The organism is Streptococcus catagoni, from assembly GCF_011421425.1.
GTDB lineage: Bacteria > Bacillota > Bacilli > Lactobacillales > Streptococcaceae > Streptococcus > Streptococcus catagoni.
The window spans coordinates 288,357-346,027 of record NZ_WPCW01000001.1; the positions used below are offsets into that span (position 1 = coordinate 288,357).

The window sequence follows — 57,671 nt, forward strand, 5'->3', positions numbered from 1 at the left end:
AGACTAAAAGTTGGTTCTGATAACCTCTCTTGGGCATCTGGACAAGCCATTATAAAGCAAAAAACCTTATTGAAAGGTTTTTTGCTTTATATAAAATTAGCTTTTATTCCCACTCTACGACGCGTTCAGAAATGCTGATTGTTCAATTGCTATTTCGTATTATTTCATTGTGTAAAACATAAAAAACGGAGTTTTACTCCCATTCAACTGTTGCGGGTGGTTTGCTTGTGATGTCGTAGACGATGCGGTTGACGTGGTCAACTTCGTTTACGATGCGGACTGAAATCTTTTTAAGAACGTCCCATGGTAGTTGTGCAAAGTCTGCTGTCATACCGTCAATAGAAGTGATAGCACGGATGGCGATGGTGTAGTCATAGGTACGTCCATCTCCCATAACACCAACAGATCGAACGCCAGTGTTAACAGTGAAGTATTGCCATACGTCTCGATCAAGACCAGCCTTAGCAATTTCTTCACGTAAGATAGCATCAGATTCACGGACCGTTTCTAATTTCTCTTCTGTAATAGCTCCCATAACACGGATTGCTAGGCCTGGGCCTGGGAATGGTTGACGCCAGACAATTTCCTCAGGCATTCCAAGAGCTATTCCTAGTTCACGAACTTCATCTTTAAAGAGAGTATTTAATGGTTCAATTAATTGGAACTGCATGTCTTCTGGAAGACCGCCAACATTGTGGTGTGACTTAATAGTTTGCGCTGTTTCTGTACCAGATTCAATAATATCAGTATAGAGTGTTCCTTGTGCAAGGAAGTCTACACCCTTTAATTTGCTTGCTTCATCATCAAAAACATAGACAAATTCATTTCCGATAATTTTACGTTTCTTCTCAGGATCATCAACATCTGCCAATAAGTCTAAGAAACGTTTAGAAGCATCAACACGGATAATATTAAGTCCAAACTTACCACCAAGCATGCCCATAACTTGGTCACCTTCATCTTTACGAAGAAGACCGTGGTCAACAAAGATACAGGTTAATTGGTCACGGATAGCTTTTTGTAAAAGGACACCAACAACTGAAGAGTCAACACCACCTGATAAACCAAGAAGAACTTTTTTGTCGCCCACTTGCTTACGGATGTTATCAATTTGCATGTCAATGAAGTTATTCATTGACCAGTCACCACGTGCTCCACAGATGGAAACAGCGAAGTTTTTAAGAATATCATTACCATATACTGAATGTCTTACTTCTGGGTGGAATTGAATACCATAGAAGTTGCGCTCAGTGTTTTCCATTGCAGCATAAGGGCAATCATTTGAATCCCCAACTAGATGGAAGCCTTCTGGAATTTCTGTAACGGCATCACCATGACTCATTAATACCAATTGCTCTTCTGGTGTACCAGCAAAGAGTTTTGACTCAGAACGTAAACGAAGTGTTGACTGGCCATACTCACGGTTACCAGCTTGACCAGCTGGTAAAACTTTACCACCTAGCTGATGCGTAATTAATTGCATCCCATAACAAATACCAAGAATTGGAATACCAAGTTCGAAGATTTCAGGGTCAATACCAAAAGCATTTTCAGCATACACTGAGTTTGGCCCCCCAGATAAGACAATACCGATAGGGTTGATCTCAGAAAGTTCCTGAGCGGTAATCTTGTGACTTTTTAGTTCAGAAAACACTCCAAATTCACGGATACGACGCGCAATGAGCTGGTTATACTGACTACCATAATCAAGAACAATAATCTTTTGAATATCTTTCAAAATTGAAATTTCAGTCATTGTAATCCTTTCATTTATCTTAACTTATGAGCTAAGAGATTTACAATTCATTGTAGCATAATTTTATCAAATAAGCATTAGAATTTCAGAGCATTTCTAAAAAGTGGGCTTATCTTTTAGCTCTTTTTATGTTAAAATGGTAGCAACGAAATTGCAAACTGAGGAGTTTAAGGGATGTTACCAGCCTATATAAAAATTCACGACATCATTAAAAAAGATATTGAACAAGGAATCTGGCCAATTGGTAACCGTTTACCTAGTGAACGAGACCTTGCTGATCAGTTTCATGTAAGCAGAATGACTCTGCGTCAGGCAGTGACCATGCTAGTAGAAGAAGGTATCTTAGAAAGACGGATTGGTAGCGGTACTTATGTAGCCAGCCATCGTGTCCGTGATAAAATGCGAGGGACCACCAGTTTTACAGAAATCGTGCATTCCCAAGGAAAGACGCCCTCATCCAAACTATTAAGCTATCAGAAGCAGTTGGCCTCAGATACTGAAATAAAAGAACTTAATCTGAACCCGACAGACTATGTTATTCGAATGGAACGTATAAGGTACGCCGATAAACTTCCCCTCGTCTATGAAGTTGCCTCCATCCCTGAAAAGTATATAAAAGAGATGAAACGCAAGGAAATTACGGAACACTTTTTCAAAACCTTGGTTTCTCATGGCTTTGAAATTGGCAAAAGCCGACAAACAATTTACGCCAAAACAGCCAGTGAACGAGTAGCTTCATATTTAGGCGTTAGCAGAGGCCACGCCATATTGGCTTTAACCCAGATATCCTATTTTACCAACGGGAATCCATTTGAATATGTTAGAAGTCAGTATGTTGGGGATCGCTTTGAATTTTACTTAGAAAATAACTAAAAATTGTTTAAGGATTCTGTTCAGATTGAAGAAAAGGACTTTTTTCTTCAATCTTTTTTGATACTCTTTTCTTAGCTGGTGCAAGTAAGGCCGCTTCCTTTTAAGAATTCCATGCCTAGATAAGAGTCATAGGTCTCTTGCAGGCTAACTAGGTTGGCCAAGGTCAATATTTTTTTCTGTCATAAGATCTCTCTAGAAAATAACAGCTGCCGTTCTGTCTAGGTTCTGTAAAGGATTATATAGCGATTATTTTTTGCGTAACTATATTTATGTAAACAAATATCTTCTTCCTATAATAAAGTATCCCTAGCTATTGTTAATAGCAATCATCTTATGGTAAAATAAGGTTTATGGAAATTGAAAAAACTAATCGAATGAATGCCCTTTTTGAATTCTACGCAGCCTTACTGACAGACAAGCAAATGAATTATATCGAACTCTATTATGCAGATGATTATAGCTTGGCTGAAATTGCTGAGGAATTTGGAGTGAGCAGACAAGCAGTATATGATAACATCAAAAGAACTGAGAAAATTTTAGAAACATATGAAATGAAACTACATATGTATTCTGATTATATTGTTCGTAGTCAAATTTTCGATACCATTAATGAGAAGTATCCAGATGATGCTTATTTGTTAGAAAAAATTTCCATTTTAACTAGTATAGATAACAGAGACTAAGAGGAGCGACATATGGCTTTTGAAAGCTTAACTGAACGCTTACAAGGCGTTTTTAAAAATATCCGCGGTAAGAAAAAATTATCAGAAAAAGAAGTACAGGAAGTAACAAAAGAAATTCGACTGGCTTTACTAGAAGCAGACGTTGCTTTACCTGTAGTTAAAACCTTTATCAAGCATGTCCGCCAACGTGCAGTCGGTCATGAGATTATTGATACCCTTGATCCTACACAACAAATACTTAAAATTGTTAACGAAGAATTGACAACTCTTCTTGGTTCTGAAACAGCTGAGATTGAAAAATCACCTAAAATTCCAACAATCATTATGATGGTTGGTTTACAAGGGGCTGGTAAAACAACCTTTGCTGGTAAGCTTGCCAATAAGCTTATCAAGGAAGAAAATGCACGTCCTTTAATGATTGCTGCTGACATCTATCGACCTGCAGCTATTGATCAGTTAAAGACTTTGGGCCAACAAATTAATGTCCCTGTTTTTGACATGGGTACTGAGCATTCAGCTCTTGAAATTGTTAAAAATGGTTTGGAACAAGCTCGTGAAAACCGCAATGACTATGTCTTGATTGATACAGCTGGACGTTTACAAATTGACGAAAAACTCATGGCTGAGTTGCGTGATATTAAGGCGCTTGCTAAGCCTAATGAAATTCTTCTTGTTGTCGACAGTATGATCGGGCAAGAAGCAGCTAACGTGGCTCAAGAATTTAATAACCAACTAAGCATTACTGGTGTCATTCTTACTAAAATTGATGGTGACACACGTGGTGGTGCGGCACTTTCTGTTCGTGAAATCACTGGGAAACCTATCAAATTTACTGGTACCGGCGAAAAAATAACAGACATTGAAACCTTCCACCCAGATCGTATGTCTAGTCGAATCTTGGGTATGGGTGACTTGCTCACCCTGATTGAAAAAGCTAGTCAGGATTACGATCAGCAAAAATCTCTGGAACTTGCTGAGAAGATGCGTGAAAACACCTTCGATTTCAATGATTTTATTGATCAATTAGACCAAGTTCAGAACATGGGGCCAATGGAAGATCTCTTGAAGATGATTCCTGGAATGGCTGGCAATCCCGCTCTTGCCAACATGAAAATTGATGAGAAACAAATTGCTCGTAAGCGCGCCATTGTTTCTTCTATGACACCTAAAGAACGTGAAAATCCTGAACTTCTCAATCCAAGTCGCCGCCGCCGTATAGCAGCTGGTTCTGGAAATAGCTTTGTAGAAGTTAATAAATTCATTAAAGATTTCAACCAAGCTAAGTCTATGATGCAAGGTATGATGTCTGGTGATATGACTAAAGCTATGAAGCAATTGGGAATTGATCCTAATAACTTACCTAAAAACATGCCTAATATGGGCGGAGCAGATATGTCTGCTCTTGAAGGGATAATGGGACAAGGAGCTATGCCTGACCTGTCAGCACTAGGAGGAGATATGAGCCAAATGTTTGGCGGTGGAATCAAAGGAAAAGTAGGGCAATTTGCTATGAAACAAGCAATGAAACGCCAAGTAAACAAAATTAAAAAAGCTAAGAAAAAACGTAAATAAGCTTGATGGACCTAAGGATTTCTTAGGTTTTTTGCTTTTTATTTAGAATTGTTCTATTTAAGTTATTTTTAAGCCCCCTCTTTTATAGTAAGATTATAAATTTAGAATATTCGAGAGATATCTAATATGAAAAAACTATTTGCCCTACTTTTAACCCTAATTGCTGGTTTAGCAGCAATTGCCGATGCCTGCCTTTTATTCTTTAAGGAACCAACAAACAATAACACTGTCCAAAGCAAGGAGACAAGTCTTAAAGATAATACTTCTGATACAAGAGTCCAGAATTCTTCCAACCAGTACAGTCAGTCTCAGGATGCCACATCCTCCACTAGTATGAAAGATGGCACCTACACTGGACAATCTACCAGCACTGAATGGGGTGATGTTCAGTTGCAGATTAAAGTAGAGTCAGGGAAGATGACTGCCATTACAGTACTTGCTCATCCAGGTACTGAACACCATTCGCTCATGGTCAATGAGCAGGCTTTGCCCATTTACAAAAAAGAAGCCCTTCAAGCACAAAGTTCCTCTATCGATCAAGTTTCTGGTGCAACGGAAACTTACAAAGGTTTCATCGGCTCTCTACAAGACGCTATTAACCAAGCACAAGAAACGGGGACAAGTAATGGCTGAAAAGATATACTATAGTAAACGACTTATTCAAGTCATGACCATTCCCTTCACACTGACTTTGGTTTCAAATGATTTGATGTTGGCAGAGCAGCTGATAGAGCCAGTAAATGCCAAAGTCAGAGCAGAACTGGAGAGGATAGAAAGGGACTATTCCCCATTTAAAAGCGACAGTCTAGTGAGCAGGTTCAATGCTGGTCAGGATTCTATCCTCTTAGACCATCCAGAATTTCAGGCAACCTATGCTATTTTAGCAAGAGTAAAAATAGAAACTAAGGGCTACTTTGATCCCTACTATAAGGGAACATATGACCCAACTGGCTATATCAAAGGTTGGGCAATTGAAAGCATTGCTAAGCAGTTTTTAAAACCCTTACTTGCCCATCCAGAGATAGTTGCTGTCTCTTTAAATGGTGGTGGAGATGTGCAATGTTATAGTGACCCTGCATCAGACTTCAGTTGGTCAATTGCTATTGAAGATCCTGACAATCTTCAAAATATTTTAGCAATTTATCCTGTAACAAATGGAGGCCTAGCAACTTCTGGCTTCAGTAAACGAGGCAGACATACAAAGCAAGAAGAAGGACTAGTAGCTAAACAAGTTACCATTGTATCTCATTCTCTTGCCCTGGCTGATATTTGGGCCATGGTAGGATTGGCAGCTAATAGCGACCATTTCAAGGCATTGATTCACCAACAAAAGCTTTCTGGACTCTGTCTTGATGATCAGGGACTGAAACTATTTCATCTAGGAGATTTCCATAATGACTAAAAAACTAATAACTCCTTTCGGATTATCCTGGTTAATGGTACTTTTTCTTTTACCATTACCTTTTCTCTACACTTTAAAGACAGGTTTACCGGCCATTTATACCAATCGAAGCTTGGGCATCCTTTTAGGAGCTCTTGCTTATGTATGGATGTTAACAGCTATTTATATTGCAACAAAACCTAAATGGCTTGATCGTTTAATCGGACTACCGAGTGCTTATATGATACATGGTATGCTCAGTCTCATTGCTCTTTTAGTTGCTTTCATCCATAAGGAACTAGACTCTTCTCAGGCATTTATTAAGTGGACAGGAGATGTAGCCTTTGTGATTTTCTTGGGTTTGGCTGCTTACTCTTTACTTTTTCTAGCTGGTTGGTTGACAAGTAGAATACCCTTGCTACTAAGCATTAAGCAATTTTTAGAAAAAATCTTTAAACATGAAATATCTGTCTGGTTACATCGATTGAATTTACTAGCTACCTTATTAATTTTCATTCATATTCATTTGATTGATTATATCGTCTCTATCAAAGCATTTATGTTTTTGATTTGGGCTTATACTTTCTTTGTTCTTTTTTCTTACCTTTTCTTTCATTTCAATCCCAGAGCCCACGGCATTCGAGCAAATGTATTAGATAATAGAGAAGTAGCAGCCAATATTAGGCAACTTAGTATTCAACTACCAAGGAAGCCTAGATTGCGTTTACAACCTGGTGATTTTGCCTTCCTTTCATTCCCAGAAATTTCTGGGATGGCAGAGCCACATCCTTTTTCAATCTTAAATAATCCAAAAGATACAAATATTTTAGAATTTGCAATCAGAGGAGATGGTGATTTTACTAGACAGTTGACCAAGATTAATTCAGGAACAAGTGTTCGAGTGGATGGGGGCTATGGTCATTACCAAAAGCTTATTTCTAAGTTTAAGCCAGATCAACTCTTTATCATCGGTGGTGGGATTGGTGTTGTGCCCCTCTTCTCAATTATTGAAGGCAATCCTCAAATTGACACTGTTTTCTACTATACCGTTAAAAATCAGGAGGGATTACTTTATCAGGATCGTCTAGCCTCTTGGCAAAAGAGATCCAATTTCAGAGCTTATTATCAAGTAGGCCGTTACAATGATGACTACATTTTATCTCAATTGCCTGAAAAAGAAAGTAACTTTCTTATCTTACTGGGTGGTCCAATTAGCATGGGACGCCATTGGAGAAGTTTCTTTATAGCCCAAGGCATTGATCCAGAGCGCATCTACTTCGAAGAATTTCTTTGGTAAGAAAAAGAAAAACGACCTAAAATTCCATAAAATTGACAGTTTCTTCAGATTAAAAAACGTTTAGACTCCCTTTATAGTGAAAAATAAAGAGAGTCTATCATTTTGTTAAACTACCACAGGCTTCTAAAAAGTAGTCTATTTTGAAAGAATATCTTCTCTAGAAGTTATACTGGCATAAAAGGGCTTTATATTCACTTAGGTGACTTAAACTTCTAATGGCATAAAGTTGGCAATTATTTTACCAATAATACGTGGGTTTTCATCAAAGGGTGCAAATTTATCTGAGTATTTTTTATTCAAGGATACAAGGCGTAAGCCATCATCTTCTTTATAAACTTTCTTGATATAGGTTTGTCCATCCCACTCAACCGCATAGATAGCACCATCATAATCAAAACCTTCTTGTTTAATGAGAACCACTTCACCATTCAGATAGGTTGGCTCCATTGAATCTCCAAAGACCCATGAGGCAAAATCATAATCTAATTGTTCATCGTAGAAAACGACATCAAAATTACCATCACCAAAGTATGAATAACCACTACCAGCTGATAAACTTTCATAAACACGGTAAGAAAATAGCTCTTTTTCTTTGTTTGGAAGAGAAACAACCTTACTTTGCTGAGCTAATAACTTCTCTGAATAGTTCAGTAGCTTAGATTGATTACTGCTGTTTAACTGTTTATAAGGAATGATAATTTCTTGATAGTGGTTGAAGTAGTCTGGATCTGTTTCAAAAATAGTCAGTAAAGCGCTCAAGTGCTTTTGATTGGGACAATTTTTCCCTTTTTCCCAGTTAGAAATAGTCATTTTATTAACTCCCAATTCTTGTCCCAACTTTTCTTGGCTCATCTTATGTTCTTGTCTTATTTTCTTTAATTGTTTACCTGAAAACATTTTGCTCCCCTTTTTAGTAAAGTTATAACTTTACTAAAGTATAACAAATTTATTTCCACCTTTCAAGAATTTTTTTATGAGAGAAAATAAGTAAATTTTGACAATTAAAATAAACTGGCGTATGATAAAAATAGTTCTATTTGAGAAAGTTTTTCCTCTTGGAAAGCTTTTTTAAAATGAGAAAAAATGAAAAAGTAGGAGAGCTTCAAATGCTAACTATTGCTTATATTGGAAACGGAAAAAGTGCTAACCGCTATCATATTCCCTTTGCTACGCAACTTAAAGATATTAAAATCAAAACGATTTACTCTCCAGTACCTGGTCCTTGGGAACCAATAGAAGGAGTTCATTACACTGATAGATTAGATAATGTTTTAAAAGATCCAGAGATTCAATTGGTCATTTTATCTATTCCGGCATCTGCCCATTACGAAGTTGCTAAACAGTGTTTGGAGGCTGGTAAAAACACTTTAGTTGAAAAACCTTTTACTGAAACAGCAGCAGAAGCAAAGGAATTATTCGCCCTTGCTAAAGAAAAGGGCATCTTCGTTCAAGCTTACCAAAACCGCCGTTTCGACTCTGATTTTCTAACTGTTCAAAAGGTTATTGAAAGTGGTGTTCTAGGTGATATCTTAGAAGTAGAAATGCATTTTGATTATTTTCGTCCAGAAATCCCTGAAGGCATAGAGAACTTTTCAATTAATACTAGCTACCTCTATGGTCATGCTTGCCATACTATTGATCAAGTCATTTCCTATTTTGGAACGCCAGAAAGAATACATTATGATGTTCGTCAGTTATTAGGCAAAGGAAGAATGAATGATTACTTTGACTTGGATTTTTATTATGGATCTACCAAGGTTTCAATTAAATCAAGTTATTTCCGCATAAAAGAACGTCCTAGTTTTGTAGTTTATGGTAAAAAGGGGATGTTTGTCAAAGAGACCAAAGATCGTCAAGAAGAAGACTTGAAACGTTTCTATATGCCAAATAACTCCGATTTCGGAATTGATCGGCCAGAACATTATGGCACCTTAACCTATATGGATGATCAAGGCCAATACCATGAAGAAAAGGTTATTTCTGAACCAGGAAGTTACGCTCGCATGTACCAAGCTATCCATGATAGTATCATCTTTGGAAAAGAAAAAATCGTCAAAGATGAGGAAACCATTCGACAAATTGAAATTATAGAAGAAGGCATCCGTAAAATGAAAGAATTGCAAGCTTAATTAAAAAAGGTCTGAGAAAACATAAAAGCCACTAGACTTTGATATGATACCTCTTAAGTAGACATGGTAAATAACCAAAATCTACTTAAGAGGTATTTTTATGTCTAGTGGCTTTTATGTTGAATTTAGCAGCAAGTTGAAAAGGCTTAAGCTGTCAAAGCCGTTTAGCTTTTAATTCACTTGACAGCTTAAGCCTTTTGAACGTAATTTTTGAAATAATCTTTCTTAAAATAAAGGGCATAAAGAGTATTGAGAATAAATCTGTCCAACCTTTATAGCCAAGCAGCTGGGCAAAACGGACAATGCTTGATTTAGAACTAAAACTGGCTTTTGCCAAATCCTCCAGTGATAGCTGCTCAATACTAGAGAGATTATCTAAAATCCTCTGAGCGATAACAGACTTCGAAGACCTTTTTCCTGTAGCTAATTGACTAATTTTTTCTAACATTGGGGTATCCTCTTTTCATCCTATTCAAGCTTTTCAGTTTGCCATCAAGACTTTATGAAATTTTATACCAAGTGTATCTAAATAAAACTCCCCTTTGTCCACAGAGCTTCTCATGAGAATCAGAAAAACTCAAATATCTAAAAACAAGCTAAACAATTGATTTGAAAGAGGCTTCATGTTACCATTTTCTTATAGCTTATTTAGAACGAATCTAATTAGAGGAGGACTGACAAATGGCATTTGATGATAAAGATAACGGAAAAGGAAAGTATATCGTCAACATTGAGGACTATACTAAAGAAAATGAAAATTATCGAACCACAATTTGGACTGGAGAAAAACTTCAAGTAACCTTAATGTCCATTCAACCAGGTGACGATATCGGCCTAGAAGTGCATATGGGTATCGATCAGTTCTTACGAATAAGGAACTGGTTTATGTCAAATGGGTGATGCTGAGGATAATCTAAGCTTTGAACAAGCTGTATCAGATGATGATTTTATCTTAGTTCCTGCTAATACTTGGCACAATGTGACAAATACTGGCAACAAGTCACTTAAAATCTATTCAATCTGTACAGGTCCAGACCATCTACCAGGAACTATTCATCCAAGTCACGAGGATTCCTAGAAATGATCCTAATGAAAGCTAGCACCATTTCTAGGAAAACACCTTCTTCAGAGAGAGTGTGTTTTCTGTCTTCTCAAATGAGCTCTTGTGATTAGGCTGCCTCATGCCATTAAATTCTCAATTTGAAAAAACATGACTATGTTATCCATTCAATGCTTTTATATGGTATGATAAAATAAATAGGACAAAGTTCAATGACTCTTCTCTTTAATATCTTGATGAAAGACCCTTACAGCAAGAGAAAAGTGTTAATAAATGTTATACTAGAGTTATTAGTAATAAAGCTAAGGAGAAGTGTTTATGGCCATTATGGATGTATTAAATTCTTTGGAAGAGATCAAAGATTGGCAAGAAGAAACCTACAAATATTTGCACAGTCATCCTGAATTATCAATGCAGGAAGAGGAAACAAGACAGTTTATTTTTGAAAAACTCCAAGAATTTGGCTATCAGACACAATTAATTGGAGGAGGAGTGGTTGGTGTCTTGAGTAAGGGGCAAGGACCTAAAGTGCTATTTCGTGCTGATATTGATGCTCTCCCAGTCAAGGAAGAAAGTGGCTTGTCATATACTTCGACAGTTGAAAAAATTGATAATGAGGGAAATACAGTCCCTGTGATGCATGCCTGTGGCCATGATATGCATATCGCGGCTGGCCTAGGAGCAGCTTGGGCGCTAGCAAAACATAAGGAGCAATGGTCAGGAACCTATATTGCTCTTTTTCAACCAGGTGAAGAGATTGCAGCTGGTGCTAAGGCAATGCTTGAAGATGCTCTTTACGAGAAAATTCCTCATCCTGAAATAGCTTTAACTCAACACGTTTTGACTGAGCCAGCAGCCGGAAAAGTTGGACTCATGTCTGGAGCTTTTTTATCAACAGCTGCCTCATTAAAAATCATTATCAAAGGAAAAGGTGCTCATGGATCAATGCCCCATATGAGTATTGACCCTATTGTCATTGGCTCTGCTATTGTAAATCGATTACAAACTATAGTAGCTAGAGAAGTAGATCCCTTTAAGTTTGCAGTTGTTAGCGTTGGTTCCTTCCAAGCAGGTATTAAAGCCAACATTATTCCTGACACCGCAACCTTGTTGGTAAATGTTCGAGCATACAGTGATGAGGTTAAAGGCCAATTAATCCATGCAATTGAACGTATTGTTATTGCCGAGTGCCAAGCAGGAAACTGCCAATTTGAACCTGATATTGAAATTTCAGATAATTTTCCGCTAACAAATAACGATAAAAAGCTTGCTAAAGCTCTTACCAATTCATTTGAAAAATATTTGGGTAAAGATAATGTAGTAGAGTACCTACCAATGACAGCTTCAGAAGATTTTTCATACCTTCCAAGAGCCTTAGATATTCCCTATCTTTATTGGGGTTTTGGTGCTTTTACAGAAGAACAGACTGTTTATGCCAACCATAATCCAAAATTTGCTCCTGCTATACATCCTACATTAGAAACAGGTACCAAAGCTGCTATTGTAGCCATTTTAACTTATTTAGGTAAAGATAATTAATGACAGAAAACTATAATAAATATGTGGTAGAAGTTGCTATGCGAGCTGGTATTACCATGCTAGAAGCAAATGCGGAGTGCTACCGTGTTGAAAATACAGTATCGCGGATGCTCCAGATCAGTCAGCAACCCGTAACAGAAGTCTTTGCAAATACAACAGGGCTCTTTATTACCTTAGATGGTCCTGATTTAGACGAACCTATTACTTTAATCAAAAGAATTACCAAACGAGAAACAAATTTAAGAAAAATTCATATTGTAAATCAAATTTCTCGAGATCTGACATCACACCGTATTGATATCACAAGAGCTCATCAGCTATTAAAATGTATGGATAAGAAAAATTACTCTAAAAATGTCATTTCGATATCCACCATATTTTTAGTAATTTCCTTTACTATTTTATTAGGAGGAGATATTGGTGAGATGTTTCTCTCTGTTATAGCAGCCTTTTTACTTTTATTTTCTTATCGTTTAAAGGATAGCTTACAGTTAAACGACTTTATCTTTGGAGTTGTTGCAACACTCTTAGTGGCAACTATTATACCAGTCCTTATCCATCTCCTAGGCATGAAAAACCCATCATTTGATATTGTAGTTATTTCTGTATTAATGCCGCTATTTCCAGGTACTGCCTTTACAAATGGATTTCGTGATTCTTTTAAAGGAGACTATGGCTCAGGTCTTTCAAAAATTGTTGAAGCTCTCATTATTGCAGTCAGTTTAGGATTTGGTGTTGCGCTAGGTCTGTTTATTGCAAAGGGGATTATTCAATGGGTATAATTTTACAAATAATTGGGGCATATATTGCAACAGTAACTTCAGGTATTATTTTAGAAATTCCCCGTCATCTTAAATTTCAGACAGGTTTTATTGGAGCAGCTGGATATACAGTCTATTTATTAATCTTGCCTTATGCAGATATTGCTCTAGCAACTCTTTGCGGAGGCATTGTCATCGCATTTTTATCACAAATTGCAGCTAGAATTCTTAAATCCCCAGTAACCATTTTTTATATTCCAAGTTATTTCCCTCTAGTTCCCGGAGCAGGAGTCTATAGGATTGCCTATTATTATATTCAAGGGAATGTTAGCTTAGCTGGAAAAAACTTTATTGAATCCATGTTGATATCAGGCGCTATTGCCTTATCAGTCTTTCTTGTAGATTCTTTCTTAGAAATTTACAACCATCTAAAAGTTAATAGTGCACAAAGAAAAAGGAAGCTTTGAGATAACTATAGGTATAGAGAATCAGAACAAAAATATCACAGGTAGGAAAACTAGTATATTAAGTTATTTACTAGTTTTTATTATGACTTTCTTTAATCATAGCAAGTTTGCCTATAAGATTAAGAGCCTTTTTATAAGTTCCCAAATAGTGAACGAGTTCCCCACCAAATTGCTTTTTATAATTGAAATTTCCTTGACCTAACTGACTTTGGTCAGTTTCAATAGTACCACCGAAATTGAAATAAGTTATCTTAGAATCTTTTGCATATTGCATCATTTCACAATTGATTAAAGTTGCACCGCCAAAAACAAAGTACTCTTCAAGATTGCCCCCAAAATAACTAATTAATTCATCAGCATATTCAATGAAAAGATAAGAGGATAGGGGTAAAAAGGGTTCATTAATATGATAATGCTTAAACTCTTCCAAGCGTTTCAGGTAACTGGTAAGTTGCTGCTCAGCATTCTTAATAGCCATATTTCTCTTTTTAGAATCTGCTTTTGTCTGCTGTAAGGCAATTTCCTCAGAAAAATAGGCAATATTTTCTTCTAAATAGCTTTGATAGGCAGCACAATCAAGATAGGCAAGCATAAATTTAGCCCTATCCTGAAATTTTATTTTTAGTCTCTTGAAAAAATCAATATCTTGTACCGTAAACGTTTTTCTACCTGAGGTTTGGACTAAAATATCGTAAAAGATTGGAATTTCATCATAGGTTAATTCCCTAACCTTAACATGTGATTGCCGGTATTTCTTAATATTTCTTTTTAAGGGAGCCGAAAAGTTCTTTTCAATGTCTTGATAATTTCCATAGGAGCTCAGATCCTTGATAAAAGCTTGATTAATGCCATCCAATAAGTAATCAGCGTCAAAGCTGTGCTTAAAACCTAGTTGCTTTAACAGTTTATCAGTTTCAATGTTTTCATCAGTAGTTTTGGTTTTCAAAAGTTCATCTCTACGATGATTGATAAGGTAAGGATGACACATTAAGTTGATAGCCTTATTTAGTGCAACATGTTTTTCTAAGGCCAAAAATACTTCTTTTGCTATGTCTGACTTAGAATAATTCAAAACTGGACCTTGAACAAGAAGTGCTTCAGTAAAAATTTTCCATTTTCTTCGGTAGTTAATAACTGCTAAACCAACAATTTTTTCGTCCTTAATAAAGAGTAGTCTTTCAACTAATTGAAATTTTCCTCTTTCTCTTTGGATTTCAAAGATCTGGTTGGACTGTAAAAAATTCGAACTTCTAAAATTCTCTTGAACCTTGATAAATTCAGTTTCCTTAACGTTTATTATTTCCATAAAATCAATACCTTATTTCTCTTTAAAATTTAGTGTGCAAGGAAAAAAGCGGCAGAAGCAGCAACTCTTAGAGAAAATACTTCAACAACTTCTTACTTATTCATTTCGAAATTATAAACAAGATGTTTTATTACGAAACTGTATATTTTTATTGCATTTATGTTACAATTGTGTTTCTTTTTTTGTTAATGTCCTTATTTAATTTTTTTAAAGCAGCTTTATTGGGCTTTAAGGAGGGCGTCTTCTTACTTTAAAAAGCCATATCCAAGTTCAATTACAGAGATGGGAATGAAAATAAAAAAGAGAGCTAGCTGACAAGCCTGCTTTCTTTTTTATATATTCCTTATTATACTTTTCGATATCTTTTCAGTCCATTTATATTTATAGTTAGGACAACAGCAAATGAATCTTGCCAAGGTAGACATAAGGATTTCGAAGGTGTCTGTAGCAAAGCCATTTCTGAAATGACAAACACAAAGAAAAGTACAATTGAAAAATTGATATAATGATAAGTTTTCTTAAGGGGATTACTGACTGATATGATTTAGATGTTTTTAGCATAGCATATAGCATAAAGAAAAGCATAGACATCAACATTCCACAGGAAAAATCTCAAAATCAGCTTCAGTTAAAACAAAGTATATTTGATATAAGATAAAATGGCCCATAACATCTTTCCGAAAAACTGTAATTTTCTTGAAAAATATGTAAGGGTGTGTTATACTCCTATTAAGGTAAAAATCTATCAACCCATGCTGAAATGGGTTTTAAAAGGAAATGTGTGTATGAGACGTGACTTACTTTTAGAAAAAATTGAAGAATATAAGACTATCATGCCCTGGTATGTTTTGGAATATTACCAATCCAAATTATCTGTGCCTTATAGCTTTACGACACTTTATGAATATCTCAAGGAATATAAACGCTTTTTTGAGTGGCTTATTGATGCTGATATCTCACAGGCTAGGAAAATTGCTGATATAGACCTATCTACCCTGGAGCACCTGACAAAAAAAGATATGGAGGCATTTGTCCTCTATTTGCGTGAGAGACCTTCTCTCAACACCTATTCCACTAAATCGGGTGTATCACAAACGACCATCAACAGAACCTTGTCTGCCTTATCTAGTCTTTATAAGTATCTGACTGAGGAAGTTGAAAATGATCAAGGAGAACCCTATTTCTATAGGAATGTCATGAAAAAAGTTTCCACTAAAAAGAAAAAAGAAACCCTAGCTTCGCGTGCAGAAAACATCAAGCAAAAGCTCTTCTTAGGTGATGAAACCATGGCATTTTTGGAGTACGTGGATAATGAGTATGAGAATCTCTTGTCAAACCGCGCCAAATCATCTTTCCGAAAAAATAAGGAGCGTGATCTAGCCATAATTGCACTTCTTTTGGCCTCCGGTGTCCGACTTTCAGAAGCTGTAAACCTTGATTTGAAAGACTTAAATCTGAAAATGATGGTCATCGAAGTCACCCGTAAGGGTGGTAAACGTGATTCTGTTAACGTAGCTGGCTTTGCTAAGCCCTATTTAGAGAACTATTTAGCCATCCGTAAAGACCGTTACAAGGCGGAAAAACACGATACAGCCTTCTTTTTAACAGAATACCGTGGTGTGCCTAACCGTATTGACGCCTCTTCTATCGAAAAAATGGTTGCTAAGTACTCACAAGACTTCAAAATCCGTGTTACTCCCCATAAACTCCGCCATACACTGGCCACCAGATTATATGATGCTACCAAGTCACAAGTCTTAGTCAGTCATCAATTGGGCCATGCCTCTACACAGGTTACAGACCTTTATACCCATATCATCAATGACGAACAAAAAAATGCCTTGGATAAATTATAATTATAAAATACATAATTTTATTTATGTAAACTATTTTAGTATTAAAAAAGTGAATTATTGACAGTTCACTTTTTGACTTTTTGATAGACCATATAAGATAATAGCTTTAAATCACTCGTCTTTTAGATAGTTCTGATAAAATTAGTCAATCTGTATTTCTCCTAACTTGATTTCAATTTCGCTAGCACCGATGGTTTCTCCCGCTTCTCTAAATAGATTTAGGGCCATCTGATAGTGACATAGTGCTTTTTCTCTCATAGCTGATGCTAGGTAAATATCTCCCAATCCTCTATGGGCGCAACCTTGGGCTATAAGATCATCTGTTTTAAGTACTTGTTTGAGTGATAAGTGCATATAGGGCAAGGATTGATCAAGCAATTCCAACTTTAGTCTCAAAAAACCTTGCTCATAATTATTGACAGCACTTTTTAGAAGATCATCTTTAAAGTGTTTCTCAATGATTTCATTTTCTGCTTCAATAAACTCCAAGGCCTTATTGTAATTTCCCCATGTTCTTGAATAATTTTCAAGGTATAGGCATCATGACTGACATATTCCTTAGCCAGTAGACACATGGCAACATTATGGGGCCAAATCACATCACAATGCTGGTCTAAAGTTCCAAAAAGTATGATGGTGTCATCGCAAATAAGGTTGATCCAGTGTCCTCCCATATCTTGAATTTTATCATCTTCAAAACCATGTGGATAGAAACGATTGAAGGGTAAAGTATAATGACCACTCTCGCTGAATAAGATGCAGACAAAAGGCTTCAAGGCGAGTCTCAGCTTTTTCCAATGCTTTAGTAATAGCCGGCGTCAAACTGTCCTCCCAAATTTAGATGTAAAGACTTTCTTGCGCGTGTTCAATCATATAAAGCATCTTATGCTGGACAGCATCCCTGTTATCTAATTGCCATAATAAGGCATCTTCTTCTTTTTCCTTTCCCTCCCAAAAAGAAAAAGACTAGGATAGATCCTAATCTTAGAAGGTAAATATTTTAATAGTGATCACTGGTGAGACCCGTACTTGTCAAGCATATCAAAACAGAGCTCAATCTTACTTTTATAATAGGGAATAAAAATTCCTTGATCTATCATTTCCAGAATTTTTTCTTTTGAAGCCCAGGCTACGGCTTGCACTTCTTCTTTTTGTAGGCTCAATGTCTTCAAATCCAAATCTTTAACTCGAAGCAAGAATATATCTTCAAATCCATGATCAAAGTTAATGGTAAAATGAGGTCTGCTTTGACTGAGATCCAAAGAAATCCCTAGTTCTTCTTGCAATTCACGCATAATAGCTTCTTGAGAACTTTCACCTACAAGGGCACTACCTGCCACAGAAACATCCCAACAATTTGGAAAACCTTCTTTATCTTTTTGCCGTTGTTGAATCAGCATTTGACCTTCTTGATTAAAAATGCAAAGATTAACTACCAGGTGGTAGCTTCCCTCTTCAAAGTCAGTAGCTCTTACCATTGTTTTACCCGTCTTTATTCTATTGACATCATAGATATCCCAAATTTCTTGCATGCTAAGCTCCTCCTCATTGCATGTCTCGATTATTTCCTCAAAATAGTGACACTGGTTCCTTTATCAAGCTCACTCTCAACTGACAAATCAAGGTTCAATTTTTCTAAAATAGTTTTTGCCATATAGAGACCTAGTCCAGAAGCCTTTTGATGCTCATGTCCATTGTAACCTGTAAAACCTTCTTCAAATAATCGTGGTAAATCAGATTCAAGTATTCCAATACCTTTATCTGATATTCTAATACTGCAATCCTTGATCAGGATTTTAATCTGACCATTTTTCCTAGAATATTTAATGGCATTATCAAGGATCTGTTCTAAAACAAACTTTAACCATTTTTTATCAGAGCTCAGCTGCCAGTCTCCCTCTAACTCTACACTTATTCCTTTTGTAATACAGCTATAACGCATTTGCTTTAAAATTGTTTGACTAATCTCTCTGAGACTAACTCTTTCAAACCTAAAATCATCATTGTTTTGACTAAATTTCATGTAATTTAGTAACTGATTCAGATAATTTTCCATTCTAAAGATTTGATTTTTTAATTCCAGAGAATCAATCTGCCCTGACTGCTCCATTAAGGATAGGACTGAAAGCGGCAACTTCATTTGATGGGCCCAAAGTTTTATTAATTCATCTAAATGATCAGTTTGTCTGGCTAATTCTTGATGTTTTTCAGCTTCTCTGTCCAAAACTGTCATTAAGGTTTCTTTAAAAGCGAGCTCAGTTGGGGAATTTAAGACAGAGAGTTCTTTTACATAAATAAATTCTTGTAAAGCTAATATCTTCCTTTTAAATTTTAGATAAGCTGCAAAGGAAAAAAGCAATAATATGGTTACAGAGATCAGACTTGTAATAAAAAAGTGATGAATGGGAAAACGGTATAAATAAAAAACTAATAAATTGAGAACAAGAAATAGTAGATAATTGATATACCAAATCTTGTATTCTTTTAAAAATAAGATAATCATTTAAGAATGTAGCCTACTCCTCTCACAGTATGAATATGGTCAAAACCTATCTCTGCTAACTTCTTGCGCAAGCGTGTCATATTAACATTTAAAGTATTTTGGTCAATATAATTGTCATCCTCCCAAAGCCTTAAAAGAATCTCTTCCTTACTAAGGACTTTTTCTTGGTGGGAAAATAGCAGAGCTAGAATTTTGTGTTCAGTTGGTGACAGATTAATAACATGAGAGCCATCAGATAGACTACCATCAAACTCTAAAGTAAAATGATTAAAGGAAAAGCTGTTAGTGGAAAATTGTTTAGAACGACGTAAAAAGGCTGTAATCTTAGCATCTAAGATGGATAAGGAAAAAGGCTTGGTAATAAAGTCATCCCCACCCATATTAAGAGCCATAACAGCGTCCATCTCATCACTAGAACTGGAGATAAAGATGATTGGCACAGTCATGCTTTTCCGAATTTCAGTCGTCCAATAAAAACCATTAAAAAAGGGTAAGCTGATATCCATCAAAACAAGATCTGGCTTAAATTGGAGAACTTCTTTTGTGACATCCCTAAAATTTTCAACACTCTTTACTAAATAGTTTTCCATTAAATGGTTTTTTAAGAGTGACACTATGGTTGAGTCATCCTCAACAATATATATTTTTTCGTTTTTTACCATAGCTTTATAATAACAAAAAAGTAGCAAAAAATCGCTACTTACTTTACCTTTCAATGATTTTATAATAGGCTTTACTAGTTGTTTTGTAGATCATAAAATAAATAACAATAATGATAGCAATAGTAATACCACTGACCTTATAAATAAGAGGAGAGCTTGTCACTCCAAACATAAGTAACATCTGTTTGAGCATAATGATAGCTACAGAAAAATGGATAACGGCCATAGTAATTGGCATAAAGAAGACCAAAAGAATCTGTGAATTGATGGTTTGTTTAATTTGCTTTTGACTCATCCCAACTTCTTGTAAAATCTGATAGGACTTCTTATCTTCGTGACCTTCAGAATATTGCTTGTAATAGATAATTAACGCAGCACCAAGAATAAAGGCTGAACCCATTAGGAATCCTGCAAACATAAAACCTCCAAACATATTATATAAGTCCCTTTTGAATGCTTTCTTTTGTGTGACTTGTGCTATAAATTGTTTATCATGACTTAAGTTACCAGTATTATCCAGTATGCGATTAAGTTCTTTCTGACTAAAATTACCAAATACAGTGTATTCTAGACCAAGCTTTACCTGAGAAACACTATTTATCTTCTTTATTATAGTGTTCAAGGTTTCTTCATCCTTAACAACAAGAACTGCTGGATTATAGGTGTTGACTACAGCAGGGAAATTGATGCTTTTAATATTCTCTTTAACCTGGTAATGCTGATCCAAGATATCCATTGTTTTTAGCTGACTATCTCCTTTTTGTTTAAAGTAGGCTACTTGCCCATCAGCCAAATGAAGTTTTTTATTACCTAAATGGAGATAATCTTCTTCAGAAACAATATGAGTAAAGGTTATTTTGGTAAAATTCGGCTTGGTAAAATCGGTTTTACTAATTTTAAGTTTTTTCCCTTCTGCTCCTGGTATGCCAACTCGAAGATTCTTGTATTGGATCAGTTCATTTTCTTTCTTATTAAGGGGCGTCAATATAAAACGAGACACATAATCTTTGACCTCTTTTTCATTAGCAGTCTCAAAATTGAAAGTTGTATTTTTAGGAAAGAGTTCTTTGATAGAATTATTGGTATTAGTATATAGGGCTGTGGTTGTTGCGATCGCCACAAAGGCCATTACAGCTAAAATAGTGATATTAGCTAAGCCTAGGGCGTTTTGTCTCATCCTAAAAATCATCTGAGAGGTTGAAATGAAATGTTTTGATTGATAATAATAATTTTTATTGGCTTTTTTTCGTTTTAAATACCAGGCCATAAAGGAAATATAAAAGAGATAGGTTCCAATAATGACCAGAATAACAGCTATAAAGAAACGATATAAGACTACTAAAGCACTTACTTTAGTTGAAGAAAAAGATAAATAATACCCCATACCCAAACTTAAAAGAGATAAAACGGCTAATAGGAAGTGGCCGCGCGGCTCTTTTTCTCCTTGATGTTGGTCTTGGAAAAGTAATAAAGGGGATGTTTTTCTAATTTTACGAAGTCCTAAAATTTCAAGTAGGATAAAGATAGCTAAAAAGACAGCTGTCGTAATAAGAAAGGGTAGAAAATTAAAGGGTAGATCTAAACTATCATAGTGTGTTAAATTAACAAAGATCAAATAGAACAAATGCGAAAAGATGTATGATGAAAGGCATCCTAAAAAGACAGTGGCAATGTACATCATAATTAATTCAAGTGTAGAAACAAGGCCAACCTGACCCTTATTCATTCCCAAGATATTATAGAGACCAAACTCTCTGCTTCGCTGTTTTAAGAAAAAATTATAGCTATAAATTTCCATTATGGTTGCAAAGAGGGTTAGTATAACAAAGGCCAAACCTAAAAAAGTATTGCCATAACTCATTTTTTTTGAAATAGGACTAAATAAAATAATAGTCACGATACAATTGAGCATAAATAAAACTGTACTGGCAAGAAAAAAAGGGGCTAGAACTTCAAATGAATTTTTTAAATTATTCCAGGCTAATTTTAGATAGAACATCTTACTCACCTCCTAGAAGGCCAGACATTGCCAATGAGATATCCTTACTAAATTCACTGTTACTTTTATTGGCACGATACATTTGGTGAAAGATGCGACCATCTTTTATAAAGAGAACCCGTTTAGCATGACTAGCCGCGTTGGCTGAGTGGGTCACCATCAGGATTGTTTGACCATCCATATTAATATCCTCAAAAAGATTCAGTAAATCTTCGGAATTACGATAATCTAGAGCTGCTGTTGGTTCATCTGCCAATAAGAGATGAGGATTTGTGATTAAACTTCTAGCAATAGCGACACGCTGCTTTTGCCCTCCGGAGATTTCAAAGGGTCTCTTATCAAGTAAAGCATCAATTCTTAGTTTTGAAGATATCTGAGCTAATCTGCCAGTCATCTCTTTATAACCTTTTCTGTCTAGCACCAATGGCAAAAAGATATTATCTCTGACAGACAAGGTATCTAAAAGGTTAAATTCTTGAAAGACAAAGCCTAAGTTTTTTAAACGGAATTGGGCTAACTTCCCTTCTTTAATTTTAGTAATATCCTGATTATTCAAAAATACAGAACCTGCAGTCGGCTTTTCCAAGGTAGCCAGAATATTAAGCAAGGTTGTCTTACCAGAGCCAGATTCTCCCATGATAGCAATAAATTCACCATGTTCCACCTTGAAGTCAATATCTTGCAGGGCATGCGTTTCTTCCTTTGAAAATCGTGTGCGATAAATTTTTTGTAAATGATTTATTTTTAGTAGCATTGATTTAATCTCCTTTAATTATTATAACCTATTGCTTCATCAATTATAGATGAATTTTAGCCAAAGAAACTTACAATTCTTACCTATAATCTTACAAGTTTGTAAGTTTCAGATTGCCTTTTTAACTGCCCTAACTGTCATAAGATGTCTCTAAAAAGTTTCAAAAAAATTGTAAGTTTTATTTGCGGTTTAGAGCAAAGCTTTTGATATAATATGAATAAGACTTTACAAGCTAATAAGGAGTTCAAAATGTTAAAAAAAGGACGTTTAATCAAATCTTTAGGTGCTTTGGGGAAAATGATTGCCATCATTCCAGACACAACTGAATTGATCAGCAAGGGAATGGATAATACAAGACCTATTGTTGAGAAATTTATAGATCAAAGGCAAGAAAGACATAAACATTTACGCTCAGTTGATAATGTGATTAATTTGGCTGTGATAGAGGCCAAAGAACATCTTGAAAAACAAGGTTTTGTGGTTGCTACTATTCCAGCAAGAGCAGATAAAAAATATGTTACATCCACCCTCAATGAGGTTGTTGCTATGTCCCCTAGGGGAGGAAAACGAAATGTGGGTTCTTTGATCAAGCTTTACTATATTAATTTAGATGTGCTCGAAAAAAGCCAGAAATTACTGGAAGAGCATAATCTAAAGGCTGTAGAGCGTAATCAGAAAATCTCTGATTCCTTAGAAAATCTAAAACATATCAAGATCCCCTTTGGTAAAAAATAAATCATTTCTTTCCTTTGAACAGTAAAAAAACAAGCCAATTAACTTTCTTGCCAAGCTAATTGACTTGTTTTTTTATAGATCTAAATATGGAGCTAAATCACTTAAAGCACGCTCTGCTATTGCTTCATAGCGCATCTTTTTATCTCTAATTCGGGGACCATCAAGTTCCTTAATGATACCAAAATTAACATTCATTGGTTGAAAATGCTTACTGTCTGTATGAGTGATATAGTGAGGAAGACTACCTATAGCTGTAGTCTGAGGGAAGATGACTTGTTCTTCATCTTGAAATAGCTTAGCAGCATTGATTCCAGCAACAATCCCTGAAGCGGCTGATTCTACATAGCCTTCTACACCTGTCATTTGCCCTGCAAAGAATAGGTTGGGATTGGCGCGTGATTGGAATTTCTCATTAAGTAAGTTAGGAGAATCCATATAAGAATTGCGATGCATGACACCATAACGGACAAATTCAGCATTTTCTAAGCCTGGAATCATTTGGAAAACACGTTTTTGTTCACCCCATTTAAGATGGGTTTGAAATCCAACCATATTGTAGAGACTTCCAGCAGCATTATCCTGACGAAGTTGTACCACGGCATAAGGTGTCTTGTAATCGCCATCACGAGGACCTGTGTAGTCATCAGGATATTCTAGACCTACTGGTTTCATTGGCCCATAGAGCATGGTTTTAATGCCACGTTTAGCCATGACTTCAATTGGCATACAAGCTTCAAAGTACTTTTCTTTTTCAAAAGAATTAAGCGGAGCTTCTTCTGCAGTGGTCAAGGCTTCATGGAAGGCCATGAACTCTTCTTTGGTCATGGGACAGTTGAGATAAGCAGCTTCTCCCTTGTCATAACGTGATTTGAGATAAACCTTGTTCATGTCAATGGTAGACTTATCAATGATTGGTGCTGCCGCATCATAAAAATAAAAACCTGAACCACCATTTAGAGCATGTATTTTTTCTGCAAGGGCATCTGAGGTTAGGGGACCTGTTGCAATGACTGTAATAGCATCTTCAGGAATTTCTGTGATTTCAGTACGGATGACTTCAATGAGTGGATTATTTTCAATTTCTCTGGTTACAGCTTCTGCATACCCCTCACGGTCAACAGCCATGGCACCACCTGCTGGAACACGGTGTGCTTCGCCTGCACGCATAATAAGTGAATCCAAGCGACGCATTTCTTCTTTTAATAAACCAACTGCATTGGTTAGGCTGTCACCACGAAAAGAATTGGAACAGACTAATTCAGCAAATTGTGTACTTTTGTGTTGAGGGGTTGATTTGACGCCGCGCATCTCATACAGTTTAACTGGGATACCCCGTTTTGCAATTTGATAAGCCGCTTCAGAACCAGCTAAACCAGCTCCGATGACATTAATATAAGATTGAGACAATAGACTAATACCTCTTTGGAAGTTAAGACTCACTAACTTCCACAAATCTTTCTATAAATTTTATTTGTATATTATAACAAAAATTGTTTAAAAGCAGAAGGCGGTCGCTTGTAGACTGAGACCTTTTCCTGCAAAAAAATTAGTAAAAACAGATAAAAGCTGCTAAGAAAACTGTTAATATGCTAAATAAAGAACCAATCAGGTAATATTCCGCAAAAATAGCATCTTTAGAAATCCGATCATAACGGGCAATTGATTTTGCTGTGAAGACCAGGCCTATCGAAGCAAATTGCCCCATGAGCATACAAATACCAATAACAATTCTTTCCAGGTTTCCAATCATTGCGCCAGCACCTGGAATACTATCCATCTTTGTATCTTGCTTGGGTTGAAAACGATCGAAAAATATCTTGAAAGCAATGTTGCTAGGCTTGGTGATAAGCACTAAAAAAAGTAAACTTGTCAAAGGTAGTCTATCCAAATAGGCTGGTAAAATATGATCGCTAGCAGTTAAGGCCAGACTGATGGTTATTATAAGGTGCATACCTTGATCCACAGCGAAACTACCAGCTGCGCTAAGATGCAATACTTTTGCTAGTTTCACTTTATAATAATCTATGAGCACATGGCTAAGAAAGATGAATAAAATGATGGGGATCAGTCCCGGAATCATTATACCTACTAGACTAAGTGGCAAGGCTACACCTAAGAAATGCCTCAATAAATAGTGATAATCCTTATTTTTGAAATCAGCAGTTTTTTGGCTCTGCAATTGAAAATCAGAAAGAAAATGACAGATTAATAAGAGGGTTAATATGGGATTTTCAGCTAAAAAGGGTGCTAAACCAGTCATTGCTTTTACTCCTTCTCTATTGATTGAATGAGAGTTAAGGCCGCACGACGTGACCTCAGATATACCTTTATACTACTACTTTTGAGGCGTTTTGATAAGGCACTTGGATCAAGTTCAAGTTTTTCTGCTAAAAAGAGATGATTAAAGTCTTCTGAATAGATATTTTCTTTTAACAATTGATAAAAGACTTCTTCTTGACTGGTCCGCCAATTACTCTTGATAGCTTCTCCAGCTGCCAACAAGCTATTAAGAGTAAAATCTAAATCATCTTGACTTGATTGAAAGAGCAAGTGTGTCTGACCATAATCATTTTTGACATGAACCTCCGTAATGGCCTGTCTGGCTTTCCAGTATGCTGGTCCATCAGCACCGATACTTATTTCTGGGTTGATTTTTGTCAATATCTCACCCAAACCTATTCCATAGCGGAGCTGATAAGGAGACATCATCCTATTGAGATCATCAATAATCTGAAATATAGGGGCATCATTTGTCAAGAGTCCTTGAAATTCATCACCTAAAGTGATAGAAAATTTTGAAACAATTGTTTTGTGGTAGGATTGATTAATCTTTTCCAAAGAGTCCTGAAATTGTTGTTGAAAGTTATAACGGTTTTTAAATGATTTAGAATCAATAAAATCACCAATAATAGCCAGATATTGCATAAGTCTAACTCCTTTACTAATGGCTATTATAACAGACATTTTTAAAAATGTCCATTATAACGGACAATAAGTAATATGGCGTTTATAACGGACAATAAAGAAATTGTCTATTATAAACGCCATTAGAATATCTATTTGCATGAAACCTTTTGTAAATAGAGCTAAGCCTAATTAACTCGTGTCAGAGTTGTACCAGTTTCAATCACTTCCACGCAAGCATTTAATGCACCCTCAACAAGATTCTTAACAGCCTCGTCAGTATAGTAGGCTACATGAGGGGTATAAATAACTTTTGGATGCCTGATAAGGTCTAAAAATGCTTGATCTTCAATTTTTTCACCTTGGAAATTTTTCGGAACATAGGGTCCTTCAAATTCATAAGTATCAATTCCGGCACCATCTAATTGTCCTAAATCTAAAGCTTTTAGAAGATCCTCAGTATCAATGAGTGCACCGCGAGCCATATTCATCAAAATAGCACCTTTTTTAAATTGGCTAAACATATCCTTATTAAAAAGATGTGTATTTTCTTCAGTTGGCGGCATATGTAAAGAAATCAGATCAGCATCCTTGATGGCTTCTTCTACAGAATCTTTATATTCCAGCACTTCTTTAGCAGCTTGACTTTGATAGATATCAAAACCAAGCACCTTGCAGCCAAAGCCTTTAAATATTTTAGCAGTTGCTAGGCCAATACGACCCGTACCAATAATGGCAACAGTCATATCTCCGAGGACACGGCCTCGAATTGGAAGGCTCCAAGAAAAGTTTTGATTCTTAACATTTTCACGAATCAATTCGGTCTTACGGATGAGATTTAGAGCAATTGTTACTGTAAATTCTGCAATGGATTCCGGAGAATAGCTAGGAACGTTACTAATGATAATATCGTTTTTCTTAGCCAATTCTAGGTTATACATATCAACGCCTGCACTACGCTGTGCAATTTGTTTGATTCCCATTTCCTTCAAAATCGGATAGATACCATCATCTAAAGGACCAATTTGAGCATTAGCAATTCCGTCAAAGCCTTGTGCTTCTCTTACTGATTCAACAGTTAGTGGCTCTTCACTTAAGGAAATTTCAATTTGATTAGCCTCTGCCCATTGGCTTGCAAGAATTGCTTCTTCTCCTCGGACATTATAGAGCTTTAATTTCATATCCATTCTCCTTTTAGATATCTAGCTTATAGTCATTGCTATCAATTATTTTGAAAACTTTGATAAATAAATAGTTAAATAAAAAGCTTAAAACGATTGGTGCTAGAACAAAGACTATCAAAACAATCAAAATATTTGCAAATGACCATCCGCCCTTAGCAAGATTCAAGGCATTGATTGGGCCAATTAGACCACTGATCCCAAAACCCGCACTGGCTGGTGTCCCTTGGATATTAAATAAGGCAGCTAAGATGCCTAGTACTGCAGCAGAAGACAGCATTGGCAGCATAATTTTTGGTTTTGACAAGACATTAGCCATAGAAATTTTAGGTGAACCTAAAACATGAGCCAAGGAAGTTCCTTTTGAGTTAACTGACCAACCAGCTATACATAATCCAAAACTAGCAGCACATATACCTAGATTTGCAGCTCCTGAACCTATACCTGATAAGGAAATGGCAAGAGCAATGCCCACTGTTGTAATTGGCGATACGATTAAGAAACAGAAGATCATAGCTATGAGGATTGACATCAAAATAGGTTGTAAGCCTAGTAAGCTAGCAATACCTTGACCAATCATAGCAGTAATCATTTTTACATAAGGCAAAAGTGCACGCCCAATTCCACCAACAAGTAAGAGGGTGACAGTTGGAATAATGATAAGTGTAAACGATTTTGTTTTATCTGATAAATATTGAATCAGTAAAACTCCCAGTGCTGCAGTGATACCCATATTGATGATATCACCAGTACCTTGCAAGCTAATAAGACCCTTGGATACATTTGCGGCACCACCGGCAAAGATTACAGCTAATCCTAATGAAGCTGATTGGATAGGGTTAAATTTAAAATTTCCTCCTACAAACATACCAATAACAAGTCCCATTAGACTTGTGGATACTGCAGTAGCAGCTATCAAAGGTCCAAAACCAGACCACATGGGAAGCAGAGCCTTCATTAACTCTCCAAGAATAGCACCTGGAATTAAGACTACTACTGTTCCTAAGGCGAGACCATTTAAAACATTCATTGTAAAATCTTTTACACTATGTTTTTTACTATTTTCTATCATTACTGTATCTCCTATAAAATTTTGTTTGTGATTTCACTAACTATATAAAGCTTAACACAGCAAGCAAAAATATAGAAATTATTAAAAATTATAGTATTATAAGTTTTGATAATATTTACAGTATAGTAACAGTAAAAAATTGATATGATATACTATAGAAAGAAAAGGATAAGAAATGGATATTAGACAATTAACTTATTTTATTACTGTAGCTGAAACAAAAAATTATTCCCGTGCCGCAAAAAGTCTTTTTGTGACCCAACCTACCTTGTCACAATCAATAAAGAAGCTTGAATCTGAATTAAACACTACCCTCTTTACTCAAAATGGCAGACAGCTCTTTTTGACGGAAGCAGGCGAGATTCTCTATCAACGCGGAAAAGATTTAGTGACAGACTTCAACCAAATTCTTAACGAAATTCAACAACTGAACAAAGAGAAGAAAGAAACCATTAGAATGGGCTTGACCTCCTTATTTGCCATTCAATTCATGAAAGAAATTTCTACTTTTATGGCAACACACTCCAATGTAGAGCTCTCTCTCATTCAATATGGATCACGTAAACTACAAAATTTACTAGCAAATGGTGAAATAGATATTGCCCTCTTATCTTTTCCCAGTATTCGTAAAGATATTATTATTGAACCTGTACAAACCTCCACTCAAGGCTATAAAGTTAGCATAGTATTGCCCAAGTCACACCCACTGGCTAAAGAAAAAACCTTAAAATTGATAGATTTAAAAGAGGCAAGATTTGCTTCCTTAAATGAAGATTACATGTTGGGCGAAATGCTACCTCGGCGCAGTCGAGCGCTTGGTTTTGAGCCAAATATTGTTTTTAAACACAATGACTGGGAAGTTCTCATTCATAGCTTAGAAAGCTTAAATGCCATTACTATCTTGCCCAGCGATTTTGAGGCTCTAAGTCAAATAGAAGACCTCGTGTGGGTTCCTTTCCAAGATCGAAACGATTTTTATCCTATTGGTCTTGCCTACAGAGTTGGCTATTCCTTTAGTCCTCTTATCGAAGAACTGGTAAATACCTTAAAAACAAACTAAAAAAGTGAAGACAAAGTTTGAATTGCACCCCAAAAGTTAGATAAAAAATCTAACGATCAGAGGTCAGTACAGTACTTGTCTTCACTTTTTTGATACTTTTCTTAGCAAGTAAAAAGCGATGATTGAGAGAAATCATCACTTTGTCTACATTTTTTTTACTTGACTTTATCTTCCTTATAATCACAATCATCATTACTACAAACAACTTGTTTGCCGCCGCCTCGGATCTTTTTCTCAACCAGATAATCACCTGATTTTGGACAGTTTCTTCCAACGGGAACATCCCAAGACGTAAATTCACACTCAGGATAACGGTCACAGCCGTAAAAGACACGGTTACGTTTTGTTTTGCGTTCGATAACTTGACCTTTTTGACAGATAGGACAGGTCACACCAATTTCTTTGGTAATAGCTTTTGTGTTTCGACACTCTGGGAAATTACTACATGCATAGAATTTTCCAAAACGTCCCAATTTTATAACCATAGGATGGCCACACAATTCACAATCAAAACCTGCAGGCTCATCTTTAATCTGTATTTTCTCAATTTCTTCTTCAGCCTTGTCCAATTCTTCTGCAAAAGGTTTATAAAATTGATCAATGACAGTTTGCCATTGCCTTCTTCCAACTTCTACTTCATCCAGTTTCAATTCCATATCAGCTGTAAATTTGACATCAACGATATCAGGGAAAAATTCGACAATAAGCTTATTAACAATTTCTCCTAATTCTGTCGGTTCAAAGCGCTTAGCCGCTAACTTAACATAGTAACGACGTTGAATCACTTCTAAGGTTGGGGCATAAGTTGAAGGGCGACCAACTCCATTTTCTTCTAGAGTTTTGATAAGACTTGCCTCTGAAAAACGAGCTGGGGGCTGGGTATAATGCTGTTCTGGAGAAACAGATACTTTTTTAACCACTTCTCCTTCTACCATTTCTGGTAAGACTTTATTTTTATCTGAATCATTGTAAACAGCCATATAGCCATCAAATTTAATCTGACTACCATTAGCAATAAACATCACTTTATTTTGCTCTAGACTTACCTTAACGGTATCAAAAACTGCTGCTGTCATCTGACTTGCGACAAAACGATTCCAAATTAGGGTATAGAGCTTGAGCTGGTCTTTATTTAAATGTTTAGCTATTGATTCTGGGCTAAAATTAACATTAGAAGGTCTGATAGCTTCGTGGGCATCTTGGGCTCCTGAGGCATTTTTGATTTTATTGCCATGCTTAGAGTACTGACTACCAAAACGTTGACTAATAAAAGCTGCTGCATCATTTTGAGCAATGGGGCTAATTCTAGTTGAATCTGTACGCATATAGGTTATTAAACCATGTGTCCCACTGCTACCAAGATTGATCCCTTCGTAGAGTTGTTGAGCAACCATCATCGTCTTACGGGTTCTGAAATTTATCTTATTTGCAGCATCCTGTTGAAGCGAGGACGTTGTATAAGGTAGAGGAGCGTTTCTACGGCGTTCCTTTTTTTCAACTTTGCTAACTTCAAAGTCATCACCTTTAAGCCTAGACAAGACATCCTTAACATCTTCATTTGTGTTAAGCTTTGTCTTCTTACCATCGACCCCATAAAAGTTTGCTTGAAATTTTTTACGGGCTTTTTGGAACAAGCCCTCAATGGACCAGTATTCTTCTGGTACAAAGGCCTTAATTTCATTTTCGCGATCAATAATTAATTTTAAGGCTACTGACTGTACTCGACCAGCAGATAAGCCTTTTTTGACTTTTTTCCATAGAATAGGCGATATGGAATATCCCACAATCCTATCCAAAACACGGCGAGCCTGTTGTGAATCAACTAAATCCATATCAATTTCACGAGGCTCCACAAAGGCATTTTTTACAGCATCTTTTGTAATTTCATTGAAAACAACGCGATTTTTATCTTCAGGATCAAGACCTAAAATATGCGACAAATGCCAAGAAATAGCTTCACCTTCTCGGTCCGGGTCACTGGCTAAGTAAACTTTTTTAGCATTCTTTGCTTCTTTTTTGAGCAAATTAATGAGAGGGCCTTTACCTCTAATATTAATATACTTTGGTTCATAATTATTCTCAAAATCAACTGACATAGATGATTTTTTCAAATCTCTTATATGGCCCACTGAGGCAACAACCTTGTAGTGATGTCCCAAATATTTTTCAATTGTTTTAGCCTTTGCAGGTGATTCTACAATAACTAAATTTTTTTTAGTCTTTGAATCTGTTTTTTTCTTATTCGTAACTTTTTTACTACTCGTTTTAGCCTTTGTTGCTGTTTTCGTTACCAAATTGACACACTTCCTATAACTTATTGGTTAAAGCTTATAGAATAATATCCCATTTTTTTCTAACTGTCAATAAAAAAATTTATATAATAGGAAGAAACTTTAAATATTTTGATATTCCATAAGGATATCTAACCCACTTGTAATACACTTTGCACCTTCTTTAATCAGTTGGTGACAACCATCTGAATTTCCATCAATAATATTGCTAGGTATGGCAAATACATCTCGCCCTTCCTCTAAGGCAATATTACAGGTAATAAGACTTCCAGATCGATATTTTGCTTCTGCAACTAAGACCCCTAAGGAGAGGCCAGCAATAATACGATTACGTTCTGGAAAGTGATAAGATAGAGGTTTTTCTTCAGGTCCATATTCACTTATTAGCAGATGATTCTTAGCTATAAAGGTTTGTAATTTTTTATTTTCTTTAGGATAGTAATAATTAAATCCACAACCAATAACAGCTATGGTGCTGCCGCCATTTTTTAAAATACTCAGATGAGCTGCTGTATCAATCCCTCTTGCTAGTCCACTGACAATCAAAAATTTGTTTTGTAATTGGTTAATAATGGTTCTCACAGACTCAATGCCTTGCTCTGTAGCCTTACGAGATCCAATAACAGCCAGTTTAGGTTTTTCTAGTAGGGCAATATTGCCCTGATAAAAGAGTAAAACGGGGGGATTAAAGATCTGCCTTAGAGCCTGTGGATACTCCTTATCTAAGATGGAAAGAGAAGGGTAAAGCATAAATTCCCTACGTAATTCTTTAAGGTCTAAACTTTTATAGGCCTCCATAAATAAAATGGGATGTTTACATTCTGAAATGACAGCCATATTTCGGATCGTTAATTTTTTGCCATATTGCTTTTGATAGTCTAATACTTTAAGGATTTGATTATTTTTTAAGCCAGCAGATCTTAGTTTGTATATTTCAAAATTATTCATAGTATACCTCTCTATACTAACTATTCGAAAAAAGCCTTTGAAAATTCAAAGACTTGTCTTATTTTTTATCTTTTTTAAAGTTCTTTAATGATTTTTGCTGGATTACCTGCAAGGACGAGATTATCTCCAAAAGACTTGCTTACCACGCTTCCTGCGCCAACGACAACATTATCTCCTAAGCTTACACCTGGCAAAATGGTAACGCCTCCACCTAACCAAACGTTATCTCCAATGGTAATAGGTGCTCCGTATTCTAACCCTGCTATTCTTTCCTTAGCATCAAGAGGATGTAAAGGTGTTAATAATTGGCAATTTGGACCTAGCATAGCATTTTTACCAATTCTTATTTCACAAACATCAAGCATTGTCGTGTTGAAATTAGCATAGAAATTCTCACCAAGATAGATATTACTTCCGTAGTCGCACATAAAGTTTGCTTCCATGAAAATGGAGTCGCCCGTCGCACCTAACCATTCTTTTAGAATTTGGCTTTTTTTAGCTCGGTCCATTTGGTCATTAAAGACTTTCATCAAATGCCTACTTTTATCACGCATTTCTCTTAATTCCCGATCTCCGGCATCATACAGCTGCCCTGCCAACATCTTTTCACGTTCAGTTTTCATTTGTCTTTCTCCTTAAAGTATGCATCAATCCTTAGAAAATGAGCCTGTTCTTATTGTTTAAGAAGACTCTTAATGGGCTCAAAACTTTTCCTATGAATAGGTGTGACACCTTCTGTTTCTAGGGCGTGGAGATGAGTCTTAGTCCCATAGCCAGCATTCCTGGCAAAGCCATAAGCAGGATAGATCTGGTCAAAGTCCATCATCAGTTTATCCCTAGTCACTTTTGCAACGATTGAAGCTGCTGCAATTGATAGTGAATTAGCATCTCCTTTAATAATAGAGTTTTGTGGGATAGGAGTATCAAGCGTCATGGCATCAATTAATAGATAATCTGGTACCTGGTTTTTTCCTTTGATATTTGAGATTGCTGCCAACATAGCCTCTTTGGTGGCCTGATAAATATTAATTTGGTCTATTATCTGGTTATCTATAATACCAATCCCAACTCCTGATGCTTTTTCCAAGATTTCTGAATAGATGAGCTCATGTTTTGCTTTGGGAATTTTCTTAGAGTCGTTTAGTCCAATTATTTTACAATTCTGAGGCAGGATAACACAGGCTGCTACCACCGGACCTGCTAGAGGGCCTCTGCCCACCTCATCTATACCAGCGATAAGTTGAAATCCTTTTTGGTATAAGTCTTTTTCGTAGCGCAGCATTTCTTCCAAACGAAGATCTTCAGCAGCTATAGCCTGAATAGCCTTTCTTCGTTGCTCTAAGAGTTTCTGGACTCCTTTTCGATTGTCTGCCTCTAATTCTAAAAAAAGGGGATCTGAAAGTTCTCTGATAGCTTCTAGCTTTTCTTTAATTACTTTAATTGTTAAAGGCATCCACATCACCAACCTGGTCTAAGGTAAAAACTCCTAACTTACCATCACGTACTTCCTTGACAAAGAGTTGATAAAAACGATCGTAATCGTCTCGAAAACCCAGTTTTCGTGTCATATTCATGATTATATCTGGTGCTTCTTCCTCTAAATTAATGACTGTAAAGCGTTCTTCAAGTCGATTAGGATAATTTTTCTTGAAATAATTTAGGCCAAAGATCGTAACTTCATCAAGAGGCAGCAATTGATCTTTGATAGCTCCGGTTAAAGCTAGTTTCAATCCTACGGTTTGGTCTTCAAATTTTGGCCATAAAATACCTGGGGTATCAAGAATTTCTAAATCCTTATTGGTTCTCAACCATTGTTGACCCTTTGTTACACCGGGTTTATTGCCAACAACTGCTATTTTCTTTCCAGCTAAGCGATTCATCAGTGTAGATTTTCCAGCATTAGGAATGCCGATAATCATGGTTCTTAAGCTTTCCTTTTGAATCCCTCTTTCTCGAAGTTTCTGAATTTTATCAGCCATTAAATCTTTGGCAGCATCCGTAACTTTCTTAACAGTTGACTGTTCTTTTGAATTAATGGCTAGGGTTTTAATGCCCTGATTTTCATAATATTGGCACCATTCATGTGTTCGACTCTTGTCGGCTAAATCCGCCTTATTTAAAATCATTAATTTTGGTTTGTCCCCAACGATCTTAGTAAGCATGGGATTTTGACTGGACAAGGGTAGACGTGCGTCAACTAAAATTGTCACAAAATCAACATGCTTTAAATTTTCTTGAACCTGTCTTCTTGCTTTTGACATGTGTCCAGGGAACCATTGAATAGTTGCCATTTTTATTTCCTTTCACTACTTTAAAAAACGTTTATTTCTGGTATTCATCAACTTATCTTCAACATGAATCGAATCTTACAAGCCTTTTATATTATATCATGAAAGTTCTTTATTAAGGCTATATTTTACTGTCTTCATTTTTCTCTTGCAAAAATTTCTTATTAAATATATAATCTAGTTATAAAAACTAGATAAAGAGGTTCACGTAAATGGAAATGCAAAAATTACCCTACTGGCAGGACTTACCTGATTTAGAACTGTATTTAGATCAGGTTTTACTCTATGTCAATCAGACCACGTCTAAATCACAGACTGATAATTCTTCCAAAAATTTGACTGCTTCAATGATAAACAATTATGTTAAGCACAGCTATTTATCAAAACCAGTGAAGAAAAAATATAGGAAAGAACAAGTTGCTCGTTTGATTGCCATTACTATTTTGAAAAATACCTTTCCCATCCAGACAATTAGTGCAGAGTTAGAGAAACTAAAAATGTCATTAAGTTCAGAAGAACTCTATGACGCCTTTGTTAGTTATTGGAATAAGGCTGACAGTAAGGATCATATCCCTGAAGTAATTAGGGCAGCCTGTCAAACAGTGAAGTCTTATTATAAAACATTGAAGTTAGTTGAACAATTAGAGAGTCAAGAGGGGTCAAATGAATCAAAGCTTTAAACAATCCATACCACTGACATTTGGTGAAGAACTAGCCAATGCTGTTACCCACGGGGTCGGCTCTATGGCCATGTTGATTTTATTACCAATTACTGCTATTTATTCTTATCAAAGCTATGGTTTGAAAGCAGCTATTGGTATTTCTATATTCATCATTTCCTTATTTCTAATGTTCTTATCTTCTACTATTTACCATTCTATGTCCTATGGTTCTCCTCAAAAGTACATCCTTCGCATTATTGATCACAGCATGATTTATATTGCAATTGCTGGCAGTTACACCCCCATTGCCCTTTCCCTGGTTGGTGGCTGGATAGGGTATTGTATTATCATCTTACAATGGGGCGTTACCATATTTGGTATCCTATACAAAATATTAGCAAGATCTATCAATGAAAAATTCAGTCTCGCTCTCTATCTTTTTATGGGCTGGTTAGTCATTTTTATCCTACCTGTTCTTATTCAAAAAACTACTTTGACCTTTGGTCTTCTTATGCTCTTTGGTGGCCTGGCTTATACTGTTGGCGCATTCTTTTATTCCAAAAAAAGACCATATTTTCATATGATATGGCACTTATTTATCTTATTAGCTTCCGCTTTACAGTTTATTGCAATAGTCTTTTATATGTTTTAAACTAAATGACTTTGTCAAGCCCTTTTTGACTAAGAAGTGATATAATAGTTCTTGAATAATTCATCAAGAAAGGAAAAGTATGATGAAGGTTACTATTTTTTTCAATCCTCACTCTGGAAAGAAAAATGATGAACTGGCCGAGAAAGTTAAGGAGACATTAATCACCAAGGGTTTAAGACCTGATGACATTGCCATACTTATTCCAGACAGTATAGATGAAGCCTTCGCTCTTGCTAAAAAGGCTAGCCAAGATAAGATTGACCTCATTATCCCTATGGGGGGTGATGGGACGATCAACAAAATTATAGGTGGTATTTATGAAGGGGGCTCCTTTAGTAAGATTGGACTCATACCTTCAGGAACAGTCAATAATTTTTCCAAGGCTTTAGCTATTCCACGAGAATTTGAGGCAGCTATTGATACCATTATAAACGGACAGACTCAAAAGGTTGATATTTGTAAGGTTAACAATCATTATATGATTAGCAGTCTGACCTTGGGACTTCTTGCTGATATAGCAGCTGATGTCAGCTCAGAAGAAAAAAGAAGATTTGGACCACTCGCTTTTTTAAAAGACAGTTTTAAAATACTAAGGCGTAATCGTAGCTATTCTATTTCTCTTGAAGATAAGGAACGTCATTTAACTCTAAAGACCAAGTTCTTATTGATCACGATGACAAATACTATTGCTGGCTTCCCCTCTTTTTCCCCTGATGCTTTAGTAAATGATGGTTTACTACAAGTTTATACCATGAAAAAATTATCCTTTTTTAAATTTCTCATCCATATCAATGAATTTCGAAGGGGCGATTTTTCCAAGGCAGAAGAAATTTCCCACTTCCACACTGACGCTTTAAAGATTTCTCCCTTAAAAAATCGAAAACATTGGGTTGCTAGAACACGCCTAGATGGTGATAAAAGTGATTACTTACCTGTTTCCTTAAAAGTTATTCAAGGCGCCGTTGAAGTTATCGTACCCAAATCATAGTCCTTGGTCCAAGCAATAGTTCTTTTATTTCTTAATCTTCAGACTGAAATCAACTAAAAGTCACATCATAAAAATAGACCGACTTGTCATTTAGATATTTAACCTGTCAAGTAGACAGGTTAAATATCTAAAATAGTGTTTGTTTTATAAGGTCAGTCGTACAAAATAAATGTGCGACTGATTTTTCATGCACACCACTTAGATAAGAAATATTATAAAGCGCCGCTGTTTCCTTATAATTACGATTGTGTCCAATACAATAATTAACTATCTCTTGACATTCATCAATAGTGGTTTTACGTCTTGCCTCTGCCATGTAGACCTCCTGTTTAGGATTGTAATCCTTAAGTTCTCTATTGGCATTAGACATCCTAATCCACTTTCTTAAAAGCCCTGAAGAAATATTATACTGATGACCTAAATCAACAGATGAAGCTTCGCCACTAATACATTTTCTAACAAGTTTCAATTTAAATTCTTTTGAATAGGAACGGTTTTTTGTTTTCTTGTTAAATCCTAAAATCCCATATTTCTTATAGATGGTAGCCCAATCTTGAATCGTGCTTGTGGAAATATGGAGATTGTTGCATATTTCAGCTCTGGAACGATTACTATTAATGTAATTAAGACAAGCTTTTTTCTCGTATGGGCTGAATCTTTCTCTTCTAGACATAAAAATACCTCTTAAGTAGATTTTGGTTATTTACCATGTCTACTTAAGAGGTATCATATCAATAGCGGGTCGGTCTATTTTTTGTCTTAAAGAAAATGTCGTTAGTTCTTTGTCTTATCGAACTAAGTTTTGTTTTTTACTTAAACTTTATCACCCCTATTTTTGAAGTAGTTTAACTTATCATCAAGTGTTTTACTTGCAGACTGTGCATAGGAGCTAACCAGGCCTTTAGCTTTTTCAACCCCTTCTCCAATAGTGTCACCAGCCTGTTCTGAACACTCTTCAATCATTTCTTGAGAGTCTTCAACCTTATCTGTAACAGTTTCAAAAATTCTTTCACTAATTGTCATGATAGTGTCGTTTAATTCATCAATTTTGTCACTTGTTTCTTTGGCCAGCTGTTTTTTGCTGGATTCAGAAAGTGATAAATATGCTATTGATGCAGCTATTGTTCCTGCGAACAAACCGATCAGTATTCCTTTTTTCCTTGATGTCATCAGCAAACTCCTATTTCATTTTACGGTCTCTAAGTATTTTCTTAGCTAATTTCACTGCTGGGATTAAGAGCAGGATTAGTTGGAAAACCTCAGCCTTATTAACTTTATTTGTTTTTCTCACCTTGGTTGTGTTACTTTTTGCTACCTTCATCAATAGAATTCTCCTTTTTCTTGTTTTTAAGCTTTTCAGACAAAGCCTCTAAAGTGTCTTTAGCATCATCTAAAAATTCTTTGACCTTACCTTTTCCATGCTGAACCTTACCTTCAGTTTCCAGTTCCTTATCATCTGTAAAATGTCCTAGTGACTCCTTAACGTTACCTGAAAATTGATCCTTCTTTGCATCAAATTTTTCTTCTGACATAGCTAACACTTCCTTTCACCTTTATGTAAATAGTAAATGAACGTTTTTAGAAATAGATCACAATAACAAGTGACTACTCCACTTTTTTATCAAAAGGTTTTTAGTAATCATAGATTGGATAACATTGTTAAAAATCTAACAAAACCCTATAATGAATAAGTCAATCTAAGTGACTACTTGTTTATTTATCTATATTGTCATTATATATTTTTTTGATTTTTCAGTCAAGAAATAGCTATGGAAAAATAAAAAAACCAGAAAATTTTCTAGTTTTTAGGTTAATTTATTAAAATCCCAGACATCCGTCACCCAACCTTGATAAAAATCTGGTTCATGACAAACCATAAGGATAGACCCTTTATAGGCTTGTAAGGCATGTCTCAACTCATCTTTAGCATCAACATCTAAATGGTTAGTGGGCTCATCAAGAACCAGGACATTGTTTTCACGATTCATTAATAGGCAAAAACGAACTTTGGCCTGCTCACCACCTGATAAGACATGAATTTGGCTTTCAATGTGTTTAGAAGTCAAACCACATCTAGCAAGTGCTGCTCTGACTTCAGCCTGATTTAAGGATGGAAAGGCATCCCAGACAGCTTCTAGGGGAGTTTGACGGATTGTTTCAGCAACTTCTTGCTCAAAGTAGCCCAACTCTATAAAATCACCACGCTCCACTTGCCCCTCTAGTGGTTTTATAAGGCCTAACAGGCTTTTTAGCAGGGTTGATTTCCCGATACCGTTTGCCCCAGTGATAGCAATCTTCTGATTGCGCTCAAAGCTTAAATTAAGAGCTTCTTTAGTTAGGGGGCGATCATAACCAATAATCAGATCTTTGGCTTGGAAGATAAAGCGACTTGGTGTTCTGGCTTCCTTGAATTCAAAGCTAGGCTTAGGCTTTTCTGATTGCAGTTCAATAATGTCCATTTTATCCAGCTTTTTTTGACGAGACATAGCCATATTACGGGTTGCAACACGCGCCTTGTTTCGATTCACAAAGTCCTGTAAATCTGCAATCTCTTTTTGTTGGCGTTCATAGGCTGCCTCTAACTGAGACTTCTTCATCTCATAGACATCTCTAAATTGGTAGTAGTCACCAGAATAGCGCACTAAATCTTGATTTTCAACATGATAGACAATATTAATAACATCATTTAAAAAGGGAATATCGTGAGAAATCAAAACAAAGGCATTCTCATAATTTTGCAAGTAACGTTTTAACCACTCAATATGTTCTGCATCTAAATAGTTGGTTGGTTCATCAAGGAGTAAAATATCAGGTTTTTCTAAGAGTAGTTTTGCTAACAAAATTTTTGTTCTTTGACCACCAGATAACTCTGTAACGTCGCTATCCATCCCAAAGTCCATAACTCCAAGGGCACGAGCCACTTCATCAATTTTAGCGTCAAGGCTATAAAAATCTCTGGACTCAAGACGATCCTGAAGTTCTCCAACTTCTTCCATAAGGGAGTCCATATCTGCTCCCTCATCAGCCATGGACATATAAATATCATTGATTCTAGCTTCTGTTTTAAAGAGTTCATCAAAGGCTGTTCTTAAAACATCCCGAACAGTTTGACCTGGTTCGAGGACAGTATGCTGATCCAAATAGCCAGCTGTCACATATTTTGACCACTCAATCTTACCTTCATCGGGAACCAAATACCCCGTAACAATGCTCATGAAGGTTGATTTTCCTTCTCCATTAGCTCCTACTAAACCAATATGTTCACCCTTTAAGAGTCTAAAAGAGACATTCTCAAATATGGCACGGTCACCAAAACCATGACTTAAATTTTTAACTTCTAGTATACTCATTTATTATTAAATACAAAGATTAGGATCTCTGCTTTTCCTTTCCCATCAAAAAAGCCGTTAGCACGGCTTTAAGTCATCCCTATTATGGCAAAAATAAGAATACTTGTCAATTTTTACTTTTTACCTAAAAATGATTTAAAAATAGGATAAAGAATTGGCACTGCTATAATAGTCACTAGAGAAGTTCCAAAGGTTCCTATAATCTTGACAAAAGCAGATATCAAAGCTGCATTCATAGGTAAAGAAGCCACGACAAGATTAATAAAAGTATATTTAAAAAGGTTAAGGATAATCTTTGTTAAAGCAGCAACAAAAGCTATGATCACAACATTTTTCTTGCTGTCATCTGATGCCATCCATTTCTCAAAAATGAAGCCTATGAGCACACAAACGATTACAGCTTCTAAAAGGGTGATCCAAACCTCAGCTGCATAACCATTTAAGATATCAAAAATCCCTAGACCCAGACAAGCTATCAAAGAGGCTCGCTTGGTGCCAAAGAGCAGAACTGCCACTACAACAAGGGCATTACCCAGATGAACAAACTGTGGTCCTATAGGTATACGTAGAAACTGAACACTGATAACAATAAGTGCTGCGTAAAGACTGATATCAACGACTTCCTTAGTCTGTAATTTTTTCATTTTTTCTCTCCAATAAGTGCTGAAAACCCACCATCAAATCCAAAAGTTGACCTTCATAAGCGATGCCATACCTTAACTCTTCTCCCAAAGCTAATGTCTCTTCCAAAGATTTATCTAAGAATCGCAGAGCTAAAGGGATAGTATCTTCAAATGATAAATCATGAAAATAGCCAGCTGCTAAAATAGCAGTCAATAAGTCCCCTGTCCCATAAAAATGAAAGGGGTAAGCCTTGGCCATATGGTAAGAAACTCTCTTTTGATTTCTATTAAAATAGGCTAGGCCAATCCTATCTTCTTCCAAGCTTAGTCCTGTTATAAGGATATGTTTATTATCTAATTTGGCAAGTTCTGATAGGATGCCTTCAATGTCTCTTTTTTGATATTTTTCACCCGGATATGGGAGTCCTGATAAGAAAGCTGCCTCTGTCAGGTTTGGTATAATAACATCTACTCCCTTACAAAAACGCCGCATTTCTATAGGAAAATCCTTATCAAATCCCTGATAGAGCTTGCCCTTATCTGCCATGATGGGATCCACAAAAAGTGGTAAGTCTTGATCAGTAGCATATTTTTTCAAACTTCTTAATTGTTCCTTACTCTTGAAATAGCCTGTAAGCACACCATCAACTCTAAAGTTCAGGCTTGTCCATTGCCTTAAGAAGCCCAGCATTTCCTCCTCTAAAACCCTACAATAAATCTCTTGAAAATCTCCAGTATGTGACGATAGCAAAACTGTCGGTAAGGGTTTTACCGAGATTTGGCAAGCCGACATAAGAGGTAAGGAGCTTGTCAGAGCAACTTTCCCTAAACCTGCAAGATCATTAGCCACGATAAGCGACTTCGTCTTTTTATTCATAACTGAACCTTACTTCTAAACTTTTATTACTATCTGTATTGTAAGAAAAGCCTAGCTGTAATACAATAGAGAAAATAAGGAATTGTACGGGGACAGTTATGAGCAGCAAGTACCAAAGAATTATTGAAGATATCAGCCAAAAAATCCATTCTGGCTCCTTAAAAAAAGGAGATAAATTACCTTCCATTCGACAACTCAGTCAAAGCTATGCCTGTAGCAAAGATACTGTTCAAAGAGCTCTAATGGAACTTAAATTTAGAAATGATATCTACGCGGTCAACAAGAGTGGTTATTATGTCCTAGAAAGCCATTTTCACGAAGAAAATCCCATTGAACTCAGTATAAATACTTTCAATGATATGGCCTATAAGGACTTTAGGTTATGTATGACCGAAAGCTTGGTTAATCGCGAAAACTATTTATTCAACTACTATCACCAGACACGAGGTCTAAAGGAATTAATCAAGTCTTTACATAAACAGCTTGCTAAAGACGCTGTTTATGCTAAAGAAAATAATATACTGGTAACATCTGGTAGCCAACAAGCCCTCTATATTTTATCTCAGATGCCTTTTCCAAATGGCAAAAAGACTATCTTAATTGAGCAGCCGACCTATCCTCGCTTACTGGACCTAATTACCTTCCATAAACTACCCTTTCAAACAATTGAACGCCATTTTGAAGGGCTTGATTTAAAAAAATTAGAAGAAATCTTTAGCCGTCAAGATATTAAATTTTTCTATACAATGTCACGTTTTTCAAATCCATTGGGGCTGGCTTATACAAGTTCTGAGAAACAAAAGATCGTTGAATTAGCAGAGCGCTATGATGTTTATATTCTAGAAGATGACTATATGGGGGATTTTAGTAAGACAAATGAACTTCCCCTACACTATTATGACACTTCAGAACATGTTATCTATCTCAAATCTTTCTCGATCACAGTTTTCCCTGCATTGCGCTTAGCTAGCTTGATTCTCCCAGAGTCCCTCATGGAGCTTTTTCTCAAATATAAAAAGATAATGGATTATGATACCAGTTTGATCATGCAAAAAGCACTATCCATCTATATAGATAACGGCATGTTTTCCAAAAATGTTCACTATCTTAATCAGGTTTTTAAGGAACAGTGTCAGCATGCCAAAGAACTTATCCAAAGTTTCCCAGAATTTTCTAGCCATCACATTCTCCCTCAAAAGTTACTCATTGAACTTGCAGACAAAGCTTCTCTGAACAATCTTACCTTCACTAAGGAAGTAAGCTCTTTATCGCATAATTACATCAATGATTGCAGTAAGCCATATATTCAAATATCAAACAATGAAAACTTACTTGAAAATCTCACCCTTTTAAGAACTTGTTTAAGAGAGAAAAAAGAGAGCAGACAAAAGTCCTAAAATAAGAAAATAGCATGAAATCTTTGTTCATAAAACAGTGATTCCATGCTATTTTTATAGTTTATCTTAGAAAAAGTCACTTCTATGTCGGACTTTTTTAGTGTTTTTTTATTTAGTTTGTTCAAATCTTAGATGGACAATAATGCTATCTCCATAGCCATTTCTTTCCAAATCTCTTTGAAGACGATAAGAAATGTAGTGTTCAGCAATATTAATATAGCCAGCATCCATAAGGCGATTCTCAACAAGGGATTGAATCATATTGATCGTTGGTTTTTCAACTTTTGCTTCTTCTAGGTCAATAATAACTTTCTTTGTAACCTGTGCCAAGTTTTGGCGCCATGTTTCATCTATAACATAGACAGTCTGAGCTGCTTTGATGATTGCTTGAAAAATCTTTTCCGGGTCAAATTCGGCAACCTGTCCATCACGTTTAATAATTTGCATAAAATGGCCTCATTTCATTCTTTTCAACTTATATTCATTATGCAAATATTTTGAATTCTTGTCAAGTTTTAAGGCTAAAAAAGCTTGAAATTAGCTTCTGAATGAACTTTTACAAGAAGTGACAAATTGTGCATAGATATTCATTTTGATCTATAGGAGTTCAAATAGGTCTGTTTTTGTAGGTCTAATCAGTCCACGCTTATGTAAAGTTTCAGCAATTTGAACTGAATTCCATGCTGTTCCCTTTAAAAGATTATCAGATACTACCCATAAATGGATGCCATTTGGTAGATCCAAATCTTTTCGAATCCGACCAACAAAGATATCTTTGGAACCAATAGCATTAAGAGTTTGCGGATATACTTGATTGCTGACATCATCTTCTAAGACAGCTCCTGGAAAGACTGAAATGGCAGATCTTACCTGGTCAATTGGAGCCTCTTTTTTGTTTCAATATAGACAGATTCTGAATGTGCCCTTATGATGGGTATATGAACGCAGGTTGCTGACACTTTTAGTGATGGATAGGACATGATCTTCTTTGTTTCCTTGGTCATCTTCATCTCCTCATAGGTATAATCATTCTGAGTGAAAAGATCAATTTGTGCCAAGGCATTAAAGGCAATGGGGAAGTGTTTTTGATCTGCAGCAGTTTGTAAGATGTGAGCGGAGAGGTCTTTTGCATTGGGCCTTGATCCATAAGTTCTTTGTACTGATGATATGTTTCATTTATGGCAGATTGCCCTGCCCCAGAAACAGCTTGATAGGTCGAAACGATGATCCTCTCTATTCCCCATTTTTATCGGATGGGTTCTACTGCTACCATCAACTGAATTGTTGAACAGCTGGGACAGGCTATAATCCCCTGATGATCATCCAAGGCTTGTGAGTTAACTTCTGGTACCACCAGAGGCACAGCCGGATTTTGTCTAAAATAGGAAGTGTTATCTACAACTACAGCGCCAGCCTTAACTGCATAAGGGGCATATTTTTTAGATATGGTTCCACCAGCTGAAAATAGGGCTATATCAATATTTTCAAAGGAATCTTCTCTGGTTTCATCTACAAGAGCATCTGTGTCTTTAAATGCCATCCTTTTTCCTGCGGATTTTGCTGAGGCTAAAAGCTTTAGACTTGAAATAGGGAGGTCGGACTCTTCTAGCATCGCTATCATTTGTGAACCAACCGCACCAGTAGCTCCAACTACTGCAACCGTATAAGCCCTATCCTTCTCCTTTATTCTCTTGCATGAAGGACTTTACATTGTCGAGGTTTTTACATGCTTTTTATTATAGCTTACAATTAGTCAAAATCAAAGTATAAAAAAACCTCTGTCTCAAGACAGAGGTATGGGGCATTCAGTGAATGTGATAAAAGGGTTCACACAATTTATCAAAGTCGGCTCCTGCCTTAATGACCTCCCCAGCGCAAATGTGATCTAAGATCACAATCGACTCATCGCATAAAACCATCATAACAGAAAATGGTTGCAATTACAAGAGCGGTGCAATTGTTTTAACCAATAAGCCCATCACTTTTTGATACCAAGGACGATTATGAACTTTTTTCAGAGTCACCCGACTGGATAAGTTTTTGGTTTCTTGAAAATCTTTGACAATATCTGCAATTGTTGAAGCACGGTACAAGTAAGCTGCGCATTCAAAATGATGATAGAGGCTTCGGTAATCAAGGTTGATAGATCCCACAACTGCCTTGATATTATCACTAACAAAGACCTTTGAGTGGATAAAGCCTGGATCATACTCATAGATCTTAACCCCAGAAGACATGAGACCCTTATAATAGGTCTTTGCAAGTGCATAAGGGATAGCCTTGTCAGGCTTACCTGGCATAATAATCTCTATATCAACCCCACGCTCAGCAGCAAAACGGATGGCATGTTCCAATTCACTGTTTAAGATTAAATAGGGCGTCATGATATAGACATACTCTTTAGCATGATTCAAGATATCAATATAGACATTTTCTCCGATTTTATCAGTATCCAGTGGTGAATCCCCATAGGGAATGACATAGCCATCTGTTGGTATACCAGTGTCGTGTTTAGCTAAATAAGGCTCAATCTCAAAACCTTTTTCTGTGATTGACCACATTTGTAAAAATAAGATTAAGAAACTATCAACTGCTTCACCTTCAATCATCAGACCAGAATCTTTCCAATGACCAAAGCGCTCATACTCGTTAATATACTCATCAGCTAAATTAACACCGCCTGTAAAGGCAACCTCACCATCAATAACTACAATTTTGCGGTGATCCCGATAATTGTAATAAGTGGAAATAAAAGGTGAAATAGGAGAAAAAGCTTTAGCCTGGATTCCAATTTTTGCTAGTCGTTCGGCGTAATCAGGAGATAGGGTTGAGAGTTCATTCATCCCATCATATAAAACCCTAACTTCTACTCCTTCTTTTATTTTAGCTTCTAGAATGGTAAGTGTTTCTCCCCACATCAAACCTTCAGCAATAATATAGAATTCCATAAAGATGTACTTTTTGGCCTTAAATAACTCTTCTTTAAAGGCTTCAAAAAACGCTTCCCCACTGGAAAAATATTGTGATTTTGTATTACTGTAAACAGGAAATCTTTCTCGACTTCTTTGTAAATATTGAACCAAGTGATAGGTCGCAGAAGTATTGTCTTTTAAAATCTCCACGACTTCCTGATCATCTTTTACATAAGGACGACTCAAGTCAACTAAATGATTTATCCTTCTTTTTAAGCCCCGATAGCCCCAGTCAAACTTAGTATAGATTAATAATAAAGATCCCAGCAAGGGAGCAATCATAATCAAAATAAGCCAGGTGACTCTTGATATAGCATCCATATCACTATTTACTAAGTATAAGACGATAGCAACTGCAAAAATTGATTCAATAAAGGTTAAACCGAAATGGTATTGCTCCATCCAAGCATATGATTTAAAGATAAAAGCCATTTGGATAATAATCAATAGGGCAATCAAACTTACGCGGCTAAAGACTCCCCGTAGAAAACCACGTTTACTCTTATGGAGCAAGTGTTTTACTTTTATTTTCTTTTTAATATGCATTCCCTCCAAAACATGACTTTATTTTATATTATACCATATTATTTTTTATAGAAAGCTCTCCTACACCTTTCTTAAGTCTTTTTTGTAAGTGCTACCACGGTTATCAGCTGACTTCTAAGCCGTCAGCCTACAAATCTTTTTCCGCAGACTCAGCTGCCTAAATTGGCTGCCAGGAAAAAGTTTTTCCCTCCAAAAAAAGTCATCAAAAAAGATCAAAGAAAAGGAATTTTTCTTCAATCTGAAATAAGGTTTTTCTTTTAGAAGCTTAGAATAAGCCTATGACCGTACCATCATTTAAAACGTCCATATTTAAAGCAGCTGGTTTTTTAGGAAGGCCAGGCATGGTCATGACGTCACCAGTTAAGGCAACAATAAATCCTGCTCCGGTTTTAGGTACAAATTCTCTGATTGTAATATCAAAATCCGTAGGTGCACCTAGTAAAGTCTGATTATCTGAGAAGCTATACTGTGTTTTGGCCATACAAACAGGTAGACTGTCCCAACCAAATTCCTTAAATTGCTTGAGTTGTGTTTTTGCTTTTACAGAGAGCTGAACTGTCTTACCGCCGTAAATCTCTCTAACAATTTTTGTCATTTTTTCTTCTAAACTATCTTCTTTTTGGTAAATAGCTTTATAGTTTGACTGTTCCTTATCAATAACTTGAACAAGTGTTCTAGCTAAGGCAAGACCACCTTCTGCACCATTTTCCCAGACGCTAGCTAGTTCAACAGGGACAGCTATTTCAGCACATAGATCCTTTAATACCTGAATTTCAGCTTCAGTATCAGAAGCAAACTCATTAATAGCCACGACTACAGGTAGGCCGTATTTTCTAATATTTTCAACGTGTCTCTTAAGATTGGCAAAGCCATCAGCTACAGCCTGTAAATTTTCTTCATTTAACTGACTCTTGTCGACCCCTCCATGCATTTTTAATGCGCGAAGTGTAGCCACGATAACAACAGCATCAGGATTAGTTGGAAGATTTGGAACCTTGATATCAAGAAACTTCTCAGCCCCTAAATCAGCCCCAAATCCAGCTTCTGTAACTGTATAATCTGCCAAGTGAAGAGCGGTTGTTGTAGCAAGAACAGAGTTACAGCCATGAGCAATATTAGCAAAAGGACCGCCATGAACCAGAGCTGGTGTTCCATAAATAGTCTGAACAAGGTTTGGTTTGATGGCATCTTTTAGGATTAATGTTAAGGCTCCTTCGACTTTTAGATCTTTAACATAAATAGGTTTGCGCTGATAATCGTAGGCCACAACGATGCTTGCAAGGCGTTTTTTTAAGTCCTCTAAACCAGTTGCCAGACAGAGAATAGCCATTATTTCAGATGCAACTGTTATATCAAAGCCATCTTCTCTAGGAACACCATTAAGTGGTCCTCCTAAGCCAACAGTAACCTGTCTTAAAGCTCGGTCATTAAGGTCAACCACACGTTTCCAGATCACCCGACGAGGATCAATATTTAGTTCATTTCCTTGCTGAATATGATTGTCAATCAGTGCTGCTAAGGCATTGTTAGCTGTTGTGATAGCATGCACATCCCCTGTAAAATGAAGGTTTATATCTTCCATTGGTAAAACTTGCGAATAGCCTCCGCCAGCTGCTCCGCCTTTGATCCCCATTACAGGTCCAAGCGAAGGTTCACGAAGGGCAATCATTGTCTTTTTACCAATCTTGTTTAAAGCATCAGCTAGCCCGATACTCATGGTTGATTTTCCTTCTCCAGCAGGAGTCGGATTAATGGCTGTAACCAATATGAGCTTTCCTACTGAATTTGATTTTACGGCATTCATTTTATCAAATGACAATTTTGCCTTATATTTTCCATATAATTCAATATCATCATAAGTGATCCCAACTTTTTCAACAATTTCAGTAATAGGTTTTAATGCAACACTTTGAGCAATTTCAATATCCGTTTTCAATGTTTACACCTCATTTTCATAATAAATTTATTATATCATAGCACTCATAATTTCTTAGATAAAATAGATTTTTTCTTTTTAATGTTCGATTTTTATAAACACTAAACTTTAATTTAGTATTTATTAGACTTTTTATTCAAAAAATACGAATAATGGCCCAAAAAGGTCACAAACTTAATATTTGTGAAAATCTTAACAGTTTAAAAACTTTGATTTTTCGTGTAGAATAGGAGTATGGAAATATTAATTACATCTGGAGGCACAACAGAAAAAATTGATGCTGTAAGAGGTATAACCAATCATTCAACAGGTCGTTTGGGTAAAAAATTATGCGACCTATTCTTAAATAATGGGCATCAAGTGACCTTGGTGACAACAAAAACAGCTTTAAAGCCAGAGGCAAATCCTAAGCTTTCCATTATTGAAATTAGTAATGTAGCTAACCTTTTAGAAGTTTTAGAACCCTTAGTCAAAAAACATGATGTTATCATACATAGCATGGCTGTTTCTGACTATAGCCCCGTCTATATGACAGATTTCAAAGAACTTGAAAAAACCGAACGTTTGGAAGACTTTCTTGAGAAAACTAATCATGAAAGTAAAATTTCTTCCCAATCAGACTATCAGGTTCTCTTTCTCAAGAAGACACCAAAAATCATTTCTCTGATCAAAAAGTGGAATCCTTTAATAACTTTAATAGGTTTTAAATTATTAGTAGGCGTGAGCAGCGACCAACTGATAAGCGTAGCCAGAGAAAGCCTAAATAAAAACCAGGCAGACTATATTTTAGCTAATGATTACATGCAGATCACAGATCAAAAACACCAGGCCTATCTAGTGGGTCCAGAAAACTATTATCCTGTAAAAACTAAGGATGAGATTGCACAGATTATTTATGAGAAGGTAACCAGACATGACTAAAAACATCACATTAGCTATTAGCGGTAGCATTTCTGCCTATAAAGCGGCAGACTTGACAAGCCAATTAACAAAACTAGGTTATTCTGTCACTGTTTTAATGACAAAGGCTGCACAAGACTTTATTACACCTCTTACCCTACAAGTTCTTTCTAAAAACGATGTTCACGTTGACCTCATGCGCGAAGATGATGTTAGTAAAGTTAATCATATTGACTTAGCCAAAAATACTGATTTATTCATCGTCGCTCCTGCCTCAGCTAACACTATTGCACACCTTTCTTATGGTTTAGCTGATAATATTATAACTGGTGTAGCACTAGCCCTTCCTACATCAATACCCAAATTTTTTGCTTCTGCCATGAACACTAAGATGTATGAAAATCCAATTACTCAAGAAAATATCAAACGTCTAAAATCCTTTGGTTACCAAGAAATCGAACCTAAGTCTAGCCTTCTAGCCTGTGGAGATTTTGGCAAAGGAGCTTTAGCTGATACCTCAACTATAATAGATAAAATCACTGCTGTATTTAACGAGCAAAATATTTTTTCATAGGTCACAGATTCTTGTATAATAAGTAAAAACTATCAATGGAGAGATAATCAAATGAATCGTCATAAGTCGTCAGATATTCCAAAAATATCTATTTTCTTCGCTATTATGCTATTAATACACTTTATTAGCTCCTTGGTCTTTAACCTATGGCCCATACCAATAAAACCTACTCTGGTTCACATACCGGTTATTATTGCTTCTATTATCTACGGTCCAAAGATTGGTTCTACTCTTGGTGCTCTCATGGGAATAATAAGTGTTTTTAATAGTACCATCATTTTACTACCAACCAGCTACTTATTCTCACCCTTCGTTGATAATGGTAATTTCTACTCACTCATTATTGCAATGGTTCCCCGTATCTTGATAGGTATCGTTCCTTACTATTGTTATAAAGCAAATACTAATAAATTCGGTCTACTTTTATCTGGGATCATTGGCTCAATGACAAATACGATCTTTGTATTAGGGGGCATCTACATCTTCTTCTCATCAGTCTTTGGAGGAGATATTCAAGCCCTTTTAGTTAGTATCATCTCTACAAATGCTATAGCTGAAATGATCATCTCTGCTATCATCGTTCTTGCCGTAGTGCCAACCCTTAGTAAGCTTAAAAAATAAAATCATTGAAACTTGTACTTGTTTTTGCAAGTTTTTTTCTTACCTTTCTATTGAAAATGATGAAAAGCAAGTTAAAAAACTAGTGATTTTCTGTTTTCAAAATGGTATAATGAAAAATGAAAGCGGTTATAAATATAAAGGAGAAATTGATGACATATACAGAAAATTATAAAAAATGGCTTGATGCCCCAAATTTACCTACTTATTTACATGATGAATTATTAGCAATGGATGAAAAAGTCAAAGAAGACGCCTTTTACGCTAACTTAGAATTTGGTACTGCCGGCATGCGAGCATATACCGGCGCTGGTACTAATCGTATTAATATTTACGTTGTAAGACAAGCAACAGAAGGCTTGGCTCAATTAGTAGCATCCAAGGGTGAAGAAGCTAAAAAACAAGGTGTGGCTATTGCCTATGATTCACGTCATTTTTCACCAGAATTTGCCTTTGAATCAGCCCAAGTTCTTGCTGCTCACGGCATCAAAGCATATGTCTTCGAAAGTTTAAGACCAACTCCAGAACTATCTTTTGCAGTACGTCACCTAAAGGCCACAGCTGGAATTATGATTACAGCTAGTCACAACCCTGCTCCATTTAATGGTTACAAGGTTTATGGATCAGATGGCGGTCAGATGCCACCAGCTGATGCTGATGCTCTAACTAAGTACATTAGAGCTATTGATGATCTGTTTTCAATTGAACTAGCCGACCTTGAAGAAGCTAAAAAATCAGGCCTCATTGAAGTTATTGGTGAATCAGTGGATGTTGAGTACTTAAAAGAAGTTAAGGATGTTAATATTAATCATGACTTAATTGCCCAATATGGACGAGACATGAAGATTGTCTATACTCCTCTTCACGGGACAGGAGAAATGCTCACTAGACGAGCACTTGCCCAAGCTGGCTTTGAATCAGTTGAAATTGTAGAATCACAAGCAAAAGCAGATCCTGATTTTTCAACTGTTAAGTCTCCTAATCCAGAAAGCCAAGAAGCATTTGCCCTTGCTGAAGAGCTGGGACGTCAAGTTAATGCAGACGTTTTAGTTGCAACAGATCCTGATGCTGATCGTCTGGGTGTTGAAATTAGACAGGCTGATGGCTCTTACTGGAACCTTTCTGGTAATCAAATCGGTGCTTTGATTGCTAAGTATATCCTGCAGGCCCATAAAGATGCTGGAACCCTTCCAAAAAATGCTGCCCTAGCAAAATCTATCGTTTCAACTGAATTGGTTACAAAAATAGCTGAAAGCTATGGCGCAACCATGTTCAACGTCCTTACAGGATTCAAATTTATTGCTGAAAAAATTCAAGAGTTTGAAGAAAAACATAACCATACTTATCTCTTTGGTTTTGAAGAAAGCTTTGGTTACCTCATTAAGCCTTTTGTTCGTGATAAAGATGCTATCCAAGCCGTATTGATAGTGGCTGAAATTGCTGCCTACTACCGCTCACGTGGCTTAACCTTGGCTGACGGAATTGAAGAAATCTTTAAAGAATATGGTTATTTTGCAGAGAAAACAATTTCCCTAACTCTTTCAGGTATTGATGGAGCTGCTGAAATTAAAAAAATTATGGATCAATTCCGTAACAATGCTCCAAGTCAATTCAATAAGACAGACATTATTCTTACTGAAGACTTCTTAAAACAGACAGCTAAGAGTAAGGATGGCCTTAGCCAGTTAACAACACCGCCTAGCGATGTCCTAAAATACACTTTAGAAGATGATTCCTGGTTCGCTGTTCGTCCATCAGGAACTGAACCTAAAATTAAATTCTACATTGCTACAGTTGGTGAATCTCTAAAAGAAGCACAAGAAAAAATTGATGCTATTGAAGCTGAAATTAATGCCTTTGTAGCTTAAAGAAAAGGGATAAAAATAGTAAGTAAAGGACTTAGTTCTCCATGAAGACTAAGTCCTTTTTTGCTAAAGAAAAAGACCCCAAAATCTAAGCTTTGGGATCCAATTCTATATATACATATAATATAGGTTTCTGTTTTTTTATTTTGTCTTGATATAATTGACACCATCAGCCTTTGGAGCTACTGCTTGTCCAAAGAAGGCTGCCAGTATAATGATTGTTAAAACATAAGGAGCTATTTCTAGGTAAACAGAAGGGATATTCTCTAGTAGAGGCAACTGACCACCAATAACTGCTAAACTTTGTGACAAGCCAAAGAATAAGCTTGAAAGCATGGCTCCAATAGGATTCCATTTACCAAAAATCATAGCTGCTAAGGAGATAAAACCAGGTCCTAGGATGGTAGTGATGGCAAAGTTTACGGAAATAGATTGCGCATAAACAGCCCCACCTATACCGCCAAGAAAACCTGAAATAATAACACCATAGTACTTCATTAAATAAACATTAATTCCTAAAGTGTCTGCAGCTTGAGGATGTTCCCCGACAGATCTCAATCTCAAACCAAAGCGTGTTTTATAGAGAATATACCAGGCTAAGAATGAGAAGGCAACTGCGATATATCCTATCAAAGTTGTATTTTTAAAGAAAATATCTCCTAAGATGGGAATTTGTGATAAAAGTGGAAAATCAAATTTACCAAAGGATATCTGAATGTTATCAGTTTGCCCTTTGCCGTAGAAAGCTTTAACTAGGAAAACAGCCAAAGAAGGTGCCAACAAGTTCAGAACAGTACCAGATACAATATGATCTGCACGGAAATTAATGGTAGCTAGGGCATGAATCAATGAAAAGATTAAGCCAACAAAGCCAGCAACTAGGGTTGCTATCCAAGGAGTTAGGCGCCCAAAGGTATCATAAAACTCTAAATTGAAAATAATTCCCGTTAAAGCTCCGATAACCATGATCCCTTCAAGCCCAACGTTAACGACTCCAGCTCGCTCTGAGAAGGTTCCTCCAATACTGGTAAAAATTAGAGGTGTCGCATAGATAAGCATTGAAGACATTAACAATGAAAGAATTGTAACGATATTCATCTTATTTACCACCTTTCACTGTTTTTTTGCTTCTAATCATATAACGCTCAATGAGATAATGTGCACCAACAAAGAAAATAATAGATGCTGTAACAACCTTGACAAGTTCAGGAGGAATACCTGCAATATTCATACCTGGTGATCCAATATTTAAGACACCAAACAAGAAGGCTGAGAAGAAGATACCAATTGGATTATTAGCTGCTAACAAGCTAACAGCCATACCATCAAAACCGATAGCTAGAGAACTTGATTGAACAAAGACATTCTCAAAGGTTCCAAGTCCTTCTACTACTCCACCAAGCCCTGCAAGAGCTCCTGAAATTACCATTGATAAAATAATGGTTCTCTTAGCAGACATTCCCGCATATTCACTAGCATTTGGATTCAAACCTACTGAACGAATCTCAAAACCAAGTGTTGTTTTGTTTAGCAAGAACCATATTAAAAAGATTCCTACAATGGCAAAAAAGATACCGATATTAAGTCGTGAATTATTTGTCAGCTGTGACAGCCATTCTGTTCGAAAAGAGGCATTCTGACTAACTTGGATAGAAGAGTCAATACTTTGCTTTAGATTTTTTGCAAAGGCATTTTGGATGACAGCATTACCAATATAAAGGATGATATAGTTCATCATAATGGTAACAATAACTTCACTGGTTCCCAGATAAGCACGAAGCACCCCAGGAATAGCTCCTGCAATTCCCCCTGCTAACATACCAATCAGGATGGTTAATATAATTAATAAAGGACGAGACATATTTGGATGAGATAAAGCAAACCAGGTAGAAGAAATCCAACCAGCCAATGCTTGACCTGACAAACCAATATTAAAGAAACCTGCTCTACTAGCAACTGTAAATCCTAGGGCAATCAAAATCAGCGGCCCCATGGATCTCAAAATTTCTCCCCAATTCTTAAGACTACCAAAAGCTACTTGAAAGAGACCTTCGTAACCCCAAATTGGATCATATCCAAAGATAAACATAATAATTGCACCCAGTAAAAACCCTAGTAGAACGGAAATAACTGGTACAGCAATCTTTTGTGCCTTTTTAGACATCTTTTTCCTCCTCATCAATTGATCCACCTGCCATCAAAATACCTAATTCTTGTTTGTTAGTATTTTCAGGTTTAACGATTCCTTGAATTTTTCCATCATGAATAACAGCGATTCTATCTGATAAATTTAAAATTTCATCTAGTTCAAAGCTGACAACAAGGACTGCCTTACCTTTATCACGCTCTTCAATAAGTCTTCTATGAATATATTCAATGGCTCCAACGTCCAAACCACGTGTTGGTTGGCTAACAATCAACAAGTCAGGGTTACGATCGATTTCACGAGCAATAATGGCTTTTTGCTGGTTACCTCCTGAAAAACCACGAGCTGGTACCAGTTCATTTGCCCCTCGAACGTCAAATTCTTGCATCAATTTGCGAGAATACTCGTTAATCTTGTTGTAGTTTAAGATACCATTTTTACTTAATGGTTCCTTATAGTAGGTTTGAAGTGCTGTATTTTCAGCCAAGGATAGATCCAAGATTAATCCATCACGATGTCTATCTTCTGGAACGTGTCCTACAGATAATTCAGTTATCTTACGTGAAGAATAATGTGTGACATCTTGTCCCTTAATGGTGATTGTTCCTGAGCTGGCTTTTCTTAGGCCTGTTATAGCCTGAACAAGCTCACTTTGACCATTACCATCAATACCAGCAATCCCAACAATTTCACCAGAATGTATGTCTAAGGAGAGATTTTTCACTGCAGGTACACCGCGATTTTCAGTAACAAGTAAATCTTTAATGGATAAAACAACTTCCTTAGGTTCAGCAGGCTTCTTATTGGTTGTGAAGGAAACTGAACGTCCTACCATCATTTCGGCTAATTCTTTTGAACTAACCCCTGCTACATTTACAGTTTCAATACTCTGTCCACGTCTGATAACAGTAACACGGTCTGCTACTGCTCGAATCTCATCCAATTTATGTGTGATGAGAACAATAGATTTTCCTTCTTTGACAAGATTTTTCATAATGACCATTAATTCTTGAATTTCGGAAGGTGTTAAGACAGCAGTCGGTTCATCAAAAATCAAAATATCTGCACCACGATACAGGGTTTTCAAGATTTCAACACGTTGTTGAGCTCCAACTGATATATCAGCAACTTTTGCATCTGGGTCAACAGAGAGTCCATATTTTGTAGATAGTTCTCTGATCTCATGACTGGCCTTTTTCAGGTCTAAGCGACCATTTTTAGTTGTTTCATTTCCTAGTATAATATTCTCGGCCACAGTAAAGGCTTCAACTAACATAAAGTGCTGATGCACCATACCAATTCCTAGTTGAGACGATTTAGAAGGAGAATCTATTAAAACTGGTTTCCCATTTACAATAATGTCACCTTCAGTTGGTTCCAAAAGACCTGCAAGCATGTTCATCAAGGTTGATTTACCCGCACCATTTTCACCTAATAGTGCATGGATTTCACCTTTTCTAACAGTTAAGTTGATGTGGTCATTTGCAACAAAATCGCCAAACTTCTTTGTAATACCTTTCATTTCAATGACATGTTCAGTCATAAGATGCTCTTCCTTTCACTTCTCGCTTTTATTTCAGTAAAGCTTGTCATCTTTCACAAGCTTTACTGAGATAAAAGTTATCTCAGTCTAAAAAAGGCGACCGACTAAGGTCGCTCTCTCTTAGTTTTATTTTTCAGGAACTTTTACGTCACCAGATTTAATTTTTTCTTTTGCTTCTTTAACTGCTTTAATAGCTTCTTCAGAAAGGTTAGTTGTTGCAATATCAACACCACCATCTTTTAGGCCATAAACAGTTGTTTTCCCACCTGGGAATTTATCATTAGCAATTTGTTTGTTGATCAATTGAACAGCTTTCCCAACCTGTTTAATTGATGAAGCTAATACAAAGTTAGATTCTTTTTTATCTTTAGTCTTGTATTTTCCTTCGTCTTTTTGGTCACGGTCTACGCCAATAACCCAAACTTTATCGTCTTCACTACGTTTTTCGTTGATGTCTTTAGCTTCATTGAAGATACCTGCTCCTGTACCACCTGCTGCTTGATAAATGATATCAGCCCCACCAGCATATTGAGCAGCCGCAATTGTTTTACCTTTTGCTGCATCTCCAAATGATCCAGCGTAGTTAACCTTGATTTGGATAGATTTATCTACAGATTTAACACCTGCTTCAAAACCCTTTTCAAAACGAGTAATAACGTTACCCTTCATACCACCTACAAAACCAACAATTTTTGTTTTGGTTGTTTTAGCAGCTGCAATACCTGCAAGGTAAGCCGCTTCATTATCAGCAAAGGTAGCACTTGCAACATTCTTTTTGCCTTCAATAACATCATCAATGATAACAAATTTAACATCACTATTATCACCAGCTGCTTTAGCAATAGCGTCTTTAAGCGCAAAACCAATACCATAGACAACTTGGTAACCGTTAGATACTGCAGTATCTAAGTTAGTTGCATATTCAGATTCATTAGTTGATTGGAA

Annotated in this window: 55 protein-coding genes and 2 pseudogenes (1 of these 57 only partly in view); 22 read left to right on the forward strand and 35 right to left on the reverse strand. The window is 36.2% G+C overall.

Annotated features, from left to right (window positions below; translation table 11 throughout):
* Positions 1 to 193 precede the first annotated feature (193 nt).
* Complete coding sequence (guaA, locus tag HBN42_RS01375; protein WP_165992985.1) at positions 194 to 1,756, reverse strand: glutamine-hydrolyzing GMP synthase; 1,563 nt, start codon at positions 1,754 to 1,756, stop codon at positions 194 to 196.
* A gap of 174 nt (positions 1,757 to 1,930) precedes the next feature.
* On the opposite strand from guaA, the gene HBN42_RS01380 reads away from it, so the two are divergent.
* The 6 genes from HBN42_RS01380 to HBN42_RS01405 all read left to right on the forward strand — a co-directional run bounded on the left by HBN42_RS01380 (position 1,931) and on the right by HBN42_RS01405 (position 7,562).
* Positions 1,931 to 2,629, forward strand: a complete 699-nt coding sequence (locus tag HBN42_RS01380; protein WP_165992986.1) for a GntR family transcriptional regulator — start codon at positions 1,931 to 1,933, stop codon at positions 2,627 to 2,629.
* A gap of 350 nt (positions 2,630 to 2,979) precedes the next feature.
* On the forward strand, positions 2,980 to 3,312 hold the full coding sequence (locus HBN42_RS01385) for a putative DNA-binding protein (RefSeq protein WP_165992989.1): 333 nt from the start codon (positions 2,980 to 2,982) through the stop codon (positions 3,310 to 3,312).
* 12 nt (positions 3,313 to 3,324) lie between these two features.
* Positions 3,325 to 4,884: a signal recognition particle protein gene (gene ffh / locus HBN42_RS01390; RefSeq protein WP_165992991.1), complete on the forward strand. Its 1,560-nt coding sequence runs from the start codon at positions 3,325 to 3,327 to the stop codon at positions 4,882 to 4,884.
* A 126-nt stretch (positions 4,885 to 5,010) separates the two neighbouring features.
* Positions 5,011 to 5,517, forward strand: a complete 507-nt coding sequence (locus HBN42_RS01395) for an FMN-binding protein (protein WP_165992993.1) — start codon at positions 5,011 to 5,013, stop codon at positions 5,515 to 5,517.
* The gene (locus HBN42_RS01400) at positions 5,510 to 6,286 is read left to right on the forward strand and encodes an FAD:protein FMN transferase (RefSeq protein ID WP_165992995.1); all 777 of its coding nucleotides are present in this window, start codon (positions 5,510 to 5,512) and stop codon (positions 6,284 to 6,286) included. Before HBN42_RS01395 ends, HBN42_RS01400 begins: the two co-directional genes overlap by 8 nt.
* On the forward strand, positions 6,279 to 7,562 hold the full coding sequence (locus tag HBN42_RS01405) for an FAD-binding oxidoreductase (protein WP_165992997.1): 1,284 nt from the start codon (positions 6,279 to 6,281) through the stop codon (positions 7,560 to 7,562). Before HBN42_RS01400 ends, HBN42_RS01405 begins: the two co-directional genes overlap by 8 nt.
* A 204-nt stretch (positions 7,563 to 7,766) precedes the next feature.
* Here HBN42_RS01405 and HBN42_RS01410 read toward each other — a convergent pair whose 3' ends face one another.
* Positions 7,767 to 8,459, reverse strand: a complete 693-nt coding sequence (locus tag HBN42_RS01410) for a LexA family transcriptional regulator (protein WP_165992999.1) — start codon at positions 8,457 to 8,459, stop codon at positions 7,767 to 7,769.
* A 209-nt stretch (positions 8,460 to 8,668) separates the two neighbouring features.
* Between HBN42_RS01410 and HBN42_RS01415 the strand changes: the two genes are divergently transcribed.
* On the forward strand, positions 8,669 to 9,691 hold the full coding sequence (locus HBN42_RS01415) for a Gfo/Idh/MocA family oxidoreductase (RefSeq protein ID WP_165993001.1): 1,023 nt from the start codon (positions 8,669 to 8,671) through the stop codon (positions 9,689 to 9,691).
* Between the two features lie 154 nt (positions 9,692 to 9,845).
* On the opposite strand, the gene HBN42_RS01420 is transcribed toward HBN42_RS01415, so the two are convergent.
* Positions 9,846 to 10,139, reverse strand: coding sequence for a hypothetical protein (locus HBN42_RS01420; RefSeq protein ID WP_165993003.1), 294 nt, complete (start codon positions 10,137 to 10,139; stop codon positions 9,846 to 9,848).
* Positions 10,140 to 10,372: 233 nt separating this feature from the next.
* Here HBN42_RS01420 and HBN42_RS01425 point away from each other — a divergent pair.
* From HBN42_RS01425 to HBN42_RS01440, 4 genes and pseudogenes are all read left to right on the forward strand, one after another.
* A pseudogene (locus tag HBN42_RS01425) lies at positions 10,373 to 10,791 on the forward strand (cupin domain-containing protein).
* Between the two features lie 278 nt (positions 10,792 to 11,069).
* Positions 11,070 to 12,290 (forward strand): amidohydrolase, encoded by a 1,221-nt coding sequence (locus tag HBN42_RS01430; protein ID WP_165993005.1) that lies wholly within the window; start codon positions 11,070 to 11,072, stop codon positions 12,288 to 12,290.
* Complete coding sequence (locus HBN42_RS01435) at positions 12,290 to 13,072, forward strand: threonine/serine exporter family protein (RefSeq protein WP_165993007.1); 783 nt, start codon at positions 12,290 to 12,292, stop codon at positions 13,070 to 13,072. The genes HBN42_RS01430 and HBN42_RS01435 overlap by 1 nt, the downstream gene beginning before the upstream one ends.
* Positions 13,063 to 13,518: a threonine/serine exporter family protein gene (locus HBN42_RS01440; RefSeq protein WP_165993009.1), complete on the forward strand. Its 456-nt coding sequence runs from the start codon at positions 13,063 to 13,065 to the stop codon at positions 13,516 to 13,518. The genes HBN42_RS01435 and HBN42_RS01440 overlap by 10 nt, the downstream gene beginning before the upstream one ends.
* 70 nt (positions 13,519 to 13,588) lie before the next feature.
* Here HBN42_RS01440 and HBN42_RS01445 read toward each other — a convergent pair whose 3' ends face one another.
* Complete coding sequence (locus tag HBN42_RS01445) at positions 13,589 to 14,824, reverse strand: peptidoglycan bridge formation glycyltransferase FemA/FemB family protein (RefSeq protein ID WP_165993011.1); 1,236 nt, start codon at positions 14,822 to 14,824, stop codon at positions 13,589 to 13,591.
* 785 nt (positions 14,825 to 15,609) lie between these two features.
* Between HBN42_RS01445 and xerS the strand changes: the two genes are divergently transcribed.
* Entirely contained in the window at positions 15,610 to 16,680 is a 1,071-nt protein-coding gene (gene xerS / locus HBN42_RS01450; RefSeq protein ID WP_165993012.1) for a tyrosine recombinase XerS, read from the forward strand.
* Between the two features lie 141 nt (positions 16,681 to 16,821).
* On the opposite strand, the gene HBN42_RS01455 is transcribed toward xerS, so the two are convergent.
* The 6 genes from HBN42_RS01455 to HBN42_RS01480 all read right to left on the reverse strand — a co-directional run bounded on the left by HBN42_RS01455 (position 16,822) and on the right by HBN42_RS01480 (position 22,598).
* The gene (locus HBN42_RS01455; RefSeq protein ID WP_165993014.1) at positions 16,822 to 17,169 is read right to left on the reverse strand and encodes a tetratricopeptide repeat protein; all 348 of its coding nucleotides are present in this window, start codon (positions 17,167 to 17,169) and stop codon (positions 16,822 to 16,824) included.
* 521 nt (positions 17,170 to 17,690) lie between these two features.
* Positions 17,691 to 18,212, reverse strand: a complete 522-nt coding sequence (locus HBN42_RS01460) for an NUDIX hydrolase (protein WP_165993016.1) — start codon at positions 18,210 to 18,212, stop codon at positions 17,691 to 17,693.
* Between the two features lie 29 nt (positions 18,213 to 18,241).
* Positions 18,242 to 19,183: a sensor histidine kinase gene (locus tag HBN42_RS01465; RefSeq protein WP_165993017.1), complete on the reverse strand. Its 942-nt coding sequence runs from the start codon at positions 19,181 to 19,183 to the stop codon at positions 18,242 to 18,244.
* The gene (locus HBN42_RS01470; RefSeq protein WP_165993019.1) at positions 19,180 to 19,845 is read right to left on the reverse strand and encodes a response regulator transcription factor; all 666 of its coding nucleotides are present in this window, start codon (positions 19,843 to 19,845) and stop codon (positions 19,180 to 19,182) included. The genes HBN42_RS01465 and HBN42_RS01470 overlap by 4 nt, the downstream gene beginning before the upstream one ends.
* Positions 19,846 to 19,888: 43 nt before the next feature.
* The gene (locus tag HBN42_RS01475; RefSeq protein WP_165993021.1) at positions 19,889 to 21,844 is read right to left on the reverse strand and encodes an ABC transporter permease; all 1,956 of its coding nucleotides are present in this window, start codon (positions 21,842 to 21,844) and stop codon (positions 19,889 to 19,891) included.
* 1 nt (position 21,845) lies between these two features.
* Positions 21,846 to 22,598 carry an ABC transporter ATP-binding protein gene (locus tag HBN42_RS01480; RefSeq protein ID WP_165993023.1) on the reverse strand — a complete coding sequence of 251 codons (753 nt, stop codon included), beginning with the start codon at positions 22,596 to 22,598 and terminating at the stop codon, positions 21,846 to 21,848.
* Positions 22,599 to 22,847: 249 nt separating this feature from the next.
* Between HBN42_RS01480 and HBN42_RS01485 the strand changes: the two genes are divergently transcribed.
* Complete coding sequence (locus HBN42_RS01485) at positions 22,848 to 23,333, forward strand: PASTA domain-containing protein (protein ID WP_165993024.1); 486 nt, start codon at positions 22,848 to 22,850, stop codon at positions 23,331 to 23,333.
* 72 nt (positions 23,334 to 23,405) lie between these two features.
* Here the strand turns inward: HBN42_RS01485 and trmFO are convergent, their stop codons facing one another.
* The 5 genes from trmFO to HBN42_RS01510 form a co-directional block, all read right to left on the reverse strand.
* Positions 23,406 to 24,740, reverse strand: coding sequence for a methylenetetrahydrofolate--tRNA-(uracil(54)-C(5))-methyltransferase (FADH(2)-oxidizing) TrmFO (gene trmFO / locus HBN42_RS01490; RefSeq protein ID WP_165993026.1), 1,335 nt, complete (start codon positions 24,738 to 24,740; stop codon positions 23,406 to 23,408).
* 139 nt (positions 24,741 to 24,879) lie between these two features.
* On the reverse strand, positions 24,880 to 25,593 hold the full coding sequence (locus tag HBN42_RS01495; RefSeq protein ID WP_165993027.1) for a DUF3307 domain-containing protein: 714 nt from the start codon (positions 25,591 to 25,593) through the stop codon (positions 24,880 to 24,882).
* A gap of 5 nt (positions 25,594 to 25,598) precedes the next feature.
* Complete coding sequence (locus tag HBN42_RS01500; RefSeq protein WP_165993029.1) at positions 25,599 to 26,258, reverse strand: SatD family protein; 660 nt, start codon at positions 26,256 to 26,258, stop codon at positions 25,599 to 25,601.
* A 167-nt stretch (positions 26,259 to 26,425) separates the two neighbouring features.
* The gene (locus HBN42_RS01505; RefSeq protein ID WP_165993031.1) at positions 26,426 to 27,418 is read right to left on the reverse strand and encodes a D-lactate dehydrogenase; all 993 of its coding nucleotides are present in this window, start codon (positions 27,416 to 27,418) and stop codon (positions 26,426 to 26,428) included.
* 13 nt (positions 27,419 to 27,431) lie between these two features.
* Complete coding sequence (locus HBN42_RS01510; protein ID WP_165993033.1) at positions 27,432 to 28,490, reverse strand: PTS sugar transporter subunit IIC; 1,059 nt, start codon at positions 28,488 to 28,490, stop codon at positions 27,432 to 27,434.
* 175 nt (positions 28,491 to 28,665) lie between these two features.
* Between HBN42_RS01510 and HBN42_RS01515 the strand changes: the two genes are divergently transcribed.
* Entirely contained in the window at positions 28,666 to 29,550 is an 885-nt protein-coding gene (locus HBN42_RS01515) for a LysR family transcriptional regulator (RefSeq protein ID WP_165993035.1), read from the forward strand.
* A gap of 155 nt (positions 29,551 to 29,705) precedes the next feature.
* Here HBN42_RS01515 and topA read toward each other — a convergent pair whose 3' ends face one another.
* The 5 genes from topA to ylqF all read right to left on the reverse strand — a co-directional run bounded on the left by topA (position 29,706) and on the right by ylqF (position 35,080).
* The gene (gene topA, locus HBN42_RS01520) at positions 29,706 to 31,844 is read right to left on the reverse strand and encodes a type I DNA topoisomerase (protein WP_165993036.1); all 2,139 of its coding nucleotides are present in this window, start codon (positions 31,842 to 31,844) and stop codon (positions 29,706 to 29,708) included.
* Between the two features lie 99 nt (positions 31,845 to 31,943).
* A complete protein-coding gene (gene dprA, locus HBN42_RS01525; RefSeq protein WP_165993038.1) occupies positions 31,944 to 32,789 on the reverse strand; it encodes a DNA-processing protein DprA in 846 nt (281 codons plus the stop codon).
* A gap of 74 nt (positions 32,790 to 32,863) precedes the next feature.
* Positions 32,864 to 33,412 (reverse strand): sugar O-acetyltransferase, encoded by a 549-nt coding sequence (locus HBN42_RS01530; protein WP_165993041.1) that lies wholly within the window; start codon positions 33,410 to 33,412, stop codon positions 32,864 to 32,866.
* Positions 33,413 to 33,462: 50 nt separating this feature from the next.
* The gene (locus HBN42_RS01535) at positions 33,463 to 34,242 is read right to left on the reverse strand and encodes a ribonuclease HII (RefSeq protein WP_165993043.1); all 780 of its coding nucleotides are present in this window, start codon (positions 34,240 to 34,242) and stop codon (positions 33,463 to 33,465) included.
* On the reverse strand, positions 34,226 to 35,080 hold the full coding sequence (gene ylqF / locus HBN42_RS01540; RefSeq protein WP_165993045.1) for a ribosome biogenesis GTPase YlqF: 855 nt from the start codon (positions 35,078 to 35,080) through the stop codon (positions 34,226 to 34,228). The genes HBN42_RS01535 and ylqF overlap by 17 nt, the downstream gene beginning before the upstream one ends.
* Before the next feature lie 209 nt (positions 35,081 to 35,289).
* On the opposite strand from ylqF, the gene HBN42_RS01545 reads away from it, so the two are divergent.
* The 3 genes from HBN42_RS01545 (at position 35,290) to HBN42_RS01555 (ending at position 37,379) form a co-directional block, all read left to right on the forward strand.
* Positions 35,290 to 35,757, forward strand: coding sequence for a DUF1836 domain-containing protein (locus HBN42_RS01545; RefSeq protein WP_165993047.1), 468 nt, complete (start codon positions 35,290 to 35,292; stop codon positions 35,755 to 35,757).
* Positions 35,741 to 36,391: a PAQR family membrane homeostasis protein TrhA gene (gene trhA / locus HBN42_RS01550; protein ID WP_165993049.1), complete on the forward strand. Its 651-nt coding sequence runs from the start codon at positions 35,741 to 35,743 to the stop codon at positions 36,389 to 36,391. The genes HBN42_RS01545 and trhA overlap by 17 nt, the downstream gene beginning before the upstream one ends.
* 79 nt (positions 36,392 to 36,470) lie before the next feature.
* On the forward strand, positions 36,471 to 37,379 hold the full coding sequence (locus HBN42_RS01555) for a diacylglycerol/lipid kinase family protein (protein WP_165993051.1): 909 nt from the start codon (positions 36,471 to 36,473) through the stop codon (positions 37,377 to 37,379).
* 127 nt (positions 37,380 to 37,506) lie between these two features.
* Here the strand turns inward: HBN42_RS01555 and HBN42_RS01560 are convergent, their stop codons facing one another.
* The 7 genes from HBN42_RS01560 to HBN42_RS01590 all read right to left on the reverse strand — a co-directional run bounded on the left by HBN42_RS01560 (position 37,507) and on the right by HBN42_RS01590 (position 42,229).
* Positions 37,507 to 38,052, reverse strand: coding sequence for a transposase (locus HBN42_RS01560; protein WP_235925319.1), 546 nt, complete (start codon positions 38,050 to 38,052; stop codon positions 37,507 to 37,509).
* Between the two features lie 140 nt (positions 38,053 to 38,192).
* Positions 38,193 to 38,549, reverse strand: coding sequence for a hypothetical protein (locus tag HBN42_RS01565; protein ID WP_165993053.1), 357 nt, complete (start codon positions 38,547 to 38,549; stop codon positions 38,193 to 38,195).
* Between the two features lie 10 nt (positions 38,550 to 38,559).
* Positions 38,560 to 38,700 carry a hypothetical protein gene (locus HBN42_RS01570; RefSeq protein ID WP_165993055.1) on the reverse strand — a complete coding sequence of 47 codons (141 nt, stop codon included), beginning with the start codon at positions 38,698 to 38,700 and terminating at the stop codon, positions 38,560 to 38,562.
* Positions 38,681 to 38,911: a CsbD family protein gene (locus HBN42_RS01575; RefSeq protein ID WP_165993057.1), complete on the reverse strand. Its 231-nt coding sequence runs from the start codon at positions 38,909 to 38,911 to the stop codon at positions 38,681 to 38,683. The genes HBN42_RS01570 and HBN42_RS01575 overlap by 20 nt, the downstream gene beginning before the upstream one ends.
* Positions 38,912 to 39,184: 273 nt before the next feature.
* A complete protein-coding gene (locus tag HBN42_RS01580; RefSeq protein ID WP_165993059.1) occupies positions 39,185 to 40,729 on the reverse strand; it encodes an ABC-F family ATP-binding cassette domain-containing protein in 1,545 nt (514 codons plus the stop codon).
* 113 nt (positions 40,730 to 40,842) lie between these two features.
* Positions 40,843 to 41,373 (reverse strand): ECF transporter S component, encoded by a 531-nt coding sequence (locus tag HBN42_RS01585; RefSeq protein WP_165993060.1) that lies wholly within the window; start codon positions 41,371 to 41,373, stop codon positions 40,843 to 40,845.
* Positions 41,354 to 42,229, reverse strand: coding sequence for a pyridoxamine kinase (locus HBN42_RS01590; protein WP_165993062.1), 876 nt, complete (start codon positions 42,227 to 42,229; stop codon positions 41,354 to 41,356). Before HBN42_RS01590 ends, HBN42_RS01585 begins: the two co-directional genes overlap by 20 nt.
* A 98-nt stretch (positions 42,230 to 42,327) precedes the next feature.
* Here HBN42_RS01590 and HBN42_RS01595 point away from each other — a divergent pair, with 98 nt between their 5' ends.
* Positions 42,328 to 43,626 (forward strand): aminotransferase-like domain-containing protein, encoded by a 1,299-nt coding sequence (locus tag HBN42_RS01595; RefSeq protein ID WP_165993064.1) that lies wholly within the window; start codon positions 42,328 to 42,330, stop codon positions 43,624 to 43,626.
* A 108-nt stretch (positions 43,627 to 43,734) separates the two neighbouring features.
* Here HBN42_RS01595 and HBN42_RS01600 read toward each other — a convergent pair whose 3' ends face one another.
* The 4 genes and pseudogenes from HBN42_RS01600 to HBN42_RS01615 all read right to left on the reverse strand — a co-directional run bounded on the left by HBN42_RS01600 (position 43,735) and on the right by HBN42_RS01615 (position 49,080).
* Complete coding sequence (locus HBN42_RS01600) at positions 43,735 to 44,073, reverse strand: ATP cone domain-containing protein (protein WP_165993066.1); 339 nt, start codon at positions 44,071 to 44,073, stop codon at positions 43,735 to 43,737.
* 150 nt (positions 44,074 to 44,223) lie between these two features.
* Positions 44,224 to 45,247 (reverse strand): annotated as a pseudogene (locus HBN42_RS01605) (aspartate-semialdehyde dehydrogenase).
* Positions 45,248 to 45,566: 319 nt separating this feature from the next.
* Positions 45,567 to 47,144, reverse strand: coding sequence for a cardiolipin synthase (gene cls, locus HBN42_RS01610; RefSeq protein ID WP_165993068.1), 1,578 nt, complete (start codon positions 47,142 to 47,144; stop codon positions 45,567 to 45,569).
* A 265-nt stretch (positions 47,145 to 47,409) separates the two neighbouring features.
* Positions 47,410 to 49,080, reverse strand: a complete 1,671-nt coding sequence (locus HBN42_RS01615; protein WP_165993070.1) for a formate--tetrahydrofolate ligase — start codon at positions 49,078 to 49,080, stop codon at positions 47,410 to 47,412.
* Positions 49,081 to 49,314: 234 nt separating this feature from the next.
* Between HBN42_RS01615 and HBN42_RS01620 the strand changes: the two genes are divergently transcribed.
* The 4 genes from HBN42_RS01620 to HBN42_RS01635 all read left to right on the forward strand — a co-directional run bounded on the left by HBN42_RS01620 (position 49,315) and on the right by HBN42_RS01635 (position 53,040).
* Positions 49,315 to 50,001, forward strand: coding sequence for a phosphopantothenate--cysteine ligase (locus tag HBN42_RS01620; RefSeq protein WP_165993072.1), 687 nt, complete (start codon positions 49,315 to 49,317; stop codon positions 49,999 to 50,001).
* The gene (gene coaC, locus HBN42_RS01625) at positions 49,994 to 50,554 is read left to right on the forward strand and encodes a phosphopantothenoylcysteine decarboxylase (protein ID WP_165993074.1); all 561 of its coding nucleotides are present in this window, start codon (positions 49,994 to 49,996) and stop codon (positions 50,552 to 50,554) included. Before HBN42_RS01620 ends, coaC begins: the two co-directional genes overlap by 8 nt.
* 51 nt (positions 50,555 to 50,605) lie before the next feature.
* Positions 50,606 to 51,175 (forward strand): ECF transporter S component, encoded by a 570-nt coding sequence (locus HBN42_RS01630; RefSeq protein WP_165993076.1) that lies wholly within the window; start codon positions 50,606 to 50,608, stop codon positions 51,173 to 51,175.
* A gap of 149 nt (positions 51,176 to 51,324) precedes the next feature.
* Positions 51,325 to 53,040 (forward strand): phospho-sugar mutase, encoded by a 1,716-nt coding sequence (locus HBN42_RS01635; RefSeq protein ID WP_165993078.1) that lies wholly within the window; start codon positions 51,325 to 51,327, stop codon positions 53,038 to 53,040.
* A gap of 138 nt (positions 53,041 to 53,178) precedes the next feature.
* Here the strand turns inward: HBN42_RS01635 and HBN42_RS01640 are convergent, their stop codons facing one another.
* The 4 genes from HBN42_RS01640 to HBN42_RS01655 form a co-directional block, all read right to left on the reverse strand.
* Positions 53,179 to 54,135 carry an ABC transporter permease gene (locus HBN42_RS01640; protein WP_165993080.1) on the reverse strand — a complete coding sequence of 319 codons (957 nt, stop codon included), beginning with the start codon at positions 54,133 to 54,135 and terminating at the stop codon, positions 53,179 to 53,181.
* A 1-nt stretch (position 54,136) separates the two neighbouring features.
* Positions 54,137 to 55,201 (reverse strand): ABC transporter permease, encoded by a 1,065-nt coding sequence (locus HBN42_RS01645; RefSeq protein WP_165993082.1) that lies wholly within the window; start codon positions 55,199 to 55,201, stop codon positions 54,137 to 54,139.
* Positions 55,194 to 56,726, reverse strand: a complete 1,533-nt coding sequence (locus tag HBN42_RS01650; protein WP_165993084.1) for an ABC transporter ATP-binding protein — start codon at positions 56,724 to 56,726, stop codon at positions 55,194 to 55,196. The genes HBN42_RS01645 and HBN42_RS01650 overlap by 8 nt, the downstream gene beginning before the upstream one ends.
* A gap of 126 nt (positions 56,727 to 56,852) precedes the next feature.
* A protein-coding gene (locus HBN42_RS01655; protein ID WP_165993086.1) for a BMP family lipoprotein crosses the window boundary here: on the reverse strand, positions 56,853 to 57,671 show its 3' portion. 237 nt of this gene lie beyond the right edge of the window; only the last 819 of its 1,056 coding nucleotides appear in the window; its start codon lies beyond the right edge, outside the window; it ends in the stop codon at positions 56,853 to 56,855.

Excerpts from the sequence above, each read along its gene's own strand:
- HBN42_RS01585 (WP_165993060.1), bottom strand. The coding sequence starts at position 41,373 with ATGAAAAAATTACAGACTAAGGAAGTCGTTGATATCAGTCTTTACGCA.
- ylqF (WP_165993045.1), bottom strand. The coding sequence starts at position 35,080 with ATGGCAACTATTCAATGGTTCCCTGGACACATGTCAAAAGCAAGAAGA.
- HBN42_RS01510 (WP_165993033.1), bottom strand. The coding sequence starts at position 28,490 with ATGATAGAAAATAGTAAAAAACATAGTGTAAAAGATTTTACAATGAAT.
- HBN42_RS01555 (WP_165993051.1), top strand. The coding sequence starts at position 36,471 with ATGATGAAGGTTACTATTTTTTTCAATCCTCACTCTGGAAAGAAAAAT.
- HBN42_RS01460 (WP_165993016.1), bottom strand. The coding sequence starts at position 18,212 with ATGCAAGAAATTTGGGATATCTATGATGTCAATAGAATAAAGACGGGT.
- HBN42_RS01515 (WP_165993035.1), top strand. The coding sequence starts at position 28,666 with ATGGATATTAGACAATTAACTTATTTTATTACTGTAGCTGAAACAAAA.
- HBN42_RS01635 (WP_165993078.1), top strand. The coding sequence starts at position 51,325 with ATGACATATACAGAAAATTATAAAAAATGGCTTGATGCCCCAAATTTA.
- HBN42_RS01560 (WP_235925319.1), bottom strand. The coding sequence starts at position 38,052 with ATGTCTAGAAGAGAAAGATTCAGCCCATACGAGAAAAAAGCTTGTCTT.
- HBN42_RS01400 (WP_165992995.1), top strand. The coding sequence starts at position 5,510 with ATGGCTGAAAAGATATACTATAGTAAACGACTTATTCAAGTCATGACC.
- HBN42_RS01575 (WP_165993057.1), bottom strand. The coding sequence starts at position 38,911 with ATGTCAGAAGAAAAATTTGATGCAAAGAAGGATCAATTTTCAGGTAAC.
- HBN42_RS01580 (WP_165993059.1), bottom strand. The coding sequence starts at position 40,729 with ATGAGTATACTAGAAGTTAAAAATTTAAGTCATGGTTTTGGTGACCGT.
- HBN42_RS01385 (WP_165992989.1), top strand. The coding sequence starts at position 2,980 with ATGGAAATTGAAAAAACTAATCGAATGAATGCCCTTTTTGAATTCTAC.
- HBN42_RS01470 (WP_165993019.1), bottom strand. The coding sequence starts at position 19,845 with ATGGTAAAAAACGAAAAAATATATATTGTTGAGGATGACTCAACCATA.
- xerS (WP_165993012.1), top strand. The coding sequence starts at position 15,610 with ATGAGACGTGACTTACTTTTAGAAAAAATTGAAGAATATAAGACTATC.
- HBN42_RS01545 (WP_165993047.1), top strand. The coding sequence starts at position 35,290 with ATGGAAATGCAAAAATTACCCTACTGGCAGGACTTACCTGATTTAGAA.
- HBN42_RS01405 (WP_165992997.1), top strand. The coding sequence starts at position 6,279 with ATGACTAAAAAACTAATAACTCCTTTCGGATTATCCTGGTTAATGGTA.
- ffh (WP_165992991.1), top strand. The coding sequence starts at position 3,325 with ATGGCTTTTGAAAGCTTAACTGAACGCTTACAAGGCGTTTTTAAAAAT.
- coaC (WP_165993074.1), top strand. The coding sequence starts at position 49,994 with ATGACTAAAAACATCACATTAGCTATTAGCGGTAGCATTTCTGCCTAT.
- HBN42_RS01630 (WP_165993076.1), top strand. The coding sequence starts at position 50,606 with ATGAATCGTCATAAGTCGTCAGATATTCCAAAAATATCTATTTTCTTC.
- cls (WP_165993068.1), bottom strand. The coding sequence starts at position 47,144 with ATGCATATTAAAAAGAAAATAAAAGTAAAACACTTGCTCCATAAGAGT.
- HBN42_RS01500 (WP_165993029.1), bottom strand. The coding sequence starts at position 26,258 with ATGCAATATCTGGCTATTATTGGTGATTTTATTGATTCTAAATCATTT.
- HBN42_RS01535 (WP_165993043.1), bottom strand. The coding sequence starts at position 34,242 with ATGCCTTTAACAATTAAAGTAATTAAAGAAAAGCTAGAAGCTATCAGA.
- HBN42_RS01480 (WP_165993023.1), bottom strand. The coding sequence starts at position 22,598 with ATGCTACTAAAAATAAATCATTTACAAAAAATTTATCGCACACGATTT.
- HBN42_RS01505 (WP_165993031.1), bottom strand. The coding sequence starts at position 27,418 with ATGAAATTAAAGCTCTATAATGTCCGAGGAGAAGAAGCAATTCTTGCA.
- HBN42_RS01440 (WP_165993009.1), top strand. The coding sequence starts at position 13,063 with ATGGGTATAATTTTACAAATAATTGGGGCATATATTGCAACAGTAACT.
- dprA (WP_165993038.1), bottom strand. The coding sequence starts at position 32,789 with ATGAATAATTTTGAAATATACAAACTAAGATCTGCTGGCTTAAAAAAT.
- HBN42_RS01445 (WP_165993011.1), bottom strand. The coding sequence starts at position 14,824 with ATGGAAATAATAAACGTTAAGGAAACTGAATTTATCAAGGTTCAAGAG.
- HBN42_RS01435 (WP_165993007.1), top strand. The coding sequence starts at position 12,290 with ATGACAGAAAACTATAATAAATATGTGGTAGAAGTTGCTATGCGAGCT.
- HBN42_RS01650 (WP_165993084.1), bottom strand. The coding sequence starts at position 56,726 with ATGACTGAACATGTCATTGAAATGAAAGGTATTACAAAGAAGTTTGGC.
- HBN42_RS01485 (WP_165993024.1), top strand. The coding sequence starts at position 22,848 with ATGTTAAAAAAAGGACGTTTAATCAAATCTTTAGGTGCTTTGGGGAAA.
- HBN42_RS01570 (WP_165993055.1), bottom strand. The coding sequence starts at position 38,700 with ATGAAGGTAGCAAAAAGTAACACAACCAAGGTGAGAAAAACAAATAAA.
- HBN42_RS01590 (WP_165993062.1), bottom strand. The coding sequence starts at position 42,229 with ATGAATAAAAAGACGAAGTCGCTTATCGTGGCTAATGATCTTGCAGGT.
- HBN42_RS01595 (WP_165993064.1), top strand. The coding sequence starts at position 42,328 with ATGAGCAGCAAGTACCAAAGAATTATTGAAGATATCAGCCAAAAAATC.
- guaA (WP_165992985.1), bottom strand. The coding sequence starts at position 1,756 with ATGACTGAAATTTCAATTTTGAAAGATATTCAAAAGATTATTGTTCTT.
- trhA (WP_165993049.1), top strand. The coding sequence starts at position 35,741 with ATGAATCAAAGCTTTAAACAATCCATACCACTGACATTTGGTGAAGAA.
- HBN42_RS01395 (WP_165992993.1), top strand. The coding sequence starts at position 5,011 with ATGAAAAAACTATTTGCCCTACTTTTAACCCTAATTGCTGGTTTAGCA.
- HBN42_RS01415 (WP_165993001.1), top strand. The coding sequence starts at position 8,669 with ATGCTAACTATTGCTTATATTGGAAACGGAAAAAGTGCTAACCGCTAT.
- HBN42_RS01565 (WP_165993053.1), bottom strand. The coding sequence starts at position 38,549 with ATGACATCAAGGAAAAAAGGAATACTGATCGGTTTGTTCGCAGGAACA.
- HBN42_RS01645 (WP_165993082.1), bottom strand. The coding sequence starts at position 55,201 with ATGTCTAAAAAGGCACAAAAGATTGCTGTACCAGTTATTTCCGTTCTA.
- HBN42_RS01380 (WP_165992986.1), top strand. The coding sequence starts at position 1,931 with ATGTTACCAGCCTATATAAAAATTCACGACATCATTAAAAAAGATATT.
- HBN42_RS01600 (WP_165993066.1), bottom strand. The coding sequence starts at position 44,073 with ATGCAAATTATTAAACGTGATGGACAGGTTGCCGAATTTGACCCGGAA.
- HBN42_RS01620 (WP_165993072.1), top strand. The coding sequence starts at position 49,315 with ATGGAAATATTAATTACATCTGGAGGCACAACAGAAAAAATTGATGCT.
- HBN42_RS01530 (WP_165993041.1), bottom strand. The coding sequence starts at position 33,412 with ATGAAAACTGAACGTGAAAAGATGTTGGCAGGGCAGCTGTATGATGCC.
- HBN42_RS01465 (WP_165993017.1), bottom strand. The coding sequence starts at position 19,183 with ATGATTATCTTATTTTTAAAAGAATACAAGATTTGGTATATCAATTAT.
- HBN42_RS01410 (WP_165992999.1), bottom strand. The coding sequence starts at position 8,459 with ATGTTTTCAGGTAAACAATTAAAGAAAATAAGACAAGAACATAAGATG.
- HBN42_RS01430 (WP_165993005.1), top strand. The coding sequence starts at position 11,070 with ATGGCCATTATGGATGTATTAAATTCTTTGGAAGAGATCAAAGATTGG.
- HBN42_RS01475 (WP_165993021.1), bottom strand. The coding sequence starts at position 21,844 with ATGTTCTATCTAAAATTAGCCTGGAATAATTTAAAAAATTCATTTGAA.
- HBN42_RS01640 (WP_165993080.1), bottom strand. The coding sequence starts at position 54,135 with ATGAATATCGTTACAATTCTTTCATTGTTAATGTCTTCAATGCTTATC.
- HBN42_RS01420 (WP_165993003.1), bottom strand. The coding sequence starts at position 10,139 with ATGTTAGAAAAAATTAGTCAATTAGCTACAGGAAAAAGGTCTTCGAAG.
- HBN42_RS01495 (WP_165993027.1), bottom strand. The coding sequence starts at position 25,593 with ATGACTGGTTTAGCACCCTTTTTAGCTGAAAATCCCATATTAACCCTC.